68 protein-coding genes (1 of these 68 running past the window's edge) are annotated in these 56,879 nt (G+C 41.5%); 12 read left to right on the top strand and 56 right to left on the bottom strand.

The annotated features are described in order from the left end of the window. Window positions 1-86: 86 nt before the first annotated feature. The 5 genes from TY49_RS14140 to TY49_RS14160 are packed head-to-tail and all read right to left on the bottom strand — an operon-like array spanning window position 87 to window position 3,996. Window positions 87-1,220, bottom strand: a complete 1,134-nt coding sequence (locus tag TY49_RS14140; RefSeq protein WP_041966556.1) for a bifunctional cystathionine gamma-lyase/homocysteine desulfhydrase — start codon at window positions 1,218-1,220, stop codon at window positions 87-89. Beyond that, window positions 1,221-2,144, bottom strand: coding sequence for a PLP-dependent cysteine synthase family protein (locus tag TY49_RS14145; RefSeq protein ID WP_041966557.1), 924 nt, complete (start codon window positions 2,142-2,144; stop codon window positions 1,221-1,223). 15 nt (window positions 2,145-2,159) lie between these two features. Next, window positions 2,160-2,627, bottom strand: coding sequence for an S-ribosylhomocysteine lyase (locus tag TY49_RS14150; RefSeq protein WP_041966558.1), 468 nt, complete (start codon window positions 2,625-2,627; stop codon window positions 2,160-2,162). Next, window positions 2,627-3,325 (bottom strand): 5'-methylthioadenosine/S-adenosylhomocysteine nucleosidase, encoded by a 699-nt coding sequence (mtnN, locus tag TY49_RS14155; RefSeq protein ID WP_041966559.1) that lies wholly within the window; start codon window positions 3,323-3,325, stop codon window positions 2,627-2,629. The genes TY49_RS14150 and mtnN overlap by 1 nt, the downstream gene beginning before the upstream one ends. Window positions 3,326-3,348: 23 nt before the next feature. Then, window positions 3,349-3,996: a class I SAM-dependent DNA methyltransferase gene (locus TY49_RS14160; protein ID WP_041966560.1), complete on the bottom strand. Its 648-nt coding sequence runs from the start codon at window positions 3,994-3,996 to the stop codon at window positions 3,349-3,351. A 193-nt stretch (window positions 3,997-4,189) separates the two neighbouring features. Between TY49_RS14160 and TY49_RS14165 the strand changes: the two genes are divergently transcribed. Next, window positions 4,190-4,549, top strand: a complete 360-nt coding sequence (locus TY49_RS14165; RefSeq protein ID WP_052442193.1) for a response regulator transcription factor — start codon at window positions 4,190-4,192, stop codon at window positions 4,547-4,549. 78 nt (window positions 4,550-4,627) lie between these two features. On the opposite strand, the gene TY49_RS14170 is transcribed toward TY49_RS14165, so the two are convergent. The 4 genes from TY49_RS14170 to TY49_RS14185 form a co-directional block, all read right to left on the bottom strand. Further along, entirely contained in the window at window positions 4,628-5,269 is a 642-nt protein-coding gene (locus tag TY49_RS14170) for a Type 1 glutamine amidotransferase-like domain-containing protein (protein ID WP_052442194.1), read from the bottom strand. 122 nt (window positions 5,270-5,391) lie between these two features. Next, complete coding sequence (locus TY49_RS14175) at window positions 5,392-6,687, bottom strand: MFS transporter (RefSeq protein WP_041966561.1); 1,296 nt, start codon at window positions 6,685-6,687, stop codon at window positions 5,392-5,394. A gap of 89 nt (window positions 6,688-6,776) precedes the next feature. After that, window positions 6,777-7,151: a DUF2750 domain-containing protein gene (locus tag TY49_RS14180; protein ID WP_041966562.1), complete on the bottom strand. Its 375-nt coding sequence runs from the start codon at window positions 7,149-7,151 to the stop codon at window positions 6,777-6,779. 11 nt (window positions 7,152-7,162) lie between these two features. Beyond that, entirely contained in the window at window positions 7,163-7,618 is a 456-nt protein-coding gene (locus TY49_RS14185) for a GNAT family N-acetyltransferase (protein ID WP_041966563.1), read from the bottom strand. A gap of 139 nt (window positions 7,619-7,757) precedes the next feature. On the opposite strand from TY49_RS14185, the gene TY49_RS24710 reads away from it, so the two are divergent. Continuing rightward, a complete protein-coding gene (locus TY49_RS24710) occupies window positions 7,758-7,919 on the top strand; it encodes a hypothetical protein (RefSeq protein WP_156972689.1) in 162 nt (53 codons plus the stop codon). A gap of 263 nt (window positions 7,920-8,182) precedes the next feature. Here the strand turns inward: TY49_RS24710 and TY49_RS14190 are convergent, their stop codons facing one another. Together TY49_RS14190 and sirA are read right to left on the bottom strand one after the other, a co-directional pair. Next, window positions 8,183-8,398, bottom strand: a complete 216-nt coding sequence (locus TY49_RS14190) for a YneF family protein (protein WP_041966564.1) — start codon at window positions 8,396-8,398, stop codon at window positions 8,183-8,185. 158 nt (window positions 8,399-8,556) lie between these two features. Then, a complete protein-coding gene (sirA, locus tag TY49_RS14195; RefSeq protein ID WP_041966565.1) occupies window positions 8,557-8,997 on the bottom strand; it encodes a sporulation inhibitor of replication protein SirA in 441 nt (146 codons plus the stop codon). Window positions 8,998-9,250: 253 nt separating this feature from the next. Between sirA and TY49_RS14200 the strand changes: the two genes are divergently transcribed. Next, window positions 9,251-9,886: an FMN-dependent NADH-azoreductase gene (locus TY49_RS14200; protein WP_041966566.1), complete on the top strand. Its 636-nt coding sequence runs from the start codon at window positions 9,251-9,253 to the stop codon at window positions 9,884-9,886. A gap of 39 nt (window positions 9,887-9,925) precedes the next feature. Here the strand turns inward: TY49_RS14200 and TY49_RS24715 are convergent, their stop codons facing one another. From TY49_RS24715 to yneA, 9 genes are all read right to left on the bottom strand, one after another. Beyond that, a complete protein-coding gene (locus TY49_RS24715; protein ID WP_156972690.1) occupies window positions 9,926-10,075 on the bottom strand; it encodes a hypothetical protein in 150 nt (49 codons plus the stop codon). 150 nt (window positions 10,076-10,225) lie between these two features. After that, window positions 10,226-10,921: a lysozyme family protein gene (locus tag TY49_RS14205; RefSeq protein ID WP_041966567.1), complete on the bottom strand. Its 696-nt coding sequence runs from the start codon at window positions 10,919-10,921 to the stop codon at window positions 10,226-10,228. Window positions 10,922-11,028: 107 nt separating this feature from the next. Further along, the gene (locus TY49_RS14210; RefSeq protein WP_084135496.1) at window positions 11,029-11,784 is read right to left on the bottom strand and encodes an SDR family NAD(P)-dependent oxidoreductase; all 756 of its coding nucleotides are present in this window, start codon (window positions 11,782-11,784) and stop codon (window positions 11,029-11,031) included. 161 nt (window positions 11,785-11,945) lie between these two features. After that, window positions 11,946-12,470 carry a CBO0543 family protein gene (locus tag TY49_RS14215; protein WP_041966568.1) on the bottom strand — a complete coding sequence of 175 codons (525 nt, stop codon included), beginning with the start codon at window positions 12,468-12,470 and terminating at the stop codon, window positions 11,946-11,948. A gap of 406 nt (window positions 12,471-12,876) precedes the next feature. Next, window positions 12,877-13,302, bottom strand: a complete 426-nt coding sequence (locus TY49_RS14220; protein WP_041966569.1) for a VOC family protein — start codon at window positions 13,300-13,302, stop codon at window positions 12,877-12,879. A gap of 169 nt (window positions 13,303-13,471) precedes the next feature. Further along, complete coding sequence (gene tkt, locus TY49_RS14225) at window positions 13,472-15,481, bottom strand: transketolase (RefSeq protein WP_041966570.1); 2,010 nt, start codon at window positions 15,479-15,481, stop codon at window positions 13,472-13,474. A gap of 334 nt (window positions 15,482-15,815) precedes the next feature. Next, window positions 15,816-16,049: a DUF896 domain-containing protein gene (locus TY49_RS14230; protein ID WP_041966571.1), complete on the bottom strand. Its 234-nt coding sequence runs from the start codon at window positions 16,047-16,049 to the stop codon at window positions 15,816-15,818. Between the two features lie 78 nt (window positions 16,050-16,127). Further along, window positions 16,128-16,772 (bottom strand): YneB family resolvase-like protein, encoded by a 645-nt coding sequence (locus TY49_RS14235; protein WP_041966572.1) that lies wholly within the window; start codon window positions 16,770-16,772, stop codon window positions 16,128-16,130. A 24-nt stretch (window positions 16,773-16,796) separates the two neighbouring features. Next, a complete protein-coding gene (yneA, locus tag TY49_RS14240) occupies window positions 16,797-17,111 on the bottom strand; it encodes a cell division suppressor protein YneA (protein WP_041966573.1) in 315 nt (104 codons plus the stop codon). Window positions 17,112-17,265: 154 nt separating this feature from the next. Here yneA and lexA point away from each other — a divergent pair, with 154 nt between their 5' ends. Beyond that, on the top strand, window positions 17,266-17,889 hold the full coding sequence (gene lexA, locus TY49_RS14245; RefSeq protein ID WP_023614724.1) for a transcriptional repressor LexA: 624 nt from the start codon (window positions 17,266-17,268) through the stop codon (window positions 17,887-17,889). Between the two features lie 163 nt (window positions 17,890-18,052). After that, the gene (locus TY49_RS14250; protein ID WP_041966574.1) at window positions 18,053-18,256 is read left to right on the top strand and encodes a hypothetical protein; all 204 of its coding nucleotides are present in this window, start codon (window positions 18,053-18,055) and stop codon (window positions 18,254-18,256) included. 46 nt (window positions 18,257-18,302) lie between these two features. On the opposite strand, the gene TY49_RS14255 is transcribed toward TY49_RS14250, so the two are convergent. After that, the gene (locus TY49_RS14255; protein WP_041966575.1) at window positions 18,303-20,231 is read right to left on the bottom strand and encodes an ATP-dependent DNA helicase; all 1,929 of its coding nucleotides are present in this window, start codon (window positions 20,229-20,231) and stop codon (window positions 18,303-18,305) included. Window positions 20,232-20,546: 315 nt separating this feature from the next. On the opposite strand from TY49_RS14255, the gene TY49_RS14260 reads away from it, so the two are divergent. Both TY49_RS14260 and TY49_RS14265 read left to right on the top strand, forming a co-directional pair. Then, window positions 20,547-20,933 (top strand): hypothetical protein, encoded by a 387-nt coding sequence (locus tag TY49_RS14260; protein ID WP_156972691.1) that lies wholly within the window; start codon window positions 20,547-20,549, stop codon window positions 20,931-20,933. Next, entirely contained in the window at window positions 20,920-21,456 is a 537-nt protein-coding gene (locus tag TY49_RS14265; protein ID WP_041966577.1) for a GNAT family N-acetyltransferase, read from the top strand. The genes TY49_RS14260 and TY49_RS14265 overlap by 14 nt, the downstream gene beginning before the upstream one ends. A gap of 29 nt (window positions 21,457-21,485) precedes the next feature. On the opposite strand, the gene TY49_RS14270 is transcribed toward TY49_RS14265, so the two are convergent. The 14 genes from TY49_RS14270 to TY49_RS14335 all read right to left on the bottom strand — a co-directional run bounded on the left by TY49_RS14270 (window position 21,486) and on the right by TY49_RS14335 (window position 28,878). Continuing rightward, window positions 21,486-21,875, bottom strand: coding sequence for a hypothetical protein (locus TY49_RS14270; protein ID WP_041966578.1), 390 nt, complete (start codon window positions 21,873-21,875; stop codon window positions 21,486-21,488). A gap of 9 nt (window positions 21,876-21,884) precedes the next feature. After that, window positions 21,885-22,301, bottom strand: a complete 417-nt coding sequence (locus TY49_RS14275; RefSeq protein WP_041966579.1) for a hypothetical protein — start codon at window positions 22,299-22,301, stop codon at window positions 21,885-21,887. A gap of 1 nt (window position 22,302) precedes the next feature. Further along, the gene (locus TY49_RS14280; RefSeq protein WP_041966580.1) at window positions 22,303-22,635 is read right to left on the bottom strand and encodes a hypothetical protein; all 333 of its coding nucleotides are present in this window, start codon (window positions 22,633-22,635) and stop codon (window positions 22,303-22,305) included. An 11-nt stretch (window positions 22,636-22,646) separates the two neighbouring features. Then, window positions 22,647-23,213, bottom strand: a complete 567-nt coding sequence (locus TY49_RS14285; RefSeq protein WP_041966581.1) for a ribonuclease FAU-1 family protein — start codon at window positions 23,211-23,213, stop codon at window positions 22,647-22,649. After that, on the bottom strand, window positions 23,206-23,808 hold the full coding sequence (locus TY49_RS14290) for a hypothetical protein (RefSeq protein ID WP_156972692.1): 603 nt from the start codon (window positions 23,806-23,808) through the stop codon (window positions 23,206-23,208). Before TY49_RS14290 ends, TY49_RS14285 begins: the two co-directional genes overlap by 8 nt. Before the next feature lie 102 nt (window positions 23,809-23,910). Next, window positions 23,911-24,372 (bottom strand): GNAT family N-acetyltransferase, encoded by a 462-nt coding sequence (locus TY49_RS14295; RefSeq protein WP_041966583.1) that lies wholly within the window; start codon window positions 24,370-24,372, stop codon window positions 23,911-23,913. Window positions 24,373-24,421: 49 nt separating this feature from the next. After that, window positions 24,422-24,649 (bottom strand): hypothetical protein, encoded by a 228-nt coding sequence (locus TY49_RS14300; RefSeq protein ID WP_041966584.1) that lies wholly within the window; start codon window positions 24,647-24,649, stop codon window positions 24,422-24,424. Between the two features lie 11 nt (window positions 24,650-24,660). Then, window positions 24,661-25,089 (bottom strand): ester cyclase, encoded by a 429-nt coding sequence (locus tag TY49_RS14305; RefSeq protein WP_041966585.1) that lies wholly within the window; start codon window positions 25,087-25,089, stop codon window positions 24,661-24,663. 20 nt (window positions 25,090-25,109) lie between these two features. Next, on the bottom strand, window positions 25,110-25,706 hold the full coding sequence (locus TY49_RS14310; protein ID WP_041966586.1) for a hypothetical protein: 597 nt from the start codon (window positions 25,704-25,706) through the stop codon (window positions 25,110-25,112). Window positions 25,707-25,738: 32 nt separating this feature from the next. Then, entirely contained in the window at window positions 25,739-26,758 is a 1,020-nt protein-coding gene (locus tag TY49_RS14315; protein WP_084135488.1) for a DUF2332 domain-containing protein, read from the bottom strand. A 6-nt stretch (window positions 26,759-26,764) separates the two neighbouring features. Next, window positions 26,765-27,100 (bottom strand): hypothetical protein, encoded by a 336-nt coding sequence (locus tag TY49_RS14320; protein ID WP_041966588.1) that lies wholly within the window; start codon window positions 27,098-27,100, stop codon window positions 26,765-26,767. A gap of 1 nt (window position 27,101) precedes the next feature. Then, the gene (locus TY49_RS14325; RefSeq protein ID WP_041966589.1) at window positions 27,102-27,707 is read right to left on the bottom strand and encodes a DUF4253 domain-containing protein; all 606 of its coding nucleotides are present in this window, start codon (window positions 27,705-27,707) and stop codon (window positions 27,102-27,104) included. Window positions 27,708-27,725: 18 nt separating this feature from the next. Beyond that, window positions 27,726-28,334, bottom strand: a complete 609-nt coding sequence (locus TY49_RS14330; protein ID WP_041966590.1) for a kinase — start codon at window positions 28,332-28,334, stop codon at window positions 27,726-27,728. A 106-nt stretch (window positions 28,335-28,440) separates the two neighbouring features. Continuing rightward, window positions 28,441-28,878, bottom strand: a complete 438-nt coding sequence (locus TY49_RS14335; protein ID WP_041966591.1) for an NUDIX hydrolase — start codon at window positions 28,876-28,878, stop codon at window positions 28,441-28,443. A gap of 259 nt (window positions 28,879-29,137) precedes the next feature. Between TY49_RS14335 and TY49_RS14340 the strand changes: the two genes are divergently transcribed. Further along, window positions 29,138-29,446: a DUF4257 domain-containing protein gene (locus TY49_RS14340; RefSeq protein WP_156972693.1), complete on the top strand. Its 309-nt coding sequence runs from the start codon at window positions 29,138-29,140 to the stop codon at window positions 29,444-29,446. Between the two features lie 250 nt (window positions 29,447-29,696). After that, a complete protein-coding gene (locus tag TY49_RS14345; protein ID WP_041966592.1) occupies window positions 29,697-30,209 on the top strand; it encodes an undecaprenyl-diphosphatase in 513 nt (170 codons plus the stop codon). A 487-nt stretch (window positions 30,210-30,696) separates the two neighbouring features. Here TY49_RS14345 and TY49_RS14350 read toward each other — a convergent pair whose 3' ends face one another. Beyond that, window positions 30,697-31,059 (bottom strand): GNAT family N-acetyltransferase, encoded by a 363-nt coding sequence (locus TY49_RS14350; protein ID WP_369390076.1) that lies wholly within the window; start codon window positions 31,057-31,059, stop codon window positions 30,697-30,699. A gap of 277 nt (window positions 31,060-31,336) precedes the next feature. On the opposite strand from TY49_RS14350, the gene TY49_RS14355 reads away from it, so the two are divergent. Together TY49_RS14355 and TY49_RS14360 are read left to right on the top strand one after the other, a co-directional pair. Continuing rightward, entirely contained in the window at window positions 31,337-31,834 is a 498-nt protein-coding gene (locus TY49_RS14355) for an RNA polymerase sigma factor (protein WP_041966593.1), read from the top strand. Beyond that, complete coding sequence (locus tag TY49_RS14360) at window positions 31,831-33,282, top strand: zf-HC2 domain-containing protein (protein WP_041966594.1); 1,452 nt, start codon at window positions 31,831-31,833, stop codon at window positions 33,280-33,282. Before TY49_RS14355 ends, TY49_RS14360 begins: the two co-directional genes overlap by 4 nt. 137 nt (window positions 33,283-33,419) lie before the next feature. On the opposite strand, the gene TY49_RS14365 is transcribed toward TY49_RS14360, so the two are convergent. After that, window positions 33,420-33,779, bottom strand: coding sequence for a VOC family protein (locus tag TY49_RS14365; RefSeq protein WP_041966595.1), 360 nt, complete (start codon window positions 33,777-33,779; stop codon window positions 33,420-33,422). A 462-nt stretch (window positions 33,780-34,241) separates the two neighbouring features. Here TY49_RS14365 and TY49_RS14370 point away from each other — a divergent pair, with 462 nt between their 5' ends. Next, window positions 34,242-35,081, top strand: coding sequence for an STAS domain-containing protein (locus TY49_RS14370; RefSeq protein ID WP_041966596.1), 840 nt, complete (start codon window positions 34,242-34,244; stop codon window positions 35,079-35,081). A gap of 42 nt (window positions 35,082-35,123) precedes the next feature. Here the strand turns inward: TY49_RS14370 and TY49_RS14375 are convergent, their stop codons facing one another. The 19 genes from TY49_RS14375 to TY49_RS14465 all read right to left on the bottom strand — a co-directional run. Continuing rightward, window positions 35,124-36,458 (bottom strand): redoxin domain-containing protein, encoded by a 1,335-nt coding sequence (locus tag TY49_RS14375; protein WP_369390080.1) that lies wholly within the window; start codon window positions 36,456-36,458, stop codon window positions 35,124-35,126. 76 nt (window positions 36,459-36,534) lie between these two features. Beyond that, complete coding sequence (locus TY49_RS14380) at window positions 36,535-39,717, bottom strand: DEAD/DEAH box helicase (protein ID WP_041966598.1); 3,183 nt, start codon at window positions 39,715-39,717, stop codon at window positions 36,535-36,537. A gap of 152 nt (window positions 39,718-39,869) precedes the next feature. Beyond that, on the bottom strand, window positions 39,870-40,196 hold the full coding sequence (locus TY49_RS14385) for an ArsR/SmtB family transcription factor (protein WP_041966599.1): 327 nt from the start codon (window positions 40,194-40,196) through the stop codon (window positions 39,870-39,872). A gap of 1 nt (window position 40,197) precedes the next feature. Continuing rightward, a complete protein-coding gene (locus TY49_RS14390; protein WP_156972694.1) occupies window positions 40,198-40,611 on the bottom strand; it encodes an SRPBCC family protein in 414 nt (137 codons plus the stop codon). A 123-nt stretch (window positions 40,612-40,734) separates the two neighbouring features. Further along, window positions 40,735-42,342, bottom strand: coding sequence for a ribonuclease J (locus tag TY49_RS14395; RefSeq protein ID WP_084135497.1), 1,608 nt, complete (start codon window positions 42,340-42,342; stop codon window positions 40,735-40,737). Between the two features lie 433 nt (window positions 42,343-42,775). After that, the gene (locus tag TY49_RS14400; protein WP_041966602.1) at window positions 42,776-43,933 is read right to left on the bottom strand and encodes a homogentisate 1,2-dioxygenase; all 1,158 of its coding nucleotides are present in this window, start codon (window positions 43,931-43,933) and stop codon (window positions 42,776-42,778) included. A gap of 15 nt (window positions 43,934-43,948) precedes the next feature. Then, window positions 43,949-44,872 carry a fumarylacetoacetate hydrolase family protein gene (locus TY49_RS14405; protein WP_041966603.1) on the bottom strand — a complete coding sequence of 308 codons (924 nt, stop codon included), beginning with the start codon at window positions 44,870-44,872 and terminating at the stop codon, window positions 43,949-43,951. A gap of 8 nt (window positions 44,873-44,880) precedes the next feature. After that, window positions 44,881-45,492: a flavin reductase family protein gene (locus TY49_RS14410; protein WP_041966604.1), complete on the bottom strand. Its 612-nt coding sequence runs from the start codon at window positions 45,490-45,492 to the stop codon at window positions 44,881-44,883. Between the two features lie 3 nt (window positions 45,493-45,495). Continuing rightward, window positions 45,496-46,587, bottom strand: a complete 1,092-nt coding sequence (gene hisC, locus TY49_RS14415) for a histidinol-phosphate transaminase (RefSeq protein ID WP_232310459.1) — start codon at window positions 46,585-46,587, stop codon at window positions 45,496-45,498. A gap of 71 nt (window positions 46,588-46,658) precedes the next feature. Next, the gene (hppD, locus tag TY49_RS14420) at window positions 46,659-47,774 is read right to left on the bottom strand and encodes a 4-hydroxyphenylpyruvate dioxygenase (RefSeq protein WP_041966606.1); all 1,116 of its coding nucleotides are present in this window, start codon (window positions 47,772-47,774) and stop codon (window positions 46,659-46,661) included. 128 nt (window positions 47,775-47,902) lie between these two features. Beyond that, complete coding sequence (locus TY49_RS14425) at window positions 47,903-49,279, bottom strand: dihydrolipoamide acetyltransferase family protein (RefSeq protein ID WP_041966607.1); 1,377 nt, start codon at window positions 49,277-49,279, stop codon at window positions 47,903-47,905. Window positions 49,280-49,290: 11 nt separating this feature from the next. Beyond that, a complete protein-coding gene (locus TY49_RS14430; RefSeq protein WP_041966608.1) occupies window positions 49,291-50,286 on the bottom strand; it encodes an alpha-ketoacid dehydrogenase subunit beta in 996 nt (331 codons plus the stop codon). Then, the gene (pdhA, locus tag TY49_RS14435; protein WP_041966609.1) at window positions 50,286-51,353 is read right to left on the bottom strand and encodes a pyruvate dehydrogenase (acetyl-transferring) E1 component subunit alpha; all 1,068 of its coding nucleotides are present in this window, start codon (window positions 51,351-51,353) and stop codon (window positions 50,286-50,288) included. Before pdhA ends, TY49_RS14430 begins: the two co-directional genes overlap by 1 nt. 33 nt (window positions 51,354-51,386) lie before the next feature. After that, on the bottom strand, window positions 51,387-52,493 hold the full coding sequence (locus tag TY49_RS14440) for a Leu/Phe/Val dehydrogenase (RefSeq protein WP_041966610.1): 1,107 nt from the start codon (window positions 52,491-52,493) through the stop codon (window positions 51,387-51,389). 61 nt (window positions 52,494-52,554) lie between these two features. Then, window positions 52,555-52,944 (bottom strand): thioesterase family protein, encoded by a 390-nt coding sequence (locus TY49_RS14445; protein WP_041966611.1) that lies wholly within the window; start codon window positions 52,942-52,944, stop codon window positions 52,555-52,557. A gap of 595 nt (window positions 52,945-53,539) precedes the next feature. Next, entirely contained in the window at window positions 53,540-54,334 is a 795-nt protein-coding gene (locus tag TY49_RS14450) for an ABC transporter ATP-binding protein (RefSeq protein WP_041966612.1), read from the bottom strand. After that, entirely contained in the window at window positions 54,309-55,340 is a 1,032-nt protein-coding gene (locus tag TY49_RS14455) for an ABC transporter permease (RefSeq protein WP_041966613.1), read from the bottom strand. Before TY49_RS14455 ends, TY49_RS14450 begins: the two co-directional genes overlap by 26 nt. 18 nt (window positions 55,341-55,358) lie before the next feature. Beyond that, entirely contained in the window at window positions 55,359-56,357 is a 999-nt protein-coding gene (locus TY49_RS14460; RefSeq protein WP_041966614.1) for an ABC transporter substrate-binding protein, read from the bottom strand. Between the two features lie 451 nt (window positions 56,358-56,808). After that, window positions 56,809-56,879, bottom strand: the final stretch of a protein-coding gene (locus TY49_RS14465) for an NAD(P)H-dependent flavin oxidoreductase (protein ID WP_041966615.1). Its footprint extends 877 nt past the window's final position; only the last 71 of its 948 coding nucleotides appear in the window; its start codon lies beyond the right edge, outside the window; it ends in the stop codon at window positions 56,809-56,811.

Consider the following 56,879-nt stretch of genomic DNA (forward strand, 5'->3'; position numbering starts at 1 on the left):
CTCAATTTTAGGGCGCCAATTAGCTTCATTGGTGACCTGTTTTCACAAATCTAAAATTTCAGGGCGCCAATCGGCTCAAGTGTCTTCTATTGTAACGCCTGCCCTAAATCCTCAATCAAATCCTCTACATCTTCAATTCCGACCGAGATTCTGATTAACCCGTCTGTAATACCTAATTCCGCTCGGCGCTCAGCCGGTATGGATGCATGGGTCATTTTTGCCGGAACAGAGATTAAGCTTTCTACTGCTCCAAGACTCTCAGCAAGGGTGAAATATTTAACCTTGCTCAGTACCTCTGCCGCTTTTTCACCGCTTCCTACATCAAAGCTGACCATGCCACCAAATCCTCCTGCCTGTTCTTTTGCGATTTCATGCTGAGGGTGAGATTCGAGACCTGGATAATAAATTTTTTCCACACTCTTGTGATCCGTTAGAAACTCGACAATCTTTTTGGTATTCGCCTCGTGTGCTTCCATCCGAAGACCCAAAGTCTTGATTCCCCTCACAAGCAGCCAGGAGTCCTGAGGCCCTAAAATTCCTCCGGTAGAGTTTTGGACAAAATGAAGATCATCAGCCAGCTGTTCATCGTTCACGACAACCAATCCAGCCACTACATCGCTATGCCCGCCTAGATATTTAGTTGCAGAATGAAGGACCATATCAGCACCCAGAGTCAACGGAATCTGCCAGTATGGTGTGCTGAAAGTATTGTCCACGATTGTCAGCAAGTCATTTTCTTTTGCCAGCTCTGCACATGCCTTGATGTCCGTTACCTTTAAAAGTGGATTTGTTGGTGTCTCGATATATAGAGCCTTGGTATTCGGCTGAACCGCTGCCTTTACCGCTTCAAGGTCTGTTGTATCCACAAATGTCGATTCAATTCCGACCCGGTTAAGGACCTTGTTCATAACCCTATATGTCCCGCCATAGACATCATCAGTCAAAATGATGTGGTCTCCTGAATTAAAGAGCATCATTACTGCTGTGATGGCCGCCATTCCAGAACCAAAGGCAAATCCTCTTTTCCCTTCCTCCAGATCCTTGATCAATTCTTCTAAAGCAAACCGGGTTGGATTGCCTGTCCGTGAATACTCATAGCCTTTATGGACTCCAACATCATCTTGCTTGTAAGTGCTTACCTGGTAAATTGGAAACGACACGGCTCCCGTAGTTTTATCTCCCGGAATACCGCCGTGGATCATTTTTGTTTTGCGTTTCATTCAAATTCCCCCCTCGTAGATTCTTTTGCTTAAATAACGCTCACTTCCGTCTGGAAAGACTGTAACGATTTTTGTGCCAGGAGGTGCTTTTCGTGCTTCTTGTAAAGCTGCGTGAAGAGCTGCACCAGATGAGCTTGCAGCAAGTATTCCCTCTTTAGCCGCGAGTTCTTTCACGATGTCAAATGCATCATTATCGGAAATGGTATAGATTTCATCAAATAAAGCAGAGTCCATATATGGCGGAAGAAATTCCATTCCGATTCCTTCAGTTTTATGGGGACCTGACTGGCCTCCATTCAGAATCGATCCTTCCGGTTCAACAATGACGGTCTTAATCATTGGATTTTTTTCCTTTAAAAATTTCGCTGTACCCATGAATGTTCCACCGGTACCTGCACCAGCTACGAAAATATCAATCTCACCAGTTACGTCTTGCCAAATCTCAGGTCCCAACGTCTTATAATAAGTTTCTGGGTTAGACGGATTTGAAAATTGGGATGGTGAATAGGAATTAGGAATTTCTTTCAGCAAATTTTCCGTTTTGCGGATTGCTCCAGCCATCCCTTCCGAGGTAGGTGTATGGATGATATTAGCGCCAAGAGCCCTCATGACCGTCTGTTTTTCAATGCTGAATTTTTCCGGCACTACAAAAATAACATCAATTCCTTTGTTGATCGCTGCCAACGCCAGACCGATACCCGTATTTCCTGCAGTTGGCTCGATTAGTGTACCGCCTTTTTCCAACTTACCTGTACGGAATGCCTCTTCGATTAGCTCTATCCCTAGTCGGTCCTTAATGCTGCCTCCTGGATTTAAGTATTCCAGCTTTGCGTATAAGCGGACATCGCTAGGCAAATGGAATTGGGTAAGCTCAACCATTGGTGTATGCCCTATCAATTCATGGATACTGCGGTAAACCGTCATTGCATTTAACTCTCCTTATTCAGCAAATACCTGGCGCCATTCATCTTTCTTTTCCAGCATTTTTGCTGCAATTTCTTTTGCTCCCTCAAGGCTGTGGCTCGCTGCCCAGCCGCACTGGATTTCATTGCAGGCAGGAACCTCATCTGCCTCAAGCACATCATTCAGAGTTTGTTCTAACACTTCAAGAATATTGTCGTAATCATCATGGTTGATCACCGATAGATAAAACCCCGTCTGGCAGCCCATCGGACTAATATCTACGACACTGGCATGATGATTACGAATATTTTCTGCCATAAGATGCTCGAGCGAGTGAAGGCCAGGCATTTCCATATGCTCCTTGTTCGGCTGGCAGAATCGAATATCATACTTATGTATGACATCGCCACTTGCGCCCTGTGTTGTTCCTGCCAATCGGATATATGGTGCCGCCACCTTCGTGTGATCTAAATTAAAGCTTTCAACATTCATTTTCTTTACCATTACCTCTTCAGCTCCTCTAACATTAGTAAAATCAGTTCTGCGGAATTTTTTGCGGCCGTTTCCAAGAATTGATCAAACGAAATATTTGATTCCTTCCCTGCAATATCGGAAAGTGACCTGATGATAACAAATGGGACTTCGAACTGATGGGCTACCTGGGCTATCGCTGCTGCTTCCATTTCTGCTGCATACAAATCAGGCAGCTTGGTCCTGATGAATTCTACCCTCTCCGGGTCGTTCATGAAGGAATCACCTGAAGCGATCAATCCTTTAACAATCTGGATGCCATCAATCTTTTCAGCACTCTTTAACGCTACCGTGACAAGCTTTTCATCTGGGGTGAAGTAAGCAGGCATCCTTGGTACCTGGCCATATTCGTATCCAAAGATAGTTACATCAACATCGTGATGCCTTACTTCTGTCGAGATGATGACATCACCAACATTTAGGTTTTTGTGAAAACCGCCTGCAGAACCTGTATTGATGATGACATCGGGTTGGAATTTATCAATAAGGATCGCTGTCCCCATTGCCGCATTTACTTTGCCGATTCCTGACTTAAGCAGGACTACTTGCAAGCTATCAATCTCTCCTTGATAAAATTCACTACCAGCAAGATACGTATCTTCCCTGTTTTTGAGTTTACTGCGAAGCAAATCTACTTCTTCATCCATTGCACCAATAATCCCAACTCTCATCGTGCCTCTCCCCCATACTATCTTTACTTTTTATTTTCTTTCACGGCTTCCATTACCCAAACATAGGAGTTTAACTTTTCAAAATTAACCTGGAAGCCATGTATCTCGAAGATCTGCTTTAGTACCTCAAGAGTCGTATAGTGCTCACTCTGCAGATCCTTAAGGAGATTCTCGTATCCTTGTTCCTTTACTATCCTATGCCTTTCATTACGGTCTCTTTCATTTAAAAAAACAGTATCCGCAAATACGATCTTTCCACCTGTTTCTAACATTTCGCTGTATAGCTTTATGGCGGTATCCTTTTCATCATCAGTTAAATGATGAAAAGCATAGGTACTGACAATTGAATCTATTTTTCCAGGAAGATTTGGAAATTGAATAAAATCTCCATCGTATAATTCTAGATTCATGAACCGAGCCTTCGTTTTTTCCCTCATGACTTTTGAAGGCTCTACTCCATATACCTCTCTGCCCAAGCCGATTAGTTTTTCGGTAAGATTTCCTGTCCCAACACCAAATTCAAGTACCCTACCCTTTGACTTTTGAGCTACTAATTTTAAAATTCCCTCGTAATTTTCAAAAACATCTTTATATTCAGCGTCTTGCCCAGAAACCGTCTCGTCGTAAAACTCTGCCCATTCGTCAAACAAGGGGATAAATTCCCTGCCCAAATTATTCACCCGCTTTTTAATTATTATAATTCCTATATGTATAGTATGAATTAAAATATTATAGGTCACATATTAGCACACTCAATTTTCTAAATCAATTTATTTTATCGGGATGAAATTCCCTTTGCATCGAAGAAAACAACTCAATAATAGTGTATACTTACTATAAACAAAGACATTTCAGGGGGAAAACATGGGAAAGAGAGTGCTAGTTGCTGAGGATGAGCAAAGAATTAGCCATTTATTAAAGATGTACTTAGAAAGAGAAGAATTTGTTGTGGAAGTCGCGGACAATGGCGATGAAGCTTTGGAGAAAGCGCTGCAGGATTCCTTTGACATCATCATCCTGGACATTTTAATGCCTGGAAGAGATGGTTTTTCAGTATTGGAGGAAGTCAGGAAAAATAAAGACACACCCGTGATCATGCTTTCTGCTAAAGGGGAAGCTCATGACCTCAAACGAGGAGAAGAATTAGGGGCCAGCGAATACATTTTGAAGCCATTCAGCCCCAAGGATGTAGTTTCGAAGATAAAAATGCTACTAAATCTATAATCTAAAAATAAGTTGAAACTTCAATATACGCAAAGCCCTCCTTGGTCATTTCTTCCTGGAGGGCTTTGCGTTAGCTTTTTATTTGATAATCTTCCCTTTACGAATTTCACTTATTGCTCCAAACAATTCAACATGATTGTCTTTGATGACAATTCCGTCTCCGTCAGCACATGTAAAAATGCTGGATTCCTCCTGCAAAGAATAACTTAGTAATTTTTCCAGCAGTTGTTCATTTTCTTGCCAGTGCGGCATGAACTCAAAATCCACTAAATTCAGGCCATCAAGCTGTTCTAACTTGACTTCATTTTCATCATAGAAGGAGGCTATCTTGATTGTTTTCGACATTATGATACTCCCTGCACTCACCCCGGTTAACAACTTTCCTTCTAGAACCATTTGTTTTAAATAGACATTAATGTTTTTATCCTGCAGATTCTTCAAAAAATAATATGTATTACCTCCTGATAAGAAAACGCCGTCACAGCTTTTAAACTCCTCAAGCTGGTACTCCTGATACTCCTCATCTACATCAAAATAAAAGAAGTCGGTAATACCCAGAGCCATGAATTCAGGCTTCACTTTTTCGAAATAGATTCTTTCCTTATCTGTTTGCGAGGGAATATAAGCGAGCTTAAAAGGCTTGGGACCTATTAATTCCTTGATTGTATTTGTTAAATCAATATTGTTGCTCAAACTACTCATTAACACTAAATTAGCCATATATAATACCAACTCTTTTCCAAAAGATTTATCAAAGTTAGTAAATTCGACAGGTGAATGATAAAACCTGCAATTGAAGTAACAAAAAGAGCCTGGAACATCCAGACTCATCAGAAAAACAGTTACTTTCTATTCGACCAAACCACAAATGGTATTAAAACTAAGGATAGTACGCCTCCTGCAAGCGACAGGAAGGCAAAGCTTGAATTCGCAACGACCATCCCGGAAAGCATCCCGCCCGTGGCTCCCGACAAAGCGACCATCACATCCACAGTTCCTTGCATTTTTGCGCGGTTCGTTGGATTTGTCGCATCGACAAGCAGTGCGGTTCCGCTGATCAGGCCAAAATTCCAGCCGAGACCGAGCAGAATGAGTGCCAGGGTGATCCACAGCATAGATTCACCCGGAGCAACCGCAGCCATAACCCCGGAAATCAGCAGTGTAACGCCTGAAGCGACCGCCATCGTCCCGCGTCCGACCTTATCAACAAGTACACCAGTCAATAGAGAAGGAAGATACATAGCTCCAATATGGAACCCAATTACCATCCCAACAGCGCTTAAACCATGTCCATGGCTGCCCATATGCACCGGAGTCATCGTCATAATCGCTACCATTACCATTTGGGTGAGGACCATAATAAGGGCTGCAACTCCGATACCCCTTTTATCCGTTACGAGTTCTTCCTCTACATAATCAGGAGAGCTTGCTTTTGCATTCCGTTCTGCCAATGCAATCGCCCTGGCAACCACAAACGGATCTGGACGGAGGAAAAACAATAGCACTAATCCAGCAACGATATAGGCTGCGGCTGCGAGAATGAATGGTCCGGACAAAGCCGGCACCCCTACAGAAATTGCAAACTCCCCCATTACCTCGACAAGGTTAGGACCAGCTACAGCACCAAACGTAGTGGACACCATCGCGATACTGACTGCTGTCGCACGTTGTTTCGAACTGGCTAGATCCGTCCCTGCATATCGTGCCTGTAAATTTGTCGCACTTCCAGCACCGTATATTAAAAGCGCAGCAAAAAGCAAAAAGATATTATTCGTGACTGCTGCAATGATCACCCCAATTGCGCCAATTCCGCCTGTTAAAAATCCTGAAGCCAGGCCCGCGCGCCTGCCATAGTGTTGCGAAAGACGTCCTACAACGAGAGCCGCTCCAGCAGATCCCAGGGTGAAAAGAGCTATCGGAAGACCGGCGACACTATCCGTGCCAAGCATATCTTTAGCCAACAGCGCACCCACAGTAATACCTGCAGCAAGACCTGCACCGCCGAAAATCTGGGATAAAACAACTATTAATAATGTCCTTTTATATAAAGCTTTTTGTTTTTCAGGTGATTCTACATAAGCTTGCAGCCACTCGGGTTGACTCTCCAAAGCCGCTGCATCTTCAGTTTGACGTGACATTTTTTCAGCTCTCTCTTTCTTAAAATCATGATGTTGCAATTATACCATATCGGGTATATTATGGATATCATTTAAATTTAATCTTAAATTCAATACTTCTCCAGCTCAGCTGCTAAATCTTCCATCAGTGTGTCCACATCGATTAAGGCAGAATCTGTGTCCGTTGGAAAAATGGAAGGTTTGACTCCGTCAGATTTCATCCCCGGAAGCCACTTTTCAAGGAAGTGGTCCAATTCAATTCTTTTTGGACTAAAGCCTTCCCATTCTTTCTTCGCAAAGGTTTCTGCGAACTTCTCATTAGGGAAGAATGGGAGCAGTGTATTGCCCAAGTCATCTTGAGCAGTTGCCCAGCCTTCGTTATATAGTCCCCAAACCTCTTCATAATCTGCTGTTTTTTTAATGAAGTATTCATACCTTTTAGCAGCCGGCTGCCTGATGACTGCTTCAAATTCATGTTGATTCAATTACAGCCCTCCTATCGATGTCCATCTTTACGTGCCTGGATGTATCCATAATACGAACAAGTACCATTTTGCGAAAGATCCTTTACCTCAAAGCCGCATTTGTCATAAAAGCTGAAGTTATTGGCAGAAGTGTGGGCAAACCAGTCTCCATGCGGAAGTTTTTGTACGCAAAGCTGCACGAGTTTCTGGCCAATACCTTTTCCACGATATTCCGATAAAACTGCCAGGTCCATAATGTTCGCTGCCATAATCTGATCCGAGATGACCCTGACCATCCCGATCATTTCATTTTGGTCCCACACTGTAAATGCCCAGGTGGAATTCTTGAATATCAGTGAAAACTTTTCCTTTTGCCAATCTGGAGTGTTCCTTACCCAGCCCGCGTCTTCAAAAAGCTTCTCAACCTTTTCCGCCGGTATTCCTTCCGTGCCTTCCCGTATGACAAGTCCATTGAAATATTGATACATATATAATCCCCTTTTTAAAATTCATTAGGTTTCATATTCTGTATTTGCCAATAGATGTCCTGCCATTGTTTAACATTTGCTGTTGTCCGGTTATTTTGTTCTTTGATTACAAAGCCTAATTATAGGAGGTGTATTTTCAATGGTAAGAATCCATAATCCAGTTAAAGGTGACAAAAACAAAGTCGGTGCTGACGGCCAGCTTCATGGAGGCGTAATGGAAACTGCGGACGAATTTTTTGATTCTATTTTTCAGCAAGGCGCTAAAACTAAGACTGCAGACAAACCAAACAAACAAAAATAACGCCATTTCCGGCGTTATTTTTATCTAGTTATTTTTAATGTTTGCAATGTAGTAACTTCTTCTTGGACAATTCAATCCAATCTCCACCTCAAAATGTCCATTAAACCCTTCTTCTTAGACATTTCAATCCGATCCAAACCTCAAAATGTCTATTAAAACCATCTTCTTAGACATTTTTACTCCATCCAAACATTGAAATGTCCTTAAGAGACTCTACAAATAAGAAAAGCACTCATCGCTAATGAATGAGTGCTTGTCCTTTATTATTTTCCTGTCTGCTTGTTCATTGCTGACATCATTTGATTGATTTTCTTCTGGGATGGTTTCATACCCATCTGCATCATCATCATTTTAAGCATTTGTTCGTTGATTGGCGGATTTTTCTTCAAGTAGCTCTCCATATATTTACGAGCAATGAAAAATCCTAGAGCTACACCGACAACCAATGCCAGTATACCAACTAGAATTAGATCCCACATAAAAACTTCCTCCTTCATGTTGTCTAACATACAGTGTACTAAACCAACAGTTATTATACAATATCTGTAGGTTTTTTTCTCTATTAAATGAACTCATTTTGAAAACTTTTTGCATTTACTTCATAATTAATGCACTAAAAACAATGCATCAACCTTCATTATACATATTTACGTTCTTTAATCGGCTTGAGCCAGCCGTATTTGTTTGATTTGAGATCGATAGCCAGGAATGATGATTCACATTTCCGGAGGATTTCAAAAAAGACTGTTTCCGCGTCGACTTGCCCATGGGAATCCAATTCTAGCCATCTCTCATGGACTCTAAGGGTGGCTGAACTGTTATTTGTGTTATTTTCATAAATATATGTGCCGTTCTCAACATGAAATCCTTTTGCCTTCGAAAGCTGTTGATGCAGGAGCTGATGGATGCGGAGCACAGGAATGGATTTTGTAACAAACTTGACTTGCTTGGCAATGATAGACTTCAGGTCATCGTTTGCTTGACTATATTCTAAAAACAATTGATAAAACATCCGTTCTCTTCCGAAATAATGGGAGGCAAATTCATCTTCTATTAGATATAGCTGGTAGGATCTCATTTGATCCCCTCCTCTGCAGACAAGCTTTTGTCTTTATTATAGGAAAACGCTCGGTCTGCGTTTGTCTAAAGATGCCGAAAAAAACCACTAATTATGTCGAATTCAAAACTTTCTTACTTTTTCATTATAAAATCCAAAATTTCCGTTGTCACGGAATTAGAAGTTTATCAACTTTTTATGTAAAAAAAGGAATACTAGGTTGTAATCAGGGGAATATATCAATGTTAATCAGAAAGAGAAAGGATGACTATGCATGGCTACAGTACTTTATATTACAGCGAACCCAAAACCGGTTGAGGAATCGTTCAGTTTATCGGTTGGGGAGGAGTTTATTAAGGCCTATCGTGAAAACAATCCTGAGGATGAAGTCGTCAGATTGGACCTTTATAAAATGGACGTTCCATTCATTGATACAGACGTTTTCAGTGGCTGGGGCAAATTACAGCAAGGGTCAGCTTTCGAACAGCTTAGTGACGATGAAAAACAAAAAGTCAGCTCGATTAATCAGCTGACAGACCAATTTATCTCCGGAGATAAGTACATCTTTGCGACTCCATTATGGAATTTCAGTTTCCCTCCAAAAATGAAAGCTTACATTGACAATATTGCAATCGCTGGTAAGACATTTAAGTATACTGCAGAAGGACCGGTTGGTTTGCTAGGTGGTAAAAAAGCCCTTCATATCCAGGCACGAGGCGGTGTTTATTCAGAGGGTCCTGCTAAAGATCTGGAATTTGGTGACCGTTATCTTCGTGCAGTTCTTGCCTTTATGGGTGTGACTGATGTTGAAACACTGGCGATAGAAGGTATGGCAGCTACGCCTGATAAAGCTCAGGAAATCAAGCAACAAGCGATTCAACGCGCGAACGAGCTTGCTAAACAATTTTAAACCAGCAAAAAAGCCTGTTTTCAGGCTTTTTTTACTGAATTATTTTACTCCATCCAATGGAATGTCCTTCCGATGGTCGAAATTGAAAACAGCATTTTTCGAGATTTCCTGTTCTTCAAAGTTCCCTTGTTGAGCCGCCTGATTTACTGCCGCGCCGTCCAGTGGAATGTCCTTTCCATATTCAAACATATACACACACCTCCTGATTATTAGTATAGGTATTTGTTACTAATATATTTACCGTGTTCATTCTTTTTTCCTGCTTTATCCGAAAAATTTTCTTTAATAAAAAAACACCCGAATATTCGGATGTTTTAACTGGTTATCATATCAATCAATTTAAAAAGAACGCTTCGTACTTGCCTCGTTTAAATCAGCTGGAATGCTCACCGTTATTGATTCCATATGTTTCGCAACCTTTGTGCTATAGGTAAAATCACCATAGCAATAAGGATAACGGAAATTGTTCTTATCACCGCCGCAATCATATGTTTGGGGATTTTTTTCAACCTGGATCATCGAAAATTTCTTTGCCAGCTCCTCGCTATGCTTACCACCGTTTTTTGCTACAAAATCAATATAGCCAATTCCCATATTGTATGACTGGATGACTGTGGGGAAGTCCACTTGCTTCTTATCTCCATACTCTACAACTCGATTGAAATACTTTACACCTTGTTGGACGCTTTGTTTAGGATCCTGAATCGTATTTGGTGCCAGGCCAGCAGATTCAGAGGCTTGCATAGGATCACCGCCCTTCCCCTGGCTTTCCTGCATCATTAAAGCTGCGACTGTAATGGTATGTCCGTCCAGCCCAACCTTTTTTAATTCTTCCTCAATCATCGGAGTATACTTGGCAACTTCTGCAATTGAACTATTCACACCTACATTCATTTTTTTGAAACTCTGATTATATAAATCCAGGAATCTATCAAGCAGGAAAAAAACAATAAAGGCAATAAATAATAAGATTGCCAGATTGAAGTTTCTCTGGACTTGCTTTTTCTTTTTGGGGTTCTTTTTCGTGTATTTCATCCATTACTTCTCTCCCAATTACGTACTTTCTCCTCCTCCTATTCTATAAAAAAATATTGAAAGTTGAAAGGGAGCCGCAATCATTTTTGCAGCTCCCTCTTATTTAATTATTCTTCATAGATCATTTTACGTGTCATTCCACCATCGATTACCAGGTCCTGTCCATTTATAAATTCGTTATCTGGGTCAGCTAAATAGAGGCAGGCTTTAGCTATATCCTCGGGTTTCCCTACACGGTTAGACCAATGCTGAAGATGGTCCTTCTCCCTGAGCTCATCATAGTCCTCTGTTTGAATCCAGCCAGGACTTATAGAATTGACAGCGATCCCCTTCTCTTGAAGAGAAGCTGCCAGTGCATGGGTCAATGCAACGATCCCGCCTTTGGATGAAGCATAAGCTTCTGAGTTCGGCTCAGACATTGTTGCTCTTGTAGAAGCAATATTGATGATCCGGCCTCCTGCCTCCATCCTGCGTGCAGCTTCACGCGAACCAATGAAAACACTCCTTAGATTCGTGAACACTACATCCTCCCATTCGGCAGTCGTCAGCTCAAATAGAGGCTTGAATCTTGATACGCCGGCATTATTGATTAAAATATTAATTTTACCGAAATCATTTACTACACATTCTACTAGATTTAAAATTTCTTCTTCTTCCCTTACGTCTGTTTTATAAAAGGCGGCTTTTCCGCTTAAGCCTTCCAGCTCGAGGACAACTTCCTCCCCCATTTTCTCATCTTTATCTGCAATGCAAACAATAGCCTGTTTCTCAACAAAAGCCTTCGCTATTCCCCTGCCAATCCCATTTGCTCCACCAGTAATGATAACTACCTTTCCCGCTAAACTTCCTGTCATTTCTTTCATCCCTTTCATAACATTTATCCTTATACCATTTCCCGTTTTAATTCATCTTCACTCTTATCAAGACTTGTTTGGCTGGCATTTTCACCAGTGTACTATAAATAAGGTGCCATCATTTTGTTATGAAGGATGTTTTTCATTATTTCCAATGAAGCAGAGGCAGCTTATTTCATTTTTTCAATAGGAACATTAAAGACATTAAGCAGATAGATTATCCAAGGGATTGACAATCCCCATGCTAAAAGAGGATTTTTGAAATGAACCCTCAGCAATGAGAACATAACGAAATTGAACAGAAGAGACCAGCCAATATTCCAGCCATGGTGATGATTTATTAAATTTAAGTACTTTTCATTGATAAACTCCACGAATGTATAAAGGAACCCCCAAAATGATATCCACGCTAGCTTCTTCCAGCGGGTTTGAGGAAATCTGCCAAGATACAAAAGAATCGTGGAAGGATAAACAATTACAATAATCATAATGGATATAATAGTATGATTCCTTAGTATGACTTCACCCATAATGGTCTCTTGATAGGTCCACATTGAATAATTGTAAAGCAACGCAAATTTTAATAGATCTCCGGTAATAAAGTAAAGAATCGTGGAATAATAATCCCGCCAATGCTTCCAATCACCCCAAATGATTCCCGCTATTAGAAACAAACCATTGTAAATAAAATGCATAAGGAACACTCCAGCTATTTTTTAATAGCTTTTCCAATATCTTAGGATTCATAAAAGTTATTTTATATTCTAGACAACTGTGTGTACTACCTAAAGAAATATTAATATTGAATAAGTAAAAAATTATCGCGTGCGTAATCATGGGTAAACGACCTGAATAAATTTCAATGAAAATATATTAGTGATTAGGTTTGAGAGAATCTTCAAGAGGATTTATTAGTCACTAGCTAGTGTACGGTTTTTTAAATACAGGGTAATTTATTCGTGGATACACTTTGTCCTTATATAATCATTGTCAAAAACTTTTAGGTACTATAGCGGCATATTATCCGTTAACTATCAGCAGGCTATCCAGAATTCTTTACCGTAATGCCAGACTGCAAGGGCAGCCTGGCTTACGAGCTATTTATTTTTCATTTTCTGTGGACACTTGCCACTCCACGCCAAATCTGTCAGTCACCTGTCCATAGGCAGGACTCCAGAATGTTTCCTGCAATGGCATCGTAACTTTTCCGCTATCCTGCAGTTTATCAAATATTTCTTTAGCTTCTGATGCATCATTGATTAAAATCGCTATAGTCACCTGGGATCCAAGCTGATATGGATTTCCAGGAAATGTATCAGATAGCATCAAGCTAGCATGACCAATTTTCAACTGGGCATTCAACACTCGATCCTTCGCCTCTTCTGGAAGGGGATACTCAGGGTTTGCAGGCATCTCACCAAATGTTTGCAGACTAATGACTTCAGCTCCCAGCGCATGTTTGTAAAATTCCACGGCTTCCTGTCCATTTCCATTGGTGACAAGATAAGGGACAATATTTGTTATCATGACAGCACCTCTTCTCTCTTCTCAGAACAAATGTTCGTTTAAATTTTACCATAATTTTCAGTAAGGAACAATATTTCATTTTGCCCAAATGGCAGAATGAAAAAACTAAAAAAATAATAAAAAACGAGCATGTAACCTAAATGGTCCCATGCTCGTTATAGTTTGATTATTAGTTTTGCTCAAGCAAAGCTTTTACTCGAGCAACTACATTGTTCACGGAGAAGCCGTACTCTTCTAAGATTTTTTCGCCTGGCGCAGATGCACCAAATGTATCGATCGCAAGTACTTCACCCTCGTCACCAACGTAACGGTGCCAGCCTAGTGAAGAGCCCATCTCGATTCCAAGGCGCTTTTTGACAGACTTCGGAATAACACTTTCTTTGTATTCCTTGGACTGCTGTTCGAAACGATCCCATGAAGGCATGCTGACAACAGACACATCAATTCCTTCAGAAGCTAAAGCCTCTTGTGCTTTCACGGCAAGGCCGACTTCTGAACCTGCTGCTAAAAGCAATGCATCAGCATTGTCTTTTCCAGCTGGAGAAATGACGTAAGCACCTTTAGATACGCCTTCGTACGCATTCTTGTCAGTATCTTTGATTGTTGGCAAGTTTTGGCGAGTCAACACAAGAGCTGTAGGCATCTTAGTTGATTCAACTGAGAGCTTCCATGCAGCCGCTGTTTCGTTACCGTCTGCAGGACGGATGACAGACAGGTTCGGCATAGCGCGAAGTCCAGCAAGCTGCTCGACTGGTTCGTGTGTAGGACCATCTTCCCCTACCGCAATGCTGTCATGTGTGAATACGTATGTTACAGGCAATCCCATTAATGCAGCAAGTCGGATTGCCGGCTTTAAATAGTCGGAAAACACGAAGAATGTTCCGCCAAATACCTTAAGTCCACCGTGAAGTGCCATACCGTTCATCGCAGCACCCATAGCGAATTCACGAACACCAAACCAGATGTTGCGCCCTTCGAATGAACCCGGGAAGAAGTCACCTGATCCTTTGATCATTGTTTTGTTTGATCCGGCAAGGTCAGCCGACCCACCGACCAGGTAAGGAAGGTTTTTCGCGATTCCGTTAAGTGCTTCTCCAGAGGAAGCTCGGCTCGCAAGACTCTTTCCTTCCTCGTATACAGGAATGTCTTTATCCCATCCTTCAACTAACTCACCCTTCATTGCCTTCTCAAGCTGGGCTCCTAGTTCAGGATACTCGCTTTTATATTTTGCGAAAAGCTCGTTCCAAGCCTGTTCCGCTTGTTCACCTTTATTAGCGATTTGCTGTTTGAAGTGATCATATACTTCACTTGGAACATGGAAGTCTTCTTCAAAAGTCCACTTATAAGCTTCCTTAGTAAGCTTCAATTCATCAGCACCTAGTGGAGCGCCGTGAACATCTGATTTACCTGAAAGGTTTGGTGAACCATAACCAATGACAGTCTTTACTTCAATCATAGTAGGACGATCTTCATCTGTCTTAGCTTCTTCAATTGCTTTTGCGATTTCTTCAAGGTTATTGCCATCTTCGACGCGAATGTATTGCCAGCCATATGATTTGAATCTGCCTTCAACACTTTCTGAGAATGACTTATCAAGATCTCCATCCAGAGAAATATCGTTTGAATCATAAAGCACGATCATTCTGCCTAGCTTCAAGTGAGCTGCCAGTGATGCTGCTTCAGCAGATACACCCTCCATTAGATCGCCGTCACCGCAAATGCTGTATGTATAGTGATCAACGAGATTATAGTTATCTTTATTGTAAGCAGCAGCAAGATGACGTTCAGCCATTGCCATACCGACTGCCATAGCAATTCCCTGCCCAAGCGGTCCAGTTGTTGCATCTACACCAGCAGTGTGGCCGAACTCAGGGTGTCCTGGAGTCTTGCTTCCCCACTGGCGGAACTGTTTAATATCATCCATTGTCAGATCATATCCTGCTAGGTGCAGCAAGCTGTATAACAGCATTGAACCATGTCCAGCAGACAATACAAAACGATCGCGGTTAAACCATTCTGGGTTTTTAGGGTTGATGTTCATGTAACGAGTCCACAATGTGTATGCCATTGGAGCTGCCCCCATTGGCATGCCTGGGTGGCCGGAATTTGCCTTTTCAATTGCATCAATTGATAATGTACGAATGGAATCAATTGAAAGCATATCAATTTCTTTAAACATTAAATACATCCTTTCTATAGGTACTGGCTACATCCTTAATATTATAGCGAGAGAAATTATTATACAACAAATTGTGCCTGAAAGGGACAGAAATGGCCGTATTGTTATCTATTTTGACACAAACTTGCTGTTGATATGTAAATGATAGCCTTTGTGAGTGAAAAAATAAATCCAAAGAAGTGCTTTTTAGTGCGAAACAGGATTACCTCTGTATCATACATTAGTCTAATTCCCACTTATTTAGGGAGATGAAACAAACTAGTCGATTATTTATCATAAATTCAACAAAATAAAAATGGAATACATGTCGTATGTATTCCAAATTAGTATATATTTAATGAAGCTTATTCTTCGCTTTTTCGTCCTTGAGCTTATCAGGCGTAACGTCATTGCCTTCTGGATCCACAATGGTTACACCTTTAAGTGTATTGAGCATAGAAGACCGGAAAGACTGGAGATATTCTGCACGAAGCTTCGTCTGTTCCTTTGCTTCTTCTTCCGACAACTTAGATGATTTTGCTTTCCTTGCCAGTTCATTGATTCTAGCAATTTTATCACTTGATAGCATTGTAAAGCTCCTTTGTAAAAAAATACGTCAAATGACATCTTACTAAAATTTTTACGATTTTACAAGAATAGAGCTTCGTTATTCTTTTGTTTCTATGTACTCAAGATATCTTCGGTTCACTGTTGCCTTAGATACATCGTACCCAAATCCTCTTAATGTGGCGGCAATTTCAGCAAAGGTCAACCCATTATTCCGCAGCTTGACGATTTCCTCAACCGGCATCTCTTTCCGATCACGGCCTGAATGCTCACCTTGATTTTTCAGATTGCGCTGTGGCTTGTACCCATGCTCAATCGCTCGTTTCATGCCACGCTTAATCTTAATATTATGGATTTTCCTCTGATACTCTTCTACCATGCTGACAATCTGCAGCACCATGGAATCTGATTCAGAAAGCTGGAGTTCCCCACTGTGAGAGACACTATATAATTTTACATTTTCTTTTAGGATACAATGAAGAATTGCAACCTTAGCATTACCTCTTCCAAGTCTTGTCTCATCCTGGATTAGCAATGCCCCTATATTCTTGTCCTTGATCAATTCCAGCAGTTCCAGGATCCCTTCTCTTTCAAGATCATAACCACTAGCTTTTTCTTTAATAATACTCGCTACTTCAAAACCATAATTGCTTGCCAGACGCAGCAACTCTTCTTCCTGCCTGACAAGCGAAGTCTCCTGCGTTTCCTTCGTTGTACTTACGCGGCAATAAATAATTGCTTTCATGTTGTCACCTTATTCTAGTCCAATCTATCTTTCTGCTCCCGCAATCTGGGTAGGTTCCATCTGTTCAGCCACAACAGGGATCACCAGTTCATCTCCCGGAAAAACCATTTCCCCAATAATTCCGTTTTCTTTTTCTACCCAGCTAACGAATTCATTTTCGGTAAAATTATGTTCGCTGGCAAACACCTCTGCAATCTCCCACAGTGATTGTCCTTCTTCTATAGTAACAGTTATGTATGCATCTTCGTTATTTAATTGTGCTTTTGCTACGAATGAAAAGATTAAGCTGACTGCAAGCAGGACCAAGGCATATGAATAGTTTTCCCATAGTTTTTTCATTTACGGCACCCCTTAACGAATGTATGTTCGGTTAATTGATTTTATTATAAATCGAACATTTGTTTCGTGTCAACTCAAAAATTCGAACTTATGTTTGTATCTGTGGAATAGACATGGTATAATTAGGACAAGAAAATATACGAGGTGCGTAAATATGACAAAGTTATCTAAGCGGCAACAAGATATATTTGAATTCATAAAAGGCGAAGTCAAGAAAAAAGGGTATCCGCCATCCGTACGCGAAATCGGTGAAGCCGTTGGGCTTGCATCAAGCTCCACTGTCCACGGACACCTTGCAAGACTTGAGAGCAAAGGCTTGATTCGACGCGATCCTACTAAGCCGCGTGCAATAGAAATCCTGGAAATAGAAGAAGATAGCCGCATTCCTAAATATAAAGTGGTTAATGTACCTGTTGTCGGTAAAGTAACAGCTGGTATGCCGATCACGGCCATTGAAAATGTAGAAGAGTACTTCCCTCTTCCTGATCGCCTTGTTCCACATGATGAGCAGGTTTTCATGCTGGAAATCATGGGTGACAGTATGATTGAAGCAGGCATCCTCGACGGTGACTATGTTATTGTTAAACAGCAAAAAACTGCTAATAACGGAGACATTGTTGTAGCAATGACAGAGGATGATGAAGCAACAGTTAAGCGTTTCTTCAAGGAAAAGGATTATTTCAGGCTCCAGCCGGAAAATCCTACGATGGATCCAATCATCCTACGTAACGTATCCATACTTGGTAAAGTCATCGGTGTATATCGTCATATGCATTAAAAAAGCAAGCGGGCTTCGCTTGCTTTTTTTCTATCTATTAAACTTTTATCATATGAGACTAGCACATTTATGAAAAAAATAGGTAGAGACCCTAACAACTCGTCCCTCTCCACATAAGATATCGTGTAAGTATCTTTCATGATGGAAAGGAGTTGAGTTTCTAATGGGATACAATCGTAATGACAATGATGTAGCAGGTGTATTTTTCCCTAAGCGTGACAGAGACAGAGTCAGGGCAACTGTTGATTTTGATGACCTCTGCCGTGCTGTGCGCCGTTGTATAATTGAGGATTTAGTAGCCGGTGCTCGAGATGATCGGGATGATGATCGGGACCGCCGCCGCAGAAAGTGCGGTTGCGGACTCTAACACCTAACTGAGAAATCCCGAAAGGATTAGTCCTTTCGGGATTTCTCTATTTCCATTGAATATTTTGAACAGGCAATACACCTTTTAACTCTTCATAGTACGCAGCTTTTTGATTTTGATTAAGCCATACATGTACGGTTCCGCTATCTTGATTGGTTCTGATCAATCGTCCCATTCCTTGTCTTAGGCGTAGGAGCATATATGGTATATCTACCTCAGCAGCTGGATTATCCGCATGCTTTCTTTTCGCCTGGAAGACTGGGTCATGAGGCGGGAATGGCAATGACGAAATGATGACTTGAATCAGTGACTCTCCTGGTACGTCGAGGCCTTCCCACAGGTTGTAGGAACAGAGAACAGAATCGATGTCATTCTGGAATTCCTTTACGGTTTCACTGATTTCACGGTCTCCCTCAAACAAGATTGGGAAACTCCATTCTTGTTTTTCAGTCCATGCCCGGAATCGTTCCATTTCCTGCATAGAAGAGAAGAGCACAAGCGAGCTGCCATTCTTACTTATAATGTCATCCCCTATTTTGTTCCATTTCTTTATTTCATCATCCTCGATGTGTGCTACGAATTCCATTTGCTCTTCATAGTCGAATGGTGAAGCTACAGTAAAGGATGAGTATGTTTCAATTCCAAGGCTTTTCGCTATATAGCTGAAATCTCCAGCCTGGGACAGGGTCGCTGAAGAAAATACAAACGGGATGTTTTGGGCGAATACTTCTTTTTTCAAAATATCCTCAACGAGACGAGGCATGATGACTAGCGATGTTTGCACTTCATTCTCTTCTAGCCAGAAAATCCCTTCGTCGTTCTTTAAGAAAATTGAAAGACCGTATGCAAAAAACTCGAGGTATTCTTCCATGATTTTTAAATGGTATTCGTCAATCAGGAACATTTCCGAGTCAAATACTAGCTGGTCCATTAAATCGGAAACCTTTTTCTCCAAGGTTTCTGCTGTTTTTCGGATACTCGATAACATTTGCACTTCTTTACGATTAGATCCTTCGACTAAAGACGAATTTCCCACTAAAAGGTCAAACCATGCATCATGAAGCTCTAAAATATCTTCGATTAAATAAAGAGACTCCTCACGGACATCCTGGTGCATATATCCCGTCAGGACAGTATTCAAAGTTTGTGAGTTGAACCTGTATGTTAGCCCCTTTTGCGCTGCGAACTCAAGCAAGTGGCCCTCATCAAAAATCACGGTACTTGATTCTGGCAGCAATGGCATCTGCCCTTCCCGTTTACGAGAATCTTTCGTCCAGACATGCTCCATGTAAAAGTCATGTGAGCAAATAATTAAATCGCCTGCATGACGATAGTAATCACGATTCAAAGTTTGGCCGCAGCGGTGGCGCCAGCTGCATGTTGAGCATTGCTGAAGAGGATCCCAGGCCATTGATGCCCATTTTTCATTCGTGACCCATGGATATTCCTTCCGGTCGCCATAACGAGTGAATGAATTCATAGAAATCCCTTCATCAAAGATGAAATCTGGCAGCTGGTCATGGACGTCCAGGATTTCTTTTTCATTTGACGTGTTTGAAAGGTCATCAAGCTTCTTCACGCACACATACTGTTCTCTCGCTTTTGCCAATCGGACATCGACCTTCAACCCTAACGCCTTTTCGAGCTTTTCGATATCCCCGCCCTCTTTTACGAGCTGCTCGATCAGTGTTTCATCAGAGCAGGAAACAATCGCCGGCTTGCCCATGTATCTTGCGTATAGAATGGCATAAATAAGATAGACGAAGGTTTTTCCGGTACCGACGCCAGCTTCGGCGAACACAATTCCTTTATTCTTAAAGGCCTGCTCCACCTGGAAGGCCATATAAATCTGCTCATCACGGAGTTCATAGCCCTTTTCAGGCAAAATATCGTAAAAGACATCACCAATGTAATCCCCTAATAAATCAAAGAATGTATCGTTTTTACTTATTGTAAATGGAAGTTTATTTGTCATTCAGGTTCTCCTCGACTATTGATTCCGGCAAAAAAGCCAGCTTTTATCATAACAGATAATCAGTCATTTAGTGAAAGAAATGAAATATAAAATATAGGCAAAAACTCTAATACCATTATTAGGAATAAACTGTTAAAATAATCCTAAATCTGCTTAAGGGAAGTTTTTATGAAATCTAAAAAAATCATCTACATAAATATTGCTCTCATTGCTTTATGATTTTTCATTAATATTTACCAGTACAACAGAATTACTGAATTTGAGAGTCAACTAGGATACAACTTCCAACGGACAATTCGGGACTCTCTATTTATATTGGAGAATGATGGTGATCCAAACATATGGATCAAGATATTGAAAGAAAAGGAAGGTGAAATCACATTAGCCTCTCACATAGGAGAAATAACTCGACTAAGCAGACAATATTATACGATGAACGGAAAAATCTCAGTCATCGGAGACATACTCGATTCACTTGCAGATGATTATCATCAATTAGCAGTTTCTGTAAAGAAAGATTCGGATCACTCAAAGAACCAAGAGGAAATTAACCTTAAAATAGACTTTCTTATTACATTGTTAAATAAAGCAGACTCAATATCTGGCGAAAATGAACAACAATATTATAAAGAATTTACTGACTCGGAATCTAAAACTTCCAACCTGATATGGAGGGAGTACAAGAAGTATGAAAAAAAATGATTACATCATCCGTCAGGAAAATCCTGATGATTATTCAGGAATAAGAGAGACTAATTTTATGGCTTTTGACACGGGAGAAAATGAAGCACGTTTAGTCGAACTAATACGGGAATCAGAACAATTTGTCCCTGAATTTAGCCTAGTCGCTGTTAAAGATGACGGAGAAGTCATCGGACATATCCTTTTTAGTATTATCCACCTTGTTACCGAGCAAGGAACTGTTCCTACTTTAGGTCTTGCTCCAATGGCTGTGAAACCAGGTTATCAAAATAGCGGAATCGGTTCTGATCTCGTCAACGAAGGTATCAAAGCTTGCAGAGCTTTAGGATATAATCATATTTTTGTCCTTGGGCACCCGAACTTTTACCCTCGGTTTGGCTTTTCGCCAGCAAGCCAGTTTGGAATAGATTCTCCTTTTCCTATGCCAGACGAAGTATTCATGGCACTTGAGTTAAAGAAAGGCTCCTTGAATGGATTACAGGGAAAAATTGAGTATCCGCCTGCGTTTAATTCTGTAAGTTAGTTTAAAAAGTGAGGAGAAATGAAGCGAATTTACCTCTCCTCACTTTTTTTAAACAATAAATCATAAAAGGTGATGCCAAGAGCCAACCCAAGAGGAGCTCCAAAGTCCAGGTTATCAAGCCGCTCTGGCCAAAGTAAATAGTTTGAGATATAAGTTACAGTCATTAAGAATACAAAGGTTCCCGAGAATTTCAATATCCGCCTTTTAATATCAATCCCAGGCAATTTCTTAATACTCATAATGACGAGGATCATTTGAAAAAGCCCAAATAACAGCAGGAATATAACAAACCCAATTACAAATCTAAAGGAATTTGGCGTGTCGATATCTGTTAATACAATACTCATCGCTAAAAGCAGGCCGATCAGAAATACTATATATAGCAGAATTGAAATCCGGTTCTCTTTTTTGCTTATCATGGTTATCCCCTACTCCCCAGCCAACAATTCAGATTCAAGAACATCTACCTGCACTTTATCTGTTAACCTTCCGTAACCCTCATTTTCATTATCACTGATAATCGTAGCCGTTTCTCCTTCAAACCATATCCGATAGTGATATAATCTTTCAGGCATTTTCTTTTCTTCTTGAATGAAAAACGTGGCGACTATATCTTCTTTCCTTGCCATTTCAGCTTTCGTGTTAGGTGACCACTTAACTTTACCGAATGCTTGCTGGATTTTCTTTAGCCTTTCATTTGAGGCAATGATCTTTTCTTCACCATTATTTTGGCCCTCTTCAGATGTTTTTTGCACATCCATCCTAGTAAGCTCCGGTTCAAAACTGGCACTACACCCTACAATGCAAAGAAAAATCACAAGTAATCCTGTAGTAAGTTTTTTCATCTCAATCCCCAGTCCTGATTCTATTTGCTTTTAAATCAATCAGTTGATAGTCTTCTTCTGCCATTTCCTCATTCGAGGTGATCACTTCAAGAAAGCGCTTGTACAATACCTGAATTTCCGGCTGCCGATCTATGATTTGAATACAGTCATTATAGATTTTCTCATTCTTATAGATGTGTATTTCCAGCCATTTCGTTTTATCCTTCTTGCTTTGGAGATGAAGTGTCTTTTCGTCAATGAAGCTAGAATAAATACCATCTGCTTCTTGCTGGATTTTTAGGTATTCTTCTTCTTTGTCCGATTTTATATGGTAACTATATAATTTCACAAACAATTTTACACCCCTCAAATCCGTCGACTAGTTAGCCTCTGTTCCAAACACTCTTTATGTACCTTCGTTAAATGAAGCAAATTAAGTTGATTCCCTTCGATCTGTTTCTTTATAGCATCAGCCTCAGAGACCGCGATATAATAAAGTTCATCATCAATAACACCACAAGATAAAGCCAACTCTAGTTCATCGGCATCTTTATGAAAGACTTCTCCTGCAGGAAGGATAATAATGTCCAAAAAGAGATCGTCCATCCACGGGCGATCATTATCAATGCCATTTTGATAGCATATATCGATATACCATTGGACAATTTCCCCTGCCACATTAAACATTGTTGTGACTGAATGACGTGCCCCCTTAGGAAAATGCTGCAGCCAGGTATACCCTTCGTCTATTATGCAGACCTTCTTATCCCCGTATTGGGCATGTAAAGGTTCAGTTATTTTGATTACCTTTAACATGGTAACGTGACCCTTAAAACCATCTTCATCGAAGAAATCCTGAATGAATTCCCTTTTAACAACACGAGTCCAATCAGCCCGGTCACCATATTTTCTTTTTAACTTTAACTCATTCATATAAATCTCCCATATTATTAGTCAGGGGAACATTGTTTTCTTGGAGCTTCTCCATGATTTTGAATCTGTTGTTCTGCACCTTGCTGTTATAAGGCAGTTCGATTACATCTCCAGCTTTTGTGACAAGATTTAAATGGTCCACTACGGTCACTCCATTACTTTTCACGAAAATTTCTTTTGCTTCTTTTACATCCTCCCAATAATAGGAGTTGACGGTGTTGAACGTTTTATAATCATTAAAATGCATTCCCTGGTCATCAAGGTAATAATAGTTTGACACGCCGAACATGAAGAATGGTACGCAGCCTAGCATAATGAGAAGTGTGATCCACTTGATGCCCTTCCATTCGAACTTCCACGTGAAAAATAAATACAGAAATAGAGTTACCGCTATCCAAAGCATGCCAACCATGAAAATTACATACGCAGATGATGGTGTATCATAAAACCATTTATCAGCTGATAGGTAAAGATAATCCTGAATAATATAAACAAAAACGAGAGGCATGAACAAACTACTGATGATTAAAATAATTGCTGTCACAAGGATTATATTAGATGAATTCTCTGTATTGAAACTTAAACGCGCCATCATTATTCCTCCTTCTTCCTAGATAAATGTTAATACGTTTATCTAGGAAGAAGGTTTCAAATATTCCAAAAATTTACTTAAGGAAAATTCATTGAACTATCCACATTAAAAATGCTTTTCCATTGGCTCCGTACACTGTGTGTAGCCATTTCTTCCATAAAACTCGATGCTCGTATCGCTGGGCCACACGATGATGAACTCAAACTTCTTTTCTTCAGCCCATTCATTGACACGTGACAGCAACTTGCTCCCAGTCCCTTTTCCCCTATATTCGGGAACAGTATATACATTGGTCATATAAGCAAACGGATTGGTAATCCTGCCTGGACGTGGTACCTTATGGATCAATTCAATGTAAATATGGGAAACTATTTCTCCGTTATTCTCGGCAATCCAGACAAACCATTGCCCACTTTCCATCGCAGATTCGAGGAAACCTCTGCATTCTTCTTCAAAGGAGCTATACTCCACTCCCTCCCCCATTTCAGTGTAATCCTCGAGTGTAAAGTCCCATCTCATTTTTATTAATTGATTAATATCGCCTTGATTGGCTAATCGAATTTTCATATTCCCCTCCGTTGATATAAAAAATGTTTGCCGCTAGTTTTGCTGCCACTTATCTGCTTTCCTTTCTATGTTTTGCAAAAAAATAACTCAATCCGAAGGGAAGCAATAGAACTAGAGCTAACAGCCTAAATGCATTATTAGCTCCCAGAAAATATAGGGACGGAAGGGTTACGGCCATTCCACACATAAGTAGAAGCTTCCAGGATTTATTTATCAAGCCCCAAAAAAACAGGAAGCCTGACGCCACAATAAGTAGCCAAAATATCATTCCAGCCATGCCTTTTCCTCCTAAAATACTTCATGAGTGTTTTTCTTGAGTGCACCCAAATCATAGAGAATACCAGCATCGCTATTCTCACACCACATTTCCTTCACTTTACTGCCTTCAAATGTAAAAATCATGATACCCGTCTCTTTTACACGCTGATTTTCAGACGGGATATCGAACCAGCCGCCTTTGTATGTCATCCAGCCGGTGTAACGTACTACCAGCTTATTGCCCTGTTCAATCAAATCATCCAGCACCCAAACATCGTCATGAAAAACGGATCGGTACCATTTCATGAAATCAACCATCGATCTGCGTGAGTTTTCGCCATTTCGCGAATGGTAAATAAAGCCCTCTGTAGTCAGTTCATCAATCACATCGAGATTACCTTCTGTAAAATATTCACTGAACCATCTTTCAGCTAGTAATCTTTTATCACCGCTAATCATATCCCCACTCCTGTTCATAGTTATTTTTCCAGCAGCCACAGGCCACCAATGTTAACACCTGTGAATTCCTCCATATTACCTTGTTCATCTTTTAGAAATAATGCTCCTTTGGCGAACAGAAAATACCAATCAAACGAGTAGCCCTGGATCGAATAAGTTTCGATCTCAGTCTTCAACTCATCCTCTATCACCACTTGAGAGACTTTCACACATTCAATGCTAAAACAATTGTATTCTGTATGATCACTGATATGATTTAGAAACGATTGTTGATGGTTCGGTACACCAGCTCCCAAATAAATCAAAAGAATAATAATGCTACTGATTAAGTATGAAAAGTTAAACTGATGGTCTACCAGCAAGATCCATAAAGCAACTGCTGAAAAAAAACTAATCCATAGCAACCAACCAATGTCGAAAAACCTATTTGCAAGGAATGAATTGATAGAAAGGAAGATCAAATAACGAATAACATTGGCGATTGGACGGGCCTTCATCTTCTCTTCTATTTCTTGCTCCAATCCAGCTGTCTTTTTACTAATAAACAGATGATAAATAAAGTATAAAATGGCTATGGTCATACCTATGAAAGAAATCACTAAAATACCTTTATCCATAAAATTCACCCTAACAGAAAAATTTCAACATCCTAAAAAAACAGTTTAAACCAGCGGCCATGGCCTTCGGTTTCGCCAATGGTGTTCAAGCTTTCTTTTCCATCGAGATAATAATCGAGGTGAAGCTTTGCATCATAAATATTATTGTATATATGAAAAATTGCCCTTCGTTTTCCTATTTCTTTTATTTGCCCCAGAAGCTTCTCCTTAGTCTCGACAGGCATTTGATTGGCAACATGGGTATGGAAAACACAGATAGTCTGATCTGTTGGAATTTCAGCAACAAATGAATTAAGCAATTCCACTCCATCTCCCTGAATTAAACTCAACTTCTGATTGCCTATATAGCTTGCCGCTTTTTCAAATAACTCCTGTCTTTCACTGTGTTCTGGCCAGATCAATGCCTTTAGCCATAAGTATTCCTCTGTATTTCTAACATCATTTATATGCAGGTCGACTCCTATTCTTGTTGCAACATCAAAATGGTGCAATGGATTCAAAAGTGATTGATCTCCTCTTATTTCTGATCTAAGGTGGACTTCCGAATCAAGATTCCCGAAAATCTCTTCTGTGCCATATGAATAACTGTACTTATCCACGAATAGTTGCAAACCTGCACTTGTTCCGATTTCAATTAGCGCCAATGGCTTTTTAGTCAGATGAGAAATGCGACTGAATACAGGATATAGATATGAACATCGTCTGACCTCATTCGTCTGGACGATTTTAGTTTTTAATATTTCAATAATCTCTTCAGAGTATCGCCGGCAAAAATGCACGAAAGCAGGATATGAATCTTCTGCCTTCCCTGGATGATTTGTTATGATCGGATAAAAATCCGTTAAGGCATGTTTATACTCTTTCAATAATAAAAAGTGGACAGCACCGAAAAACAGATTGGGCACTGGCTGCCCCTTTTGTGCTGATGATGCCAGTTGTATCATCTCTGCATCTTCAGCGATTTTTAAAGAAAGAAATTCATATAACGGACTAGACTCACTGCATTCATGAATCGCAAATCTTCTGAATTTCATCGAGAGATCATTAGACATCAAGCATCACCTAATCCTTTTATACAAAGACACAATACCAAATAAAATCAAATAAACAGCAAACACTGCTGTCACCACAAGAATCAAATAGTTTCCTGCTATTAATGTTGTGGGATGCTCTAGCGGACTAACGAATCCCAGTTCAAACGGATAGGCGTCCTCCAACGGGGTCAACGAGGTATGCTGTTCAATTACTGGCAATGGCAGTCCAAGTCTATGATTGGTTAGATCATAATCCGAAGTGACAGTGACGGAATCAAAGAGAGGATTAATGGTCACCCCAATCCAGCCAATAAAAATAGAAACTATTAATAATTTGTGTCGCAGCACTTTATTTTTCATATCAGTCCCACCATAAGTACAACTTCCTTGTTTCTTCCATTTCTTCAATTAAACCATTGATGCTTCCTGATCCTTGTTCCACGATATCAGGACAGAATTTGTAGATTTCTTTTGCAAATGCTTTTAGGGCTTTCCCTTCAGGAAAAACTTCAAAGTTCGCTTCTACCCAATCGTAATCTGCGCCAATGATGATAAATGGATAACGTCTATACCAATCCTTGAGCTTAGAAATAACCTTTTCATTACTAATATCGTAGTTATCCCCATTCGTCTGCTGGACCCTAAGGATATCAAACTGGTCTGATCCAGGAATGATGCCGATTTTTTCACGATCAGATTCGCATATAAAAGGCAAATAGTTTATCGACTTAAGTTGCTCTTTTAGTTTCAAAACCAATTGTTCCGCTTTTTCCTGTTTGGCTTCCACACAAATCCCCGTAATTTCAGCTGGTTTTTCAGTATACAAATCCACTTTGTAAAAAGGATGAATTCTACCATTTATACTTCTTTTGACTATTGCTAGTGCCTCTTGTGAAATTCCGCTTTGTTCTACTATAAACTCGGTTTCCTTACTCCTGCCAAAGTTAAATAGCTTTTTCCAAATCATTTTCCATCACCTGCAGTTTTAGTTAATCAGTTCATAATAAGGAATGACTAGATCGGCTTTTTCTACTGGCCGGAGTTTTTCCATGTAGTAGTCCTCAGCTTTCCAGTATCTGTTCCTGAACTTTTCGATGTTCTGCTGGGTTTGAAAGCGTTCCCGTGCAAACCTTATATCTCTTGGACAATCTATAAAGACGGTAAAATCAAAATATGGTCTCCATTCCTCTCTCTGGAGAAAAATCCCTTCAACAATAAAGACGTCTTTCCCGGTCAACTGCAGCTTTTGATAAACATGTTGATCCAACTTATTATCATAAAACGGGAGTTCAATTTCATTTTGATGGATCAAGTTATCAAGCAAGGATTTCTTTAACCACTCTACATCCCACTGCAAGAAATAATACTCCTGCCATTCCTCGTGGCCGGAATTGTACCTTTTTGACCGTCCAACTATGTGGTCATCCAGGTGAAAGACCATATTTTCAATCTGTTTTTCAGAAAGAATTGAAGCGAATTTCCTCACAAATGTCGTTTTTCCTGACCTGCTGAGACCATCTACACCTATAATGACGCGTTTATTTTGACGACCAGCACACACAATTTTTGTCAATAATTCTTCTACAGCGTCCATAATCGCAACCTCACATTTCAAAGTTGAAAAATACCTATACTTATTCGCTAAGTCGACACGTATTTCCTTTTTTAGGCAAAAATAATACCACCTTTTAAAGGCGGCATCATTTGTATTGCAATTTGTTATTTATTTTCTCTGCCTCTTCAATGCTTTCTTTTAACCAGAGGGGAGCTTTGGGATGGGCAAAAATTTCTGCTGCCGTCATCCAATATACTGCCTCAACTTCATCTTTACTTTTTGGATATGGTTCGCCAGTGTCAATTTCACAATAAAATACGAGATCGAGTACTTCCCTTCCATCCGGAAGAACAAAAGAAGTATTCCGAACATATTTAACATCATCATTTATTGTGATGCCCACTTCCTCGAAGAGCTCCCTTTTCAAAGTCCTCTCAATCAAGTCTTTTGAGAACCCCTCGTTTTCTGCGGTTCCTCCAACAAGCGAAAGAAGCCCTCCAGCATGTTCCTCTTTGGAGCTCCTTTCAATAACCAGCCACTTTCCTTCCCTGTAAATAGCGCCTTCTACATTCAAAACAAACATTCGTGATCCCCTTTCCAATTGCTCTTCTTTGATTCGCATACACTCATTTGTATCCCTTCTTTAAGCCTAAAGGCCTGTAACTTATTTTAAAGGTCCCAAATAATAATTTTTACCAAAAAGTTACACATATTTATTACCATTAAAATTTACTGAAAATTCGATAAATTTACACATGCTTTTCCAACATTACTACTTGTATAATAGTAATACACCCTAGAGTTACTGAGGGTAGACCAACAAAAATAGGAGAGTGATCAATTTGTTAGAAAACGTTATTTTCGCAATGGTCATCGGTGGATTTGTTGGACTGACAGCTCATGTGAGAAAACGAGGCAAGATCATCATGCCCCGAAGAACAAAGAAATTCATTTACCTTGGTTTCTTGGAAGAAATCCTTACCGGTTCATTAGCAGCCGCACTTTTAGTGGTCTCATCCGAAGCGGACTCATTACTTAGAGTTTTTTTGATGTCAATCATGGCGGGTTTTGGGGGTGATGCCTTACTAAGAGGACTAGAATTATTTCGAATAGGAAGCAGTAACCCGGGCGGGGAGGATATTGGCAAATGAAAAACACAATACCCCAGCCTAAGAGAAAGAAGTTTGCTAACGCCATTGGTCAAGCAGCTTCCAGAGTGCTTGTTTTTTTTTGATAAAAATAAACTTGGGAAAATTTTATCCTCGAATAAATTTGCTTCTCTTCCCCTCTATCCGACTAACCCTCCACCCATAAGTAAACTTTCCATTTATAAGTCCGTTCTTTTTCACATTATTATTTCTGACATGGGAAAATTAAGATAAAAACCATGAGGAGAACAATATGGACTTAAGACTTTTTCAGCGTATTAACAAGCTTTCAGGACGACTTTCGCCCATTGATAACCTGATGATTTTCATTTCAAATCGGGGCCGTTATGTTTATGCTTTTATAATCCTTGTGCTGCTGTTCAAAAACCGGAAAAACAAACAAATTGCCATCGAAACGGGAAGTTCAGTGCTACTAAGTCTTGTGGTGCAATTTTTCATAAAATTGTTTTACGATAAACCGCGCCCTTTCGAAAAAAGACGAGTCGGGATTCTCATTCCGTCCAAAATGGATTCGTCCTTCCCAAGCAAGCATACAATCTTGGCCTTTGCAGCGTCGACTACTATACTGATGTTCCATCGGAAATTAGGAACAATCATGATGTGGATATCAGCGTTAACTGGCTTTTCCCGCATCTGGGTTGGTCACCACTACCCATCCGATATCATTGGGAGTGCCATACTCGGATCACTGACAAGTATAGTGACACGAATCATTTCATTCAGTAAATTAGGAAACAAACCTTAAGGTCAGCTAACAAACCCTTAGCCTTAGTGACGGACACTTTTTCCTTGTTTGCTATGATTTCTGTCCGTCATGACCTTGATCACGGATACTTTTCCGGGACTTCTCTAATTTTCTGTCCGTCATGACCTTATTGACGGACACTTTTCCGGCACTTCTGTAATTTTCTGTCCGTCATGGCCTTGATGACGGACACTTTTCCGGCACTTCTGTAATTTTCTGTCCGTCATGGCCTTGATAACGGACACTTTTCCGGCACTTCTCTAATTTTCTGTCCGTCATGACCTTGATCATGAACACTTTTCCGGGACTTCTCTAATTTTCTGTCCGTCATGACCTTGATGACGGACACTTTTCCGGTTCTTCTCTAATTTTCTGTCCCTCATAACCTTGGTGACGGACACTTTTCCAGGTCTTCCTCTCATTTCTGTCCGTCATAACCTTGATGACAGACACTTTTCCGGACTTCTCTAATTAACTGTCCGTCATATCAGTGAACCTCAGCCTTAAGTTTGTAAGCAGCCAACTGCTCTCCCCAGGGTGCTATTTCTGTCTCCATAAATCCGGCTTTCTTATACGCAGCTCTTGCCCCTTCGTTCTCCTGATTATAGCCAATCATGATCGTTGGGATTCCGTTCGTGTTCATTCTTTTAATCTTTTCAACTACTAATTTTACCGCCGCAGATCCATAGCCTTTACCCTGATGCATCTCATCGATCATTAAACGATAAATCCAATAATTATTGTCGTCCCGATCAATGCCAAACATCGCGAACCCCACCATCTGATCTCCTGCATAAATACCACTTGCTGTAAACTGATCAAGAAATTGGACTTCAGCGATGGAGTACAAATTAGAAGCGACAAAGTTCTTTTGCTCTTCCTTAACTTTTTACTGTATTACCTCTTCCCAGTTATGCTTTGTAATCGGTTTTAAAGTTAACATCATAAAATCACTCCTAATTTAACTACAAAAATAAAAATCTTAACCGATGTAATTCATGTTAATATTTTAGATAATTTTACCATTAACTAGTGAATTCTTAACCTTCTTTATAAATATTTCTAAAATACACGTGTAACTTTACCCGGTTTCAACTGTCTATGTTTTCCAGAGAGAGGGGGATGAAATGTCAGACCCAAGAATTGAATTATATGAGACCTACAAGAATGCGATTTTCTTATACTTATATCGCTCAACTTTAAATCAGCATATTGCCGAAGATCTTACCCAGGATACATTTTTCAAGGCCTTCCAGTCACTGTCGAGCTTTCGTGGTGATTCCTCATTGAAAACCTGGCTTTTTAAAATAGCAAGGAACACATATATCAATTACAGCAGGAAGAAACAGAACAAAATGGAGTTCCAGACAGATTTAATTGACATGCACTGGTCCCAACAGCCAGATCATTACAAACGTTCCGATGATCAGCATCAAATCGAGCTAACATTACTGAAGCTGCCGGAAAATTACAGAACGTATATTATCCTGCGTGATGTCAATGCCCTTTCATATGAAGAAGTTGCCCTTATAACAAACGAATCAACCGGCCAGGTAAAAGTTGGATTATACCGAGCACGGAAGAGATTCAGGGAAATCTACCGAGAAATGGAGGATGGAGAATGAAGCTGGAGCATGATGTTGTACAGGATTTATATCCATTATATTTAGAAGATGACTTAAGTCCTTCAGTAAAAACCGCAGTTGATGAGCATCTGAAGGAATGTGAGGAATGCAAAACTTTTTACGAAACAGGAGAGAAATCATTTCAAATAAATGAAATTGAAGAGCCTATAGTACCTCAATCACTAGATGAAAAGATCATTTTAAAAATGAAGCTGACTCGTCTGCGGCTTATTTCTGTCGTGCTAGCAGTGATCATTTTTTCTATGATTTTAACTGACTATGTAAATGAACGGGAAAAAATGTTCATGGCTGTTAGCGATTATTATGTTGCGATTGAAAACTCACCACAAATGTTCGATTCTATTAAAAATAAAGAACAGAGCGATCTTATGCACATTGAGCAAACGTTTTTTCAGTTATTCGAGGGAATAATGGAGATTGAAGAATATATGAACTTTATTGAAAGCAAATTTTATGACTCGACAGCCTTCCATCTTAGCCTAAATACCCAAAGATTGAATTCCATGGTCCAAGTAATGAAAACTCGCTATAACCAGGGTAGATGGTCTGAAACCGATGAAGCAGCATTCCAGGCACTTAAGGAATACTTTAAGAAACAGGAAGACATCACTAGTGTGGAATATTCGAAAACTCACCATGGCTACAGTTCATACCTCCACATTCTGGACGTAAAAAAGCTGGATAAATTTTATGAAAATGTAAATTTATTAAGCTACAGCTATACCCGTTTTCACAAAATGCCTGAACAAATCAAAGTGCTGAGAGAGGCGGAGTTAAAAAGTAGGATCGCGTCCACTCTGGACATTAATAAGGATGATATCGACTTAAAAAAGGAAAACCCAGTCAATGCCATGTATGTCTACCGTTTTGAGATTGGTAATGGCTATGGAGGAGAAATTGATGCAATTAGTGGACAAATCACTCATTACTTTGGAGATACTGGACCATTAAGGGATGGGCCAATCATGGACCAAAAAGAAGCAGAAAAAAAGGCCATGTCCTATTTAGAAAAAATTTATGGAAAAGATTTAAATCTTGAACTCGTTTCTTTGGGTTTTAATTTCAACTCTTTTGCGGATGATTCCAGATATAAGGTTTATAGCTTCAAAGCTGTCCCTAAAGTAAAAGGTTATACATTGTATACCCCTTTAGAGACGGAGACCATATTAAATTTAAATGCAAGGAACGGTAAGCTTGAAAGCTTTGATCACAATCGTCATGTCCCTTCATTCGATGAACTGGATGTTGTTGACCTAACAGGTTCATCTGGCAATATTGATGATAAAAAAGCGGTCATCATATACTCTGCTATAACAGGTAATTTTGAACTTGTCTTTATGAAACCTGATTTAGAATACTTCCAGGAAGATAAATTTATTTCTGTCAAAACAGGACTTGAAGAGAAAATTTATATAGATGCATTTTAGAGTTAAATACTACCTTACGATTAAATGGGAAAGTAAATTAGCATAAAAAATGCTTGGAGCATATCATAAGGCTCCAGGCATCTTTATTAATCAATCCGTATTAAAGATAAACACCCGTTGAATAATTGTCTATTAAATTAGTTCCCGACTAAAACAAAAACATTGCCATCCGGGGCTTTCATTACTGCTACGTGTCCACCTAAAGAGTTTGGAAATGGAGTGCGTATCCACTCTATTTCCGTATTAGTTTTTAATGTTTCGTAAAAATCCTTAACATCTGCAACGACAATTTCGATTTCAGCAAAATTTAAATTCGGATTGTTCTTTAATACTAACTCTGAATTGCCATCAGGAAATCTCATTCCAATAAGACGCCAAAGTTTTCCCTCGTCTTGATAGGTTTCCCAAGCCTTGATTAAACCCATTGATTGATAGAATTTCACTGACTTATCAATATCATTTGTATAAATTGCAAGACATTCGATTCTGTTCCACACAAGAGGCTCCCCCATATCATTTCCCAATGCTGAACCAATTAACTATGTAACTGAGCTTTGTAGCATGGACAAAAAAACTTAACATAATATATTTATAATCACCTTAAATTCTCTGCCCCCCCATTTTATTGCTTGTCTTTACTCAATCGCTCAACCTCTTTTTACAGAAAATCAAGTCGTCGATGGATCCGGTATATTATCGGTAAGTATGCAATAATAACATGATGTACCATCCCATTGTTTTCCTCCTTAAGTATGCTAAATAATAAATTTTTAAATCTACAGCTAATAACTATTTCGATTTTCTAAGCATATATCCTTCAAAAAAAAGAATATCTGCCTGTCTGGTATTGGATTATTTGAGTTTACTTTTATTGTTTGTTACAGTTAAATTAAGGAGACTTAACACTATCTAGATGTTGTTAAATAATTTTAGTATATTGCCGGGGAGTGTACATAAAAATGGAATCAACTTTTAACCAAAGAGATGAAGTGACCGATTTCATTCAATCCAATAGGGAACTTTTCGAACAACACTTGTTATCAGAAGCGGTGAATGTAGCTTCGAAGATTAATGAGATTCTTCAAAAAGGGAATATCGACCTTTTAAAAAACGCTGAAAATTTAATTGTCTACATAGTGGAGCAGCAAGAAGAGAATTTGGTTGCTTTTGCTGAACAAGAGGGGATTGCCTGGGCAGAACATTCGTTGACTGTTGCTTTCAAGCTGGAATGGATTCAGGCCATTCGCCGAACTTTGTGGCACTTCCTTAATAAATATGATCAAATGTATGACCGATTTTCTGACCGCGAGGAATTCTTCCAACTCGAAAAAAGGATCAATGACCGAGTTGACCAATTCCTTAATACCTTCTTCCTTACTTATACAAAGTACAAAGATGAACTGCTTAACTCACAGAGGAAATTGGTTGAACACTTATCTGTTCCAATTATCCCTGTCAGCGCTACTGTTGCTGTACTTCCTCTAATCGGTATGATGGATGACTACAGAATGCAGATTATTGAAGAGAAGGTCCTGATGGATATTTCAAAACTGAAGGTCCAAACATTGATTATGGATCTATCTGGGATTGCAGACATGGAAATGAACGTCATCTCCCATTTCCAAAAAGTATTGAGCGGGGTATCGATGATGGGTTCAAACGCTGTCATTACTGGAATGCGTCCCGAGCTTGTAAGACAAATGATACATGCAGGAATCACTTTTGACCAAAAGGCAGAAACCAAAGGTACGTTACAGCAAACACTGAGATCCTATCTGGATAACGAAGTAACAAAATAATGAAGAAAGCCCCTATTCCTTACATAGGGGCTTTCCTGTTGGCTATAAAAATCTCTTGTCGAGCTCAGACACTAGTCTATTATTTTCTTCAATGTCCTGCTGAATTCCATCTATTTCGGAGGATATATTCAATTCCTGTTGTTTGACTGAGCTGATTTTCATTTGCTGGGTTTCGTGCTGTTCTGTGATCTTTCGCAAACGGTCTGCAAGGGACATGCTGTCATCCCTAATGGATAAGATACCAGATGAAACATTTTCGAGCTCTTTATTTTGCGATTTCACCTTTGCGTCTATCTCCTGCATAAGGTCATCAAAGTCAGTGAATGAAGAAAAACTTGAACTGATTTTGTTCTCTATTCCTTCTAATTGTGTCGATATATTTTGTGAAGCTTCTGCAGAGGCAGCCGCCAGCTTGCCAACTTCTTTTGCCACCACAGAAAATCCTTTACCATGTTCACCTGCACGTGCTGCTTCTATGGAAGCATTTAAGGCCAAGATTTTCGTTTGTCCTGAAATCGATGATATCGTTGAGCTGATGCTGCCAATGATTTTAGTTAAACTTACAAGTTCCTTTAACAATTCTGATGTTTGATTCATATGCTCGACAGCCTGCTGATTATCCTTTATGACAGCAACAGAGCCCACTGCTACTTCTTCAATTGCCCCGCTGTACATGCTAATCTTTGATTCCATTTGTTCAAATACGGTAAAAAATTGGGATAGTGCTTCTTTATTTTCAGTGAGCTCGCTCTCCAATCCATTAATAGAAACTAGATTACGATTCACACTCTGTTTAATCGTCTGGGTGGATAAAACAATATCATTGAAGGTTTCTTTCATTGCACCAACGAATACCCCTGCTTGTCCGTGTTCATTTGCTTCTTCTCCATCCTGACCTGATTGATGGATTTCCTGGACAATATTCAAAATACCATCCATCGCTGGACGGTCAAATTGGGAATCCCCGATATAGCTGTAGCGAATCACGTGGTTTTCGTCCAAGACATACGTGCTAGGTATCGCTATCCGGAAACTGTCCCATTTTATTGGAACAAACACCTCGTATTGTTTAATCACTAATCTCTTTTCATCAGAAAGAATCGGGATCTTGATGCCTTCCTGATCGACATACGCCTGGATTCCATTAATATTTTGTCCGGCAATTCCAAGAACCTGAATCCCCTTTTCTCTTAAGAAATCATATTGTTCATTCAGCTGAACCAGCTGATTTCGGCAGTTTGGTCACCAAGTGCCTCTTAAGAAAACAATAATAACAGGCTGACCTGCAAAGTCTGATAAGCTGTATTTTGTATTATGTGTTCCTGGCAAAGCAAAATCTGGTGCTTGCTTGCCTACGTTCAAACCTCTATTGGCCAAAATAATCTCTCCTCTAACAGCATTGTGTCAAAGATTATTATCGGCTTATCTTAAAATATATTAATGACTCAACTCTCTATATCTGCAAAATTTCGCGGATATCTTCCTCTGTCAGGGATGCTGAGCTTTTTTCTTCAATAATTTCTTCGATCATGTTCCGCTTTTTGTCCTGCAGATCATTCATCTTCTCTTCGATCGTTCCTCTGGCGATCAATTTGATGACCTGGACTTTATTCTTCTGTCCCATTCGGTGGGCACGGTCGGCGGCCTGCTCCTCAACGGCTGGATTCCACCATAAATCATAAAGGATAACTGTGTCAGCTCCTGTTAAGTTCAAGCCTGTGCCCCCTGCTTTCAGAGAAATCAGGAAAAAGTCTCGTTCTCCTGCGTTAAACTTTTCGCATGTTTCCACTCTATCTTCAGGAGGTGTTTGTCCGTCCAAGTAGAAAAAAGGAATGCCCTCATATGTTAACTCCTTGCCGATCAAGTCAAGCATTTTCGTGAACTGAGAAAAAATGAGCACCCTTCTCCCGGCAAATCTGGACTCCTCGATGATTTGTTTCAATTGTTCAAATTTAGCGGATCTGCCCTTGTATCCATCTATAAACAAGGCTGGATGGCAGCATATCTGCCTTAATCTTGTCAGGCCAGCCAGGATTTTGATCCGGTTTTTCCTGATCGTATTCTTATCCAGTTGCTTCAGGGTTTGATGGCGAAGCTTTGCTAGATAAGCAGCATAAAGCTTTTTCTCGTCAGGCAACAATTCAACTCTGTCGATTGATTCGATTTTTTCTGGTAGCTCCCCAAGCACTTCTTCCTTTATCCTTCGCAGTAAAAATGGACGAATCCTGCGGGCGATGGCCTTGCTCGTCAGGTTACTATATTCCTTCAACCCCTGGAATAACTCAGGAAAAACCACTCGGAAAATGGACCATAATTCCTCGATCGAGTTTTCAATCGGAGTACCGGTCAACGCGAAGCGGTGGTCTGCCTGTATGTTCATCACTGCTTTTGCCGTTTGAGTCAACGGATTTTTGAACGCTTGTGCTTCATCGAAAAAGACACTATGAAAATTGATTTTTTCGTATAAGTGAATATCCCTGCGCAGAAGCATGTAGGAAGTAATAACAACATCAATACCCGAAACATCCTTTAAAAGCTTGGACCGCTCCTCTTTATTGCCATCGATGATGACTGCCTGAATATCAGGAGTGAATTTCAAGAATTCACTGAGCCAGTTATAAACTAGGGACGATGGACAAACAATCAGGACGGGTTGTTCCCTTTTCCTTACATGTGATAGTTCTGAAGCAATATATGTGATACTTTGCAGTGTTTTACCAAGCCCCATATCATCTGCCAGAATTCCGCCAAATCCGTAACTTGCGAGAGTTTTCATCCATTGGAAACCATGTTTCTGGTATTCACGTAAAATGGGCTCCAATTTATCAGGGACATCGAACTTAACTTTTCCAGGGGTGCTGATTTCATCAAGAAAATTACGGAAAGAATCCTCTAACTGCAGTATGGATCTATCCTCGAAAGATTCTAGCATTTGCATCCCACGGACAATCGGAACATTTAACCCCTTTTCCAAATCTTCATCCTGGATTGGACCTGCCTTCAAGAAACGCTGGATTTCTTCCCATTCCTTCGTTTCCAGTGACATCAATGCCCCATTGCGTAAACGATAATATTTCCGTTTTTCTTCAAGAGCTTCAAGGATATCCCTGATATGTTTTTCAGGAATCCCATCCATTTCAAATTTGAATTCAAGCCAGTTTGTCCGCTCTTTTTTTACCTTGACTCGAATCTGCGGTCTGGCCGGCTCCCTGAAAATCCGATTCCTGACAGCTGTCGTAGCGTATACCTGTACAATCTTTTGCAGCTTTGGCATGAGATGATAAAGAAATTCATATTCAAGCTCTTCATTATGCAAAAAATAACCGCCATCCGTTTTCACGAAAGAACCTTCATTCAGCAACTCAAGGATCTGGTCCTCCTTGACCATGTCCCTGATTAACAGTGAATTGACTTTCGGTTCCCTCTCCTCGAGCGGATTGAAAACGATTTTTCCATACTGGAATTCGATTCCTGCCAGTAATCGGTTATTCACCCGATCAAGGTAAAGCTTTGCGATCAACGGCTCTGTTAAAAATTGCTTTGTTATGTCGCCATCTATTTGGACTTCCCCAATACGCCGCAGGCCTGGTACAACTTTTTCCACAAAGAAACCCATCTGGTCCTGTAAAATCGGTATGCTAGCTGTTCTTGATTGAGCGAGCACGTTTTTCAGTTCAAATAATCTGCTGCAATCCTCGGTGCTGAGCTGGATCAACCGGGTTTTCAACCAAACAAGGTCATATTTATGAAGAACAATAAGATCAGATATACCAGCAATTTTTAACGAATAGTCTTTCTCCGTGATTTTTTCAAAATTAAACAAAAGCGGCAGCCTTTCGTTCGAAATAGAAAACTGCCCGGTAACTTCGCCCGCCTCTATTAACTTAACATCCGGAGCCTTTTCCAGCAGCGGCACTAGCTGATGCCAAAAGGATGGCGGAATGATCAAGGTTGAGGAGTCATTCTCATCTTTCAACGATAACTCTGAGTCATGGACGATTTGGATAAGTATTTTGATGATAGAGTCGATATCGTTTTGAAAACAATGAAGCTTCGGGTTATAAGTGAACAAGTCAGATAGCAATGCAGTCTCCCGGCTCGCCACACTCTTCAGGAATCCTGAGATATCTTCTATTTTAATTGGACCAATACTCATCGAGACACCCAGCATCATTTGCTGATCACTGGTTTCAACCGGCTTGATTCCGAACATCGTGTTCAGGGTCTTCCTCGTTTCAAAGTGGAGCTGGTGGCCGCTTTTCCTTCGAGGTTTTTGACTGAAAATGGTAAGCAGTCCTTCTGCAAGCCCATTTCCAGGCCGCTCATTACTTTTTATTGCATTTGATGTCCCTTGCTTTTGCTCATCCAAAATAGCCAGCAATACTGCGGCCACATGCTGACACTCATGTTTGACAGACGCAAGCTTCGGACATGTGCACTCAGCTGCGAAACGGCCTTCAACATTTTTCGTAACAGTGATATGAAATACATCCGCCCCTGTCACGGTTGCTTTCACGTGATTTTCATCGTAGTCAGTAAACCCGACTTTTCCCGCACGGTAAAACGCATCCCCCCGCTTGAAGGAAACAGTTCCGCATAAATCCTTGATGAGTTTTTGATTTAGTTTGATATCCATGCTCTGCTCCCTCCTCGAAGATGCAATAATCGATAATTATTAGTGTAGACCTTATGTACTCATTTGTTAAGCAGGAATGTGAAAAGCATGGAGAATACCCCATGCTCGGAAATTTTCAAAATGGAAATGTAGGCTTCCAGGACACCTGAAACTTAGTCATCATCACATTCTACCAAATTTTTCAGTGCTGAAAGTTTGTTATCCCAATATATCTCGAAAAACGAAAGCCATTCCTGCAATTCCTGAAGCGGTTCTGGCTGTAATGAATAGCGGGTTTCACGTCCAATTTTCTTACTTGTTACCAAACCTGCTTCAGATAACACAAATAAGTGTTTGTTGACAGCCGTCCTGGTAATCGAAAATTCTTCGGTTAGGGACACAACCGGCATCTCCTTGTCTGCGAGCAGCTTCAGGATTTTACGTCGAGTAGGATCCGCGACAGCCTGGAACACATCATGTCTTGCTGCAGAAGATGGCATGTTAACCCTCGATATAGGATGGAAGTGCTTCGTTAACGATTTTATCCCATCCATTATCCATGATTCCCTGAATAATCGTATGAGGCTGTCCAAATTCCGTAACCTTTTCAGGATCCCAACCTGAGTGAATTAAGGTGAACTCTGTCTTGCCTTCCAGCTCCTTCAGTTCGAATACAAGGTTCCAATCCTTCCCCCAATCAAAACCCAGACGATTCGGTGGATCCAATTCCGTCACTTTGCACGGCGAATCACCAAATGGGCCTGCGTGGAGAATGAACTCTTTGCCAACTTCGGCTTCAAATGTATTTGGCATCCACCAGGCTTCGATTCCTTCTGATGTTGCGACTGCTTTCCATACTTTTTCAATTGGCGCATTTAGAACAATACTTTTACGTATTTCTCTTTGTGTATCCATGTTTTTAGCCTCCATTATGTAATAACACTAATTGGTGTCACTTTACAAATATATAACACCTTTTAGTGTCATGTCAATAAAATGGACCAGGCACAAAGTATCGTACCTGGTCCACTATGAAAATTAAATCTCAATAATAATTGGTAAAATCATCGGCCTTCTTCTTGTTTTTTGGAAGATATGCTGACCAACTGCTTTTTTGATGCCCTGTTTAATGACATTCCACCGATGGACATTGTCTTCCTGAAGTTCTGTCACCGTTTTCGTCACAATGCTGTTCACATCTCTCATTAGGTCTTCGGAATTTTTCACAAAAACAAACCCACGCGAGATTGTATCTGGTCCAGAAATAATTTTCCTTTCTGCTTTGCTTAATGTCAGGACAATGACTAGCATTCCATCCTCGGATAGCTGCTTTCTGTCCCTAAGCACGATTTCACCAACATCGCCGACACTTACGCCATCAACATACGTATCACCTGCTGGCACATTACGGGTCTGGCGCGCTTCTCCATTTTCAATGTCAACAACATCACCATTTTTAACAATGAATGTATTCCCTTTTTCTACACCAACGGATTCTGCCAGCAAGCGGTGGTGATGCAGCATCCTGTACTCCCCGTGAATCGGGATGAAATACTTAGGCTTCATCAAGGTCAGCATCAGCTTGAGATCTTCCTGGTAGCCATGGCCGGAAACATGCATGCCAGTTGTGCTGCCGGAGCCATAAATGACTTTCGCACCGAGTTTGAACAAATTATCGATAATCTTGGAAACATCCTTTTCATTCCCGGGAATCGGCGACGCAGCCATGATGACTGTATCTCCAGGATAAATAGAGACATCGCGAAAATTTCCGGTTGAAAGGCGGGAAAGCGCGGCCATAGGCTCTCCCTGGCTGCCTGTACAAAGAATCGCAACTTTGTCAGGATCCAATTGGTCGACAACATTTGGTTGAATCAGCATTCCTTCAGGAACGTTCAAGTAACCTCTTTCTATGGCCACATCAACAACATTGACCATACTCCTGCCTAGCAATGCTAACTTCCTGTTTGTCTTTATTGCTGCCTCGACAACCTGCTGAACCCTGTTGACGTTAGAGGCAAATGTTGAAACGAAAATTTTTCCATCTGCCTTCATGAAAGCTTCTTCAAGATGGCTCGCGACCATTCGCTCAGAGGGGGTCAAACCAGTACGCTCAGCATTCGTACTCTCGGATAACAGGGCGAGGACACCCTCAGTGCCGATTTTCGCCATTTTATGGATTTCTGATTGTTCATCATTAGCAGGCGTTAAGTCAAACTTGAAGTCTCCTGTATGGACAACATCCCCCTCTGGAGTGTGGAATACAATCCCAATACAGTCTGGGATGCTGTGACTTACTTTGAAAAAAGAAACCTTAACCTTGCCAAAATCCACTACTGAGTCCGAATTGATTTTATTCAGCTCAGTCCCTCTGAGGAGCTTGTGCTCACCAAGTTTCAGTTCAATTAACCCGAGTGTAAAATCTGTCGCATAAACTGGCGCTTTTAGTTTCTTGAAGAAATACGGGACTCCTCCGATATGGTCCTCGTGTCCATGGGTCACAATCAATCCGCGGATTTTCTCTCGATTTTCTTCAAGGTAAGTCATTTCCGGAATGATTAAATCGATTCCTAATAGACTTTCATCAGGAAACTTCCCACCACAGTCAATCACAAAAATATCGTCCTCATATTGGACAACATACATATTTTTTCCGATTTCATTAATACCGCCCAAGGCGAATATAGATAAAGTCACGTCATATCCTCCTAATCCGTAATCGATTTTGTTAGTATTGCCAGTTTTTAACCGATTATTTAGTCTCTAAGAGGAATTGGGCTTCACCAAACAGGTATTTCTAATTTTTATTGAAGAAAATTAGTGTTTTTAATCCGGATAACTGTTTATTTGAAGAAAACTCAATGATTTTAAGTCAGCAAGAAACACTTATTGGCGATAATTTAATTTTATTGGCGATTTTCACATATTTATTGGCGAAAAAATGATTTTATTGGCGATTTTCACACGTTTATTGGCGAAAATAAAACTTTATTGGCGAACTGGAAAAAATCATAGTTTTTTTCCAGTTTCTCCACAAAAATAGGCCAACTCGCTCATTAGCGAAATTGGCCATCTTAACTTATTTTTCAATCCATGTATACATATACTGGTCGTCTTCGATATCCTTGGCTTTCTTTACTGTTTTCAGCGGTCGGAAGGTATCGATCATGACCGCTAGCTCTAGTGTTTCTTTTTTGCCGATGCTTGCTTCTGTCTTGCCTGGGTGTGGTCCGTGCGGGATTCCGCTTGGGTGCAATGTAATCGAGCCTTCCTTGATTCCCTTGCGGCTCATGAAATTGCCTTCCACATAGTAAAGCAGTTCATCGCTGTTTACGTTGCTGTGGTAATATGGCGCCGGAATCGCTTCAGGATGGTAATCGTAAAGCCTTGGCACGAAGGAACATACCACATAATTATGGCCTTCGAATGTCTGGTGCACTGGCGGTGGCTGATGGATCCGTCCCGTGATCGGCTCGAAGTCCTCAATATTGAAAGCCCATGGATAAAGATAGCCATCCCAGCCAACAACGTCAAGCGGGTGGTGGTTCAATACGTGGCGGTGCAGATGACCGCGTGTCTTCGTGATGACTTCATGTTCCCCTTTTTCAGAGAAAGTTTCCAGTGACTCAGGTCCTCTGATATCGCGTTCACAGAACGGACTATGCTCGAGCAGCTGCCCATATTCATTGCGATATCGCCTTGGAGTAGTAATCTGGCTGAACGATTCAACAATCAATGCCTTTGTCTGCTCGGAATCATCTGGAACAACCCTGTACATCGTGCCGATTGGAATAACGACATAATCACCAGGGCGATAGTTTATTGTTCCAAACATTGTTTCTACCTTGCCGGATCCATGATGGAAAAAGAACATCTCGTCTCCATCGCCATTTCGGTAAAATTGCTTCATCGGTTCAGTAATATTCGCAAACCCAATCAAAAGATCGTCATTGCCGAGGATATATTCTCTCCCACTTAACGCGTCCCCATTTTTCGTGATCTGGTCAGTCAGGAAGTGCCGATGGTTCAGTGAGCCCTGTTCCTCATATTCAGGCAAGTAGCTGCCGATCAATTCGCTTCTCACAACCTCTGTTGGCATATGGTGGTGATAAAGAATTGACTGTGTACCAGAAAAACCTTTTGTTCCCATTACCTGCTCCCTGAACAGCGAACCATCTTCCTTTTTAAAAATGGTATGGCGTTTCTTCGGGATTTCTCCCAGCTGGCGGTAGTACATGAAAACACCTTCTTTCTACTCTTCTATAATTTTATTTTTCAGGACACCGAGTCCTGTAATCTCTAGTTCCACTACATCGCCCGGTTCAAGCCAGCGATGAACATCCGTTCCTAGTTCGAGGATGCAGCCTGTTCCGACTGTTCCTGAGCCGATCACTTCTCCGGGATACAGAGTCGTACCCGCTGATGCACGCTCGATCATTTCACCGAATGAATAATAAATGTCCTTCATATTTCCCTTGGACAGCTCTTTGCCGTTGACACGAGCAACCATTTCAAGGTCATAGCCTTTCCCCGCTTTGAGGTAGTCCAGCTCATCTTTAGTGACCAAATGTGGACCGAATGAAGTAGCGAAATCTTTCCCCTTCGCCGGACCAAGTCCGACCTTCATTTCCTGTCGCTGAAAGTCACGGGCACTCCAGTCATTCATGATAAAAAAGCCAAAAATATGCTGTTCGGCATCCTTCGCTTTAATATTACGGCCTTCCTTGCCGATGACACAGGCGATTTCCAGTTCGTAATCCATCCATTCACAGTTCTGTGGGCGCCTGATGTCTTCCTCAGGACCCTTAATGGCAAGATGGTTGGTAAAATAGAACACCGGAATCTCATACCATTCAGGGATCATTTCAAGGCCTCGGTTTTCCCTTGCTGTTTTTACATGCTGCTCGAATGCGTAAAAATCACGGACACTCCTCGGATTCGACAGCGGCGATTTTAAGCTGACTTCATCCAAAGAATAGGAACCACTGCCAGTTTCAATCAGACCTTTATTTTTCTCGATATACTCCATGAATACATCATGGTTCTCGATGAATGCCAGCATATTGTCAGGCAATGTACCGTTCGATGCTTCGTGCATATCGACAGCCTGATTCTGCGAATTAATCCAGCCAGCACGGATTGAACCGTCTTTTTTCATAAAAGTTATAAACTTCATATCATCACCTATTTCCTTTGCAGCTCAAAGGTTTTTGCCAGTGGGAGCGTGTAGGTCGCTCCTGCCAGCCTGCCTACCGGATTCAATTTTTCCGAATTGATGCGCCCGCTTTCATAAAGATCATCGGCGACATGTACATGAACGACCTTGCCGATGACAAGGCTGCCTGCTCCCGACTCTTCACCGCCAAAGTGAAGAACCTGGTCCAGAACACATTCAAGGTGGACCTTCGACTCCTTGACCCGTGATGGCTTAATCGCCACACTATCGACCTTGTTCAGGCCAGAAGCTTCAAATTCATCGACATCTGACCCGAATTCAGTAGCGCAGTCATTCATCTGCTGGACGAACTCCTCACTGACAATATTGATAACAAATTCCTTTGTGCTTTCAATGTTTTTCAGCGTATCCTTTTTCGCCCCATCAGTCCCTCTTCTCATTGGCGAAAAGCATACCATCATCGGATTCGCGCTGATAACTGTAAAGAAACTGAATGGAGCCAAATTGGCGTTCCCGTTTTCATCCTGGCTGGAAACAAAGGCAATTGGCCGCGGCAGGACAGAGCCTTGCAAAAGCTTGTATGCGTCTCTCCATTCAAGTGTATCTGTTTTGATTTCCAAGGCTTACACCGCCCTTTCATGAAAAAGCTGGCTGACGATTTGGAGAATGAACTCATGATCTTCACGAGTGCCGAGAGTAATCCGGAATGCTTCCTTGTAGCCCGAAAGCTGCATTTGCCTGACAAGGACTCCGTTTTTCGTCAGCGTCTGGATGACCGGCCTGTTCGTGAAGGCAAACAGGAAGTTGGATTGCGATGGGAAACTATCAATCCCCAACTCTTTGAACTTTGCACTCAGGAAGTCTCTTTCTGCACTATTTTTACCAGAGCAATCTTGGATGAATGCCTGGTCTTCCAGTGCAGCCACCGCCGCTGCTTGCGCAAGCTGGTTGACATTGAAAACATCCCTGACTTTGTGGAGCTCCTTGGCAATTTCCTCATGCATGATGCCGTAGCCAACACGCAGGCTCGCAAGTCCATAGATTTTTGAAAAAGTCCTTAGGATGACAATGTTTTGATATTGATCAAGCAACGGCATCGTATCAAGGTATTCTTCAGAATCCGCATATTCAAAATAAGCCTCATCCATGATGATCAGGACGTTAGAAGGCACCTTGTCGATAAACGAAAGCAATTCCTGTTTGGCGACGATCGTCCCGGTCGGATTGTTCGGATTGCAGACGAATACAATTTTTGTTTTTTCGTTGATGGCTTCCTGCATTTTTTTAAGATCATGCCTGCCGTCGATCATCGGGACGGTGACAGATACGCCGCCCTCAATCAGTACATTCGTTTTATAGCGAGGAAAAGTTACCTCCGCCATGACCGCTTCATCATTTTTATTGATATATGCCCTTGTAAGCAGGCGAATGATCTCTTCTGAACCGTTCGAAACAAGAAAATGCTTCTGTTCTAATTTATAATGCGATGACAGTTTCTCTACGATTCCTGTTGTCATTCCGTCTGGATAGAATGCCAGATTAGCAGATGCCTGCATGATTGCTTCTCTGACCTTTGGTGAAGTGCCATAGACATTTTCATTATCCGAAAGCTTTCTTACTGTTGTGATTCCATACTGTTCCTTGATTTCCTCAATCGTCTGGCCGAGGGCATATGGTGTGATTCCTTCAAGTTCTGCTCTTGCTTTAATATTCATATTCATCCCCCATTTTTTCTGTCGCCGTTTATAACGAAAAGGGAGCGAATCGCCCCCTTCTGTCCCGGCTATTAAAGGTTGCCGCGTCTTTCCTGTTCACGCTCGATTGATTCGAATAGAGCCTTGAAGTTTCCTTCACCGAAACCTCTTGCGCCTTTACGCTGGATGATTTCAATGAAAAGCGTCGGACGGTCTACGATTGGCTTCGTGAAGATTTGCAGCAAATAGCCTTCATCGTCCCGGTCCACAAGAATGCTAAGTTCTTTTAACTTATCAATCTCTTCGTCAATTTCGCCAACACGCTTTGAAAGCATTTCATAGTATGAATCAGGTGTGCTCAGGAATTCCACTCCATTCTCACGGAGTTGTGCTACTGTGCTGACAATATCCTCTGTCAAAATCGCAAGGTGCTGGACGCCTGGGCCGTTGTAGAATTCAAGGTATTCCTGAATTTGTGATTTGCGCTTTCCTTCTGCCGGCTCGTTGATTGGGAACTTGATGCGGCCGCCATTGTGCATTACTTTTGACATCAGCGCTGAGTATTCAGTCACGATATCCTTGTCAGTGAAGTGCTTCATTTCCTTGAAGCCCATGACATTCGCATAATAGTTAACCCATTCTTCCATTCTCTCAACATTGCCGACAACATGGTCGATGCCAATGAATCCTGCGTCATTCACAGGAACAGTCGTTTCGAATTCAACAAAGCCAGGCATGAAAAGGCCATTATAATTTTTTCTTTCAACGAGTGTATGGATTGTATCTCCATATGTACCGATTACGGCCTTCTTTAAAGTACCTTGCTCATCAGAAACTTCATGGGGCGGCTGGATTTCGATTGCGCCTCGCTTAACCGCTCCCTCGTATGCCTTCTCGACATCATCGACTGCCAGCGCGATATCCTTGACACCATCGCCATGAGTCTTGACAAACTGTGCTACACGAGATGAATCGTTGTATGTTCCAGTCACAACCAGACGAATCTTGCGCTGCTGAAGTACATAGGATGTGGTTTCACGGTTGCCTGTTTCAAGACCTGAATATGCCACTACCTTAAAGCCAAAAGCAGTCTGGAAAAAGTGAGACGCCTGCTTGGCGTTTCCTACATAAAGCTCTAAATAGTCAACATCCTGAACCGGGAAAAAATCCTCAGTACTTTGGCCAGATACCATAACTTTCTCTTGCATTGTAAAACCTCCTGGAAGAATATTTATAATATTTAAAATTATTTTATAGTAATTATCCCTGCCCTCTCAAGAGCGCGATGTAAAGCTATAATGCTTTTGCGTGGTAAAGTATCGACTCTTAATACCAGTTACATCAATTCCAACAGCATCATTTTTGGATTCTCTATCAACTGTGCGAAACGGTTTGTATAGGCAACAGCAGTTGCCCCGTCTGCGACTCTGTGATCAAAAGCCATTGACAGATTCATGATTGAACGGATGGCAATCTCATCTTGATCTGTGACAACTGGCCGTTTCTTTGTTTTATGGAAAGAAACGAGCGCTGTCTGCGGATGTTGGATGATTGGTGTTGCTCCAATACTGCCGCCCAGTGGACCGACATTGCTAATAGTAAATGTACCGCCCGATATATCCTTGACCGTTAGCTTGTCATCAAGTGCAAGCTTTGTCAGACGCTTCATTTCATCATGAATTTGCTTTAGATTCATTTGTTCAACATTCCTGATAACCGGCACAATCAGGCCTTCAGGAGTATCTACGGCAATTCCAATATGATGCTCACGCAGCAGCTGAATATTTTCGTTTTCTTCATCGAGCTTTGCATTAAAGATCGGAAATTCCTTTAAAGCAATTGACAGGACTTTAATAAAAAAGGCCGTCGCAGATATAGAGCTTCCGGAACCCTTGATCTCTTCTCGCAAAGCAATCAACTCGCTAACATCTATTTCCTCAAAGTGGGTACAGTGAGGGATCGTATACATGGATTGGACCATCTTTTTCGCAATCTGCTTGCGGCGGCCGCGGAATGGCAGTATATCCTGGTGGCTGAGCTTATTTTCGGTCGGAGCCCTTTCTTCAGAACCCACTTCCGAAACCTTCGGAGCCTTCGGTTCGGAAGCAGGTTTTGAAACGTTCGGAACCTCTTGTTCAGAAGCAGGTTGCGAAATGTTCGGAATCTCCTGTTCGGAACCAGCTTCCGAAGTGCTCGAAACCCCGTGCTCTCTTAATTTAACAAAGGCCAATATATCTTCTTCGGTAATCCGGCCTGCTGGTCCGGTTCCTTTTACTTCCATAATGTTAACGGCATTTTCACGGGCAACTTTCCGCGTATAGGGAGAGGCCAGAATCTGTCCAAGTCGCGCACTTACACCTACAGGCACCTTGACTCCAGCGGGTCTGTCCAATACAGCTACTGCAGTTTCTTCAGGTTTGGCTTCTGTTTTTACAACATCAGCGACCTTCTGGGACTCGCTAGTTTGGACTCCACCGGAACTTTCCTCTATGATCAGCAGGGTAGTCCCTACCTTTACCGTTTGCCCCGGGGTTAGCAATAGTTCTTTAATTACACCTGAGCGGGGAGCGGGAATCTCTGCGGTCATCTTGTCTGTCTGGACTTCAACCAATGGATCATCAGCCTTGACGAAATCTCCTGGTTTCACCAGGTAACAATTGATGTCCGCTTCGGTCATGCCTTCCCCAATGTCGTGGAGCTTTACTTCAACCATCGGCACGCCTCCTAAAACTTCATTACTTTCTCGATTGCAGCTGCGACTCTTTTCGGAGTCGGCAGATAATGATCTTCAAACCCAAAATACGGAACAGGCGTATCATAGCCTGTAACTCTTTCGGCCGGAGCCTTTTGATAAAGGAATGCCTCATCATTGATCAGGGAGATCAAATCACTGCCAGTGCCTCCCGTTGCATGTGCTTCATGGACAATCACCGTTCGTCCTGTCTTCTGTACTGACTCTATGACAAGATCTTTGTCAATTGGATAAAGTGTCCTCAGATCAAGGACCTCACACTGGACACCCTTTTGTTTCATATCTTCTGCAGCCTTCATCGCTACCGGTATCATCGCGCCCCAGGCAATAACCGTTACATCGTCGCCTTCGGTCAATTTCTTTCCTTTTCCTATTTCAACTGTATACTTCCCTTCCGGAACCTCACCGCGTGAGGAACGATAACTTCTCATTGGCTCTAAAAAGAGGACAGGGTCCGGATCTTCAATTGCAGCGATCATCAGGCCTTTGGCGTCATAGGCATTGGATGGGCAGACCACCTTCATTCCCGGCATATGGGTAAAAAGGGATTCCGTGCTGTCACAATGGATTTCAGGTGCACGTACACCGGCGCCATAAGGAGCTCGGATAACCATTGGCACGGTAAAATGCCCCAATGTCCTCATTCGCAGCCTCGAAGCATGGGTCATGATTTGTTCATAAGCAGGATAAATGAAGCCCAGGAATTGAATTTCCACCACGGGTCGGAATCCATTAACGGCCATGCCAATCGCTGCCCCTACAAAACCTGCTTCACTCAAAGGAGTATCTACTACGCGGTCCTCTCCATATTTCTCCTGAAGACCATCAGTCGCGCGGAATACCCCGCCATTTTTTCCGATATCCTCACCGAGGAGGATGACATCCTTGCTTTCACCGAGCATCGTATCCAGTCCATCGGTAATCGCCTGGACAAGCGTCAAGGTCTTTGTCTGTATTGCCGTATTCATCAAGCCTCTCCTCCGATCAGCTCAAGGTATTCCCGCTTTTGTTTCTCAATTGTCCATGTAGGCTTTTCGAAAACATAATCAAAGATCACTGCCGGGTCAGCTTTAGGGAACTTTTCCATTTCCTGTACAGCTGCATCAATTTCAGCAGCTGCCTGCGCTTCTATTTCCTTCACCCATGCTTCATCGTAAAGTCCTTCGTTTTTCATCCAGCGTTCAAGCCTTAACAATGGATCAGTTTCCATACGCTTCAGCGCACTTTCTCCCTGGTCACGATATTTCGATGCGTCATCCGCAGTTGTATGTGATCCATACCGCCACGTCATCGCTTCAATCAGTGTCGGGCCTTCGCCATTGCGGGCACGCTTAAGTGCCTTTTCCGTTTCAGCAAAAACGGCAAAAATATCGTTGCCATCAATCCTCACGCCGGGAATATCATACGCTAACGCTTTTTGCGCAATGGTTGCGGAGTTCATCTGCTTGCTGATTGGAACTGAAATTGCGTATTGATTATTCTGACAAAAATATACGACCGGAGATTTGAAGACACTTGCAAAGTTCAAGCCTTCATGAAAATCACCTTCCGAAGTCGCTCCATCACCGAAATAACAAATCGCCGCATTCTTTGTATCTTTTTGTTTTTCAGCAAAAGCTGCCCCTGCAGCATGTGGAATCTGGGTTGCAATTGGGATGGCGGGCGGGAAGATCTTTTTCCCATCCGGCGGGACACAGCCTTCATTTCGTCCATTCCAGAACAGCAATATATTCCTCAGAGAGTGGCCGAACACCATGGCAGCACCGTGGTCTCGGTACGTCGGGAACATCCAGTCATCACTTTCTAGTGCAAGAGCGGTTCCAACCTGGGAAGCCTCCTGCCCTTCAAATGGCGCGTACGTCCCAATACGCCCCTGGCGCTGAAGACTGATAGACTTCCTGTCCAGCGTCCGGATCCTTACCATTTCCGAATAGAACTTCTTCACTCGCTCTTCGGTCACCAAATCCTTATAATCCTCAGAAACAATGTTTCCGTTTTGGTCCATCACTTGAAAAATCGGAAAATCCTTTTCCATCGGCTCACCCTTTTTTAAAAGTCTATGATTCTATTACATTCTCACTGCCCATTTTGGACGCTTCATATGAGAGAAGAAGCTGTTTCGTCTTGTTCTGGCTTCAATGCGGTTTTCGCAAAATTTATTAGCGGCTTCAACAGTCGTGATTCCCTCCCGCTCTGCCTGCTTATAAATATTTAACAGAGAATTATAGATAGCCTTCGTCTTCTTCAAAACTCGTTCCTTATTTGGTGAATACAGCTCATCCGCCACCTGGATCAATCCGCCAGCATTGACGATGTAATCAGGCGCGTAAAGGATACCCTTCTCCTGAAGGATGTGACCATGACGTTCTTCCTTCAGCTGATTGTTCGCAGAGCCAACGACTGCTTTTACCTGAAGCTGTGGAATTGTGTCATCATTGATGATTCCGCCCATAGCGCACGGTATGAAAATATCAGCAGGCTGGGAATAAATTTCGTCACTGTTAACGACTTTGATTCCTGCTCCCATTTCTTCCGCTTTCTTAACGATCTGGTCGATTGCTTTTTGATTAATGTCCGTAACATACAGGTCTGCGCCATTATCAAGAAGATACTCTGCTACCTTGTAGCCTACCTTTCCCAGCCCCTGGATCGCATAGGATTTTCCGGACAAATCATCCGTATCCCAAAGAGCTTTGCTTGTTGCCTGCAATCCAAAGATGACACCTTGAGCCGTTGGTACTGATGAATCACCGCTTCCGCCATATACTTCATCTACACCAACGATGCAATTTGTTTCTTTTAATGCATGGACAAAATCTTCTGGATCTGTGCCCATGTCGGTTCCTGTATAGAAACGTCCCTGGATCGACTCAACAAACTGGCCAAATGCCCTGAACAATTCTGGGCTCTTATCTGTTGTAGGATCGCCAATTATAACTGCCTTTCCTCCACCGAAATCCACATCAGCCGCAGCGCATTTATAGGTCATGCCTTTTGAAAGCCGCAGTACGTCTTCTAATGCATCGTCAACTGATTTATAAGGATACATACGGCAACCGCCCAATGCTGGCCCTAACCGTGTACTATGAATCGCAATGATCGCCTTTAATCCAGTTGCTTCATCATTACAAAATACAACCTGCTCGTGCTCACGAATTTGTTCAAACATATCCATTGTTCTTTCCCCCTTTATTCCGTTAAACCATGTTAGCGCTTACATTTTTGCGCAAAAATTTTTAGCTGCCTGTAAGTAATTCATTTATCTTTTCTTTAGGAAGGACCACTTGCTTTACTTCCCCCACTCCTATAAGGCGACCCTTACTTTCTGCCCGTACATTGGTAAGAATGGTATTGGCTTGAAGGCCTGTGACGGTTGCAGTTACGGTAACCTCGCCCCCTTCAATACATGGAGCTATGTGTTTAACTGTTACCGCGCCGCCCATACCTTCTTCATGATCCTCTAAAAAAGGAACTATAATTTGCCGCGATACCCACTCCATGTGATACACCATCGATACAGTGGAGTATACTGGATGGACGACTTTTCCCTCAAAGCGGGCAAACATTTCTGGTGTAACAATGACATCGATGGAGGCCGTTCGCCCAGCTATCAAACCATCTCGCATCATATCCCACCTTTCCAAGTTGCAAATATGTATAACGTTTATTTAACGTTATCATAACATTTCGTTAAATAAATGGTCAATAAATTGTAAGAAATTTTGGTATTTTCTTAAAAATAATTTTGATATAATAATTAACTATTAACTTTCGTACTAACATTTGTATTACCACTCCACTGATGAAGTCCTTACAGGATAGCTTTGTTAAATTGGACGGTTGATTTCCACTCCAGGTTGCTTCGCTTTCCGCGGGAAGAATTATGAAAAATCCATAATGCCGGCTTTTTCAAAGAGCGAATTCTTCCTGGGGCGTGCGGTGAGCCTCCTCAGCGCTAAAGCGCCTGCGGGGTCTCACCTGTCCCGCTGATCCCGCAGGACATTGATTGAGCATCCTCGAACCTGCCCACGCACGAGGAAAATGCGTTAGCATTTTCGGAGGAGTCTACGCACCTTCCGTTCCAATCAACCTAGTGCTATTAAACCTTTTACAAAATAAATAAGACTAAATCGAAAAAAAGCCGGAATCATTCCAAAAGGATGGAACATTCCGACTTTTTTTATAATCTGCAAATATTTTTTATTAAATAGGCTTGTTTGTTTAGCTTAATAAAGCCCGGTCGCTTGCCATTTTTGTTCCGCGGATGCGCTGGAACTCGTTGAGCAAGTCTTCGATTGACAGCTTAGCTTTTTGTTCTTCATTGACTTCAAGGATGATCTGGCCTTTGTCCATCATGATCAGCCTGTTGCCGAGATCGAGTGCTTGCTGCATGTTATGCGTGACCATGAGCGTAGTGAGATGGTATTTGTCGACGATTTCTTGTGTTAAATTGGTAATCAACTCGGCTCTTGCAGGATCGAGTGCCGCGGTATGCTCATCCAGTAATAGGATCGATGGTTCCGTGAATGTCGCCATCAGCAGGGAAAGCGCCTGCCGCTCACCGCCTGATAACATCCCAACCTTGGCATTCAGCCGGTCTTCAAGCCCGAGGTGCAGCGACTCAAGCACCTCCTGGAAAAGCTCACGGCGTTTTTTCGTGACGCCTAGGCGAAGCGAGCGGCGCTTGTTCCGTGAATAAGCAATCGCAAGGTTTTCTTCAATGGTCATACTCGGAGCAGTACCTGCCATCGGATCCTGGAAGACACGACCGATCATTTTTGAGCGGTTGTATTCGGTCATGTAGGTTACATCCTTACCGTCCAGTTCCACCTGCCCATGGTCTGGAAGCATTACACCGGAAATAATGTTCATTAACGTCGACTTTCCGGCACCGTTACTGCCTATGACTGTAACAAAGTCTCCTTTATCCAGTGTGAGATTAATATTATCCAGGGCGATTTTTTCATCTGGAGTACCCTCATTGAAGACTCTATGAATCTGATTTAAGTGCAGCACCAGCCTCACCCTTTCCCTCAGAAGGAACAGCTACCATTTGCATGTTTTCAAGCTGTCTTTTTACCTTCCGTTTTTTCTCTTTGTAGCTTTCTATCATTTTCGGCGCAGTCAGTGCCAATATGACGATAATCGCTGTGATCAGCTTCATGTCGCCTGGCTCAAGGAACTCTACCCTTAGTGCCAGTGTGACTACGATTCGATAGATGATAGCCCCGCCAATGACAGCAAGCGTTGTTCTAGCAATCGATTTTGTACCGAATAGGGCCTCACCAATAATGACAGAAGCTAGACCAATGATAATCATCCCGATACCCATACCGACGTCTGCGAAACCACCCTGTTGCGCGATCAAAGCCCCAGAAAAAGCTACCATCGCATTCGAAAGGCCAAGGCCAAGGATAATCATCAGGTTTGTATTGGATGAGAAACTGCGGATCATCCTTTTGTTATCACCGGTTGCCCTGATTGCAAGTCCAAGTTCTGTCTTAAGGAATGCATCAGTAAGGAATTTAATTGCCAATGTCACTACAATCATGAACAATAGGATCCCCCAAGTCCGCGGAAGACTGTCTCCCAGCCCGATAGCCGTTAAAATGCCATTGAAAAATCCATCGATTCCCGTCTTATCGAAAAAGTCCCTCACTGCGGTCATCGCCGTATCAGTGTTCAACAGGGGGACATTCGATTTACCCATGATTCTTAAATTGATAGAATACAAGGCAATCATCAACAGAATCCCCGACAGAAGTGCATTCACCTTTCCGACTGTATGGATGATGCCTGTTAAGCACCCAGCGATGAAACCGGCAACCATGGCTACCATTGTAGCAGCGAAAGGATTTGCACCATTCACAATCAAGATAGCAGCGACCGCAGCTCCAGTTACAAAGCTGCCATCAACCGTCAAATCAGGAAAATCCAGTACCCGAAAGGATAAGTATACACCCAGAGCCATGATGGCATAAATGATGCCTGACTCAAATGCTCCAAATATTGAAGTAAACAAGTTGAATCATCCTTTCTCTTATTCTTCGTAAAACTCTGCGTCGTCTCCCCATTCTTCCTTGACTTCAACACCCTGCTCCTCAGCAGCTTTTTTGTTGATTGTCAGTGTTAAAGATTTCGGAAGTTCAACAGGGATCTCAGATGCTTTCTTGTTGCCAGATAAAATTTCAGCAGCCATCAAGCCTGACTGGTAACCGATGTCATAGTAATTGAAACCGCTGGCTGCAACTGCGCCGCGCTTCATTGAATCAAGCTCTCCAACAAATAACGGGATTTTTTTTCCATTGGCTACAGAAATGACAGATTCAAGTGCAGAAACGACCGTGTTATCTGTAGGAACATAGATGGCATCCACACGTCCAACTAGGGATTCTGCAGCCTGCTTAACTTCAGCTGATGTAGAGATTGACGCTTCAACAACCTTCGCTCCATTCGCTTCCGCAAGCTTCTTGACTTCCTTCAGCTGGACCTCTGAGTTCTGTTCACCAGCGTTGTAAATTACACCGATTTTCTTGGCACCTATTTCATTCGTCATGAAGTCGATCGTCTTTTTAGTAGCATCAGGATGGTTATCGGTAGTACCTGTGATATTGTCCCCAGGCTTATCGAATGCTTCAACAAGTCCTGCTCCGATAGGGTCAGTCACCGAAGTGAAGATGATTGGGATGTTCTTTGTCGCATTTAGTGCTGCAACAGCGCTCGGTGTAGCGTTAGCGAAAATGAGGTCGACCTTGTCACCTACAAAATTGTTCGCGATACTTGCGGTGTTATTCATGTCTGCCTGTGCGTTCTGGAAGTCATACTTTACATTGTCTCCCTCTTTGAATCCTTTGTCCTCAAGAGCTTTCTTGAAGCCTTCAGTTGCGGCATCAAGCGATGGATGTTCCGCGAATTGAGTCAAGCCAATCTTGTATTGCTTTTTGTCAGATGAACCGTTTGATGCTTCATTTCCTCCGCATCCTGCCAAAAGCAATGCACTAGCCAGGACAAGAGAAATAGCTTTTACTGATTTTTTCATAAAAATCCCCCTTGATTATTTATAAACCGGCACTAAAACTATGTAGATATTAAATAGCAGGCAGCCGGAACGCACCATTATGAATCTGTCTTCTCTCATGTTGGGTAAAAAGCTCCAGAATCTTTGAAAGCGATTCCAAAAAGTATGATATTCACTATAGACACCGTAAATATAACGTTATATTAACACCAGCTATAATTTAAAGTCAATAAAATTCCGAAAATTTAGTATGTTATGATTTTTAATTATTAAACCATCACTTAAGAAAACTATCAAGACATTTTTTAGAAATAATAAAACTTTTTCGCTTTTATGCACGAAAGCGGCTGTAAAACTCAGTATTTATAAGCTTCTAACCTTTTTTTCTTTTAAAAGCTCCTGAAATTAAGACCGATTAAAAAAACAATAATATAAAAAAGCATGCTCCTATTTGAAGCATGCTTTGAAAAATCTATAATAAGAGTGTTGCAATTCTCAAGCGTTCTTTCGCTTCTTTTACCATTCGCTCCAATAATTCCTGGA

Origin of the sequence: Mesobacillus selenatarsenatis SF-1, assembly GCF_000813125.1 — a bacterium.
Taxonomy (GTDB): domain Bacteria; phylum Bacillota; class Bacilli; order Bacillales; family Cytobacillaceae; genus Mesobacillus; species Mesobacillus selenatarsenatis.

Coding starts and splice junctions, on each gene's coding strand:
- TY49_RS14140 (WP_041966556.1), bottom strand. CDS start 1,220: ATGAAACGCAAAACAAAAATGATCCACGGCGGTATTCCGGGAGATAAA.
- TY49_RS14145 (WP_041966557.1), bottom strand. CDS start 2,144: ATGACGGTTTACCGCAGTATCCATGAATTGATAGGGCATACACCAATG.
- TY49_RS14150 (WP_041966558.1), bottom strand. CDS start 2,627: ATGGTAAAGAAAATGAATGTTGAAAGCTTTAATTTAGATCACACGAAG.
- mtnN (WP_041966559.1), bottom strand. CDS start 3,325: ATGAGAGTTGGGATTATTGGTGCAATGGATGAAGAAGTAGATTTGCTT.
- TY49_RS14165 (WP_052442193.1), top strand. CDS start 4,190: ATGGGAAAGAGAGTGCTAGTTGCTGAGGATGAGCAAAGAATTAGCCAT.
- TY49_RS14170 (WP_052442194.1), bottom strand. CDS start 5,269: ATGGCTAATTTAGTGTTAATGAGTAGTTTGAGCAACAATATTGATTTA.
- TY49_RS14175 (WP_041966561.1), bottom strand. CDS start 6,687: ATGTCACGTCAAACTGAAGATGCAGCGGCTTTGGAGAGTCAACCCGAG.
- TY49_RS14185 (WP_041966563.1), bottom strand. CDS start 7,618: ATGTATCAATATTTCAATGGACTTGTCATACGGGAAGGCACGGAAGGA.
- TY49_RS24710 (WP_156972689.1), top strand. CDS start 7,758: ATGGTAAGAATCCATAATCCAGTTAAAGGTGACAAAAACAAAGTCGGT.
- TY49_RS14190 (WP_041966564.1), bottom strand. CDS start 8,398: ATGTGGGATCTAATTCTAGTTGGTATACTGGCATTGGTTGTCGGTGTA.
- sirA (WP_041966565.1), bottom strand. CDS start 8,997: ATGAGATCCTACCAGCTATATCTAATAGAAGATGAATTTGCCTCCCAT.
- TY49_RS14200 (WP_041966566.1), top strand. CDS start 9,251: ATGGCTACAGTACTTTATATTACAGCGAACCCAAAACCGGTTGAGGAA.
- TY49_RS24715 (WP_156972690.1), bottom strand. CDS start 10,075: ATGTTTGAATATGGAAAGGACATTCCACTGGACGGCGCGGCAGTAAAT.
- TY49_RS14205 (WP_041966567.1), bottom strand. CDS start 10,921: ATGAAATACACGAAAAAGAACCCCAAAAAGAAAAAGCAAGTCCAGAGA.
- TY49_RS14210 (WP_084135496.1), bottom strand. CDS start 11,784: ATGAAAGAAATGACAGGAAGTTTAGCGGGAAAGGTAGTTATCATTACT.
- TY49_RS14215 (WP_041966568.1), bottom strand. CDS start 12,470: ATGCATTTTATTTACAATGGTTTGTTTCTAATAGCGGGAATCATTTGG.
- TY49_RS14220 (WP_041966569.1), bottom strand. CDS start 13,302: ATGATAACAAATATTGTCCCTTATCTTGTCACCAATGGAAATGGACAG.
- tkt (WP_041966570.1), bottom strand. CDS start 15,481: ATGTTTAAAGAAATTGATATGCTTTCAATTGATTCCATTCGTACATTA.
- TY49_RS14230 (WP_041966571.1), bottom strand. CDS start 16,049: ATGCTATCAAGTGATAAAATTGCTAGAATCAATGAACTGGCAAGGAAA.
- TY49_RS14235 (WP_041966572.1), bottom strand. CDS start 16,772: ATGAAAGCAATTATTTATTGCCGCGTAAGTACAACGAAGGAAACGCAG.
- yneA (WP_041966573.1), bottom strand. CDS start 17,111: ATGAAAAAACTATGGGAAAACTATTCATATGCCTTGGTCCTGCTTGCA.
- lexA (WP_023614724.1), top strand. CDS start 17,266: ATGACAAAGTTATCTAAGCGGCAACAAGATATATTTGAATTCATAAAA.
- TY49_RS14250 (WP_041966574.1), top strand. CDS start 18,053: ATGGGATACAATCGTAATGACAATGATGTAGCAGGTGTATTTTTCCCT.
- TY49_RS14255 (WP_041966575.1), bottom strand. CDS start 20,231: ATGACAAATAAACTTCCATTTACAATAAGTAAAAACGATACATTCTTT.
- TY49_RS14265 (WP_041966577.1), top strand. CDS start 20,920: ATGAAAAAAAATGATTACATCATCCGTCAGGAAAATCCTGATGATTAT.
- TY49_RS14270 (WP_041966578.1), bottom strand. CDS start 21,875: ATGATAAGCAAAAAAGAGAACCGGATTTCAATTCTGCTATATATAGTA.
- TY49_RS14275 (WP_041966579.1), bottom strand. CDS start 22,301: ATGAAAAAACTTACTACAGGATTACTTGTGATTTTTCTTTGCATTGTA.
- TY49_RS14285 (WP_041966581.1), bottom strand. CDS start 23,213: ATGAATGAGTTAAAGTTAAAAAGAAAATATGGTGACCGGGCTGATTGG.
- TY49_RS14290 (WP_156972692.1), bottom strand. CDS start 23,808: ATGATGGCGCGTTTAAGTTTCAATACAGAGAATTCATCTAATATAATC.
- TY49_RS14295 (WP_041966583.1), bottom strand. CDS start 24,372: ATGAAAATTCGATTAGCCAATCAAGGCGATATTAATCAATTAATAAAA.
- TY49_RS14300 (WP_041966584.1), bottom strand. CDS start 24,649: ATGGCTGGAATGATATTTTGGCTACTTATTGTGGCGTCAGGCTTCCTG.
- TY49_RS14305 (WP_041966585.1), bottom strand. CDS start 25,089: ATGATTAGCGGTGATAAAAGATTACTAGCTGAAAGATGGTTCAGTGAA.
- TY49_RS14310 (WP_041966586.1), bottom strand. CDS start 25,706: ATGGATAAAGGTATTTTAGTGATTTCTTTCATAGGTATGACCATAGCC.
- TY49_RS14315 (WP_084135488.1), bottom strand. CDS start 26,758: ATGTCTAATGATCTCTCGATGAAATTCAGAAGATTTGCGATTCATGAA.
- TY49_RS14320 (WP_041966588.1), bottom strand. CDS start 27,100: ATGAAAAATAAAGTGCTGCGACACAAATTATTAATAGTTTCTATTTTT.
- TY49_RS14325 (WP_041966589.1), bottom strand. CDS start 27,707: ATGATTTGGAAAAAGCTATTTAACTTTGGCAGGAGTAAGGAAACCGAG.
- TY49_RS14330 (WP_041966590.1), bottom strand. CDS start 28,334: ATGGACGCTGTAGAAGAATTATTGACAAAAATTGTGTGTGCTGGTCGT.
- TY49_RS14335 (WP_041966591.1), bottom strand. CDS start 28,878: ATGTTTGTTTTGAATGTAGAAGGCGCTATTTACAGGGAAGGAAAGTGG.
- TY49_RS14345 (WP_041966592.1), top strand. CDS start 29,697: ATGGACTTAAGACTTTTTCAGCGTATTAACAAGCTTTCAGGACGACTT.
- TY49_RS14355 (WP_041966593.1), top strand. CDS start 31,337: ATGTCAGACCCAAGAATTGAATTATATGAGACCTACAAGAATGCGATT.
- TY49_RS14360 (WP_041966594.1), top strand. CDS start 31,831: ATGAAGCTGGAGCATGATGTTGTACAGGATTTATATCCATTATATTTA.
- TY49_RS14370 (WP_041966596.1), top strand. CDS start 34,242: ATGGAATCAACTTTTAACCAAAGAGATGAAGTGACCGATTTCATTCAA.
- TY49_RS14380 (WP_041966598.1), bottom strand. CDS start 39,717: ATGGATATCAAACTAAATCAAAAACTCATCAAGGATTTATGCGGAACT.
- TY49_RS14385 (WP_041966599.1), bottom strand. CDS start 40,196: ATGCCATCTTCTGCAGCAAGACATGATGTGTTCCAGGCTGTCGCGGAT.
- TY49_RS14390 (WP_156972694.1), bottom strand. CDS start 40,611: ATGGATACACAAAGAGAAATACGTAAAAGTATTGTTCTAAATGCGCCA.
- TY49_RS14395 (WP_084135497.1), bottom strand. CDS start 42,342: ATGTATGTTGTCCAATATGAGGACGATATTTTTGTGATTGACTGTGGT.
- TY49_RS14400 (WP_041966602.1), bottom strand. CDS start 43,933: ATGTACTACCGCCAGCTGGGAGAAATCCCGAAGAAACGCCATACCATT.
- TY49_RS14405 (WP_041966603.1), bottom strand. CDS start 44,872: ATGAAGTTTATAACTTTTATGAAAAAAGACGGTTCAATCCGTGCTGGC.
- hisC (WP_232310459.1), bottom strand. CDS start 46,587: ATGAATATTAAAGCAAGAGCAGAACTTGAAGGAATCACACCATATGCC.
- hppD (WP_041966606.1), bottom strand. CDS start 47,774: ATGCAAGAGAAAGTTATGGTATCTGGCCAAAGTACTGAGGATTTTTTC.
- TY49_RS14425 (WP_041966607.1), bottom strand. CDS start 49,279: ATGGTTGAAGTAAAGCTCCACGACATTGGGGAAGGCATGACCGAAGCG.
- TY49_RS14430 (WP_041966608.1), bottom strand. CDS start 50,286: ATGAATACGGCAATACAGACAAAGACCTTGACGCTTGTCCAGGCGATT.
- pdhA (WP_041966609.1), bottom strand. CDS start 51,353: ATGGAAAAGGATTTTCCGATTTTTCAAGTGATGGACCAAAACGGAAAC.
- TY49_RS14440 (WP_041966610.1), bottom strand. CDS start 52,493: ATGGATATGTTTGAACAAATTCGTGAGCACGAGCAGGTTGTATTTTGT.
- TY49_RS14445 (WP_041966611.1), bottom strand. CDS start 52,944: ATGCGAGATGGTTTGATAGCTGGGCGAACGGCCTCCATCGATGTCATT.
- TY49_RS14460 (WP_041966614.1), bottom strand. CDS start 56,357: ATGAAAAAATCAGTAAAAGCTATTTCTCTTGTCCTGGCTAGTGCATTG.